Source organism: Pseudomonas sp. 1176_21 (assembly GCF_052850635.1).
The window spans coordinates 114,728-172,398 of sequence record NZ_VXCV01000002.1 but is presented as its reverse complement, the minus strand read 5'-3'; the positions used below and the strand labels follow the sequence as shown (position 1 = coordinate 172,398).

At 64.4% G+C, this 57,671-nt stretch carries 49 protein-coding genes and 2 pseudogenes (2 of these 51 running past the window's edge); 32 read left to right on the top strand and 19 right to left on the bottom strand.

What is annotated here, in order from left to right; genetic code table 11:
- From betT to FW760_RS05780, 3 genes are all read left to right on the top strand, one after another.
- On the top strand, positions 1–1,328 hold the 3' portion of the coding sequence (gene betT / locus FW760_RS05790; protein WP_446443693.1) for a choline BCCT transporter BetT. 676 nt of this gene lie to the left of the window's left edge; the window shows 1,328 of its 2,004 coding nt (coding positions 677–2,004); its start codon lies off the left edge, out of view; it ends in the stop codon at positions 1,326–1,328.
- Between the two features lie 429 nt (positions 1,329–1,757).
- Complete coding sequence (locus tag FW760_RS05785) at positions 1,758–2,078, top strand: hypothetical protein (protein WP_116052370.1); 321 nt, start codon at positions 1,758–1,760, stop codon at positions 2,076–2,078.
- 145 nt (positions 2,079–2,223) lie between these two features.
- The gene (locus tag FW760_RS05780; RefSeq protein WP_446443692.1) at positions 2,224–2,934 is read left to right on the top strand and encodes a hypothetical protein; all 711 of its coding nucleotides are present in this window, start codon (positions 2,224–2,226) and stop codon (positions 2,932–2,934) included.
- Between the two features lie 338 nt (positions 2,935–3,272).
- Here FW760_RS05780 and choV read toward each other — a convergent pair whose 3' ends face one another.
- The 3 genes from choV to FW760_RS05765 form a co-directional block, all read right to left on the bottom strand.
- Complete coding sequence (gene choV / locus FW760_RS05775) at positions 3,273–4,451, bottom strand: choline ABC transporter ATP-binding protein (protein WP_043860366.1); 1,179 nt, start codon at positions 4,449–4,451, stop codon at positions 3,273–3,275.
- Positions 4,448–5,296, bottom strand: coding sequence for a choline ABC transporter permease subunit (gene choW, locus FW760_RS05770; RefSeq protein WP_185061962.1), 849 nt, complete (start codon positions 5,294–5,296; stop codon positions 4,448–4,450). Before choW ends, choV begins: the two co-directional genes overlap by 4 nt.
- 70 nt (positions 5,297–5,366) lie before the next feature.
- Positions 5,367–6,314, bottom strand: a complete 948-nt coding sequence (locus FW760_RS05765) for a choline ABC transporter substrate-binding protein (protein WP_446443691.1) — start codon at positions 6,312–6,314, stop codon at positions 5,367–5,369.
- Between the two features lie 350 nt (positions 6,315–6,664).
- On the opposite strand from FW760_RS05765, the gene FW760_RS05760 reads away from it, so the two are divergent.
- Positions 6,665–8,041, top strand: coding sequence for an L-serine ammonia-lyase (locus FW760_RS05760; RefSeq protein ID WP_054916697.1), 1,377 nt, complete (start codon positions 6,665–6,667; stop codon positions 8,039–8,041).
- 393 nt (positions 8,042–8,434) lie between these two features.
- The gene (gene gbdR, locus FW760_RS05755) at positions 8,435–9,538 is read left to right on the top strand and encodes a choline metabolism transcriptional regulator GbdR (RefSeq protein WP_043860362.1); all 1,104 of its coding nucleotides are present in this window, start codon (positions 8,435–8,437) and stop codon (positions 9,536–9,538) included.
- Between the two features lie 102 nt (positions 9,539–9,640).
- On the opposite strand, the gene FW760_RS05750 is transcribed toward gbdR, so the two are convergent.
- From FW760_RS05750 to FW760_RS05730, 5 genes are all read right to left on the bottom strand, one after another.
- Positions 9,641–9,901: a hypothetical protein gene (locus tag FW760_RS05750; RefSeq protein WP_043860361.1), complete on the bottom strand. Its 261-nt coding sequence runs from the start codon at positions 9,899–9,901 to the stop codon at positions 9,641–9,643.
- Positions 9,902–10,031: 130 nt separating this feature from the next.
- The gene (locus FW760_RS05745; protein WP_043860360.1) at positions 10,032–10,451 is read right to left on the bottom strand and encodes a DUF3010 family protein; all 420 of its coding nucleotides are present in this window, start codon (positions 10,449–10,451) and stop codon (positions 10,032–10,034) included.
- Between the two features lie 8 nt (positions 10,452–10,459).
- Positions 10,460–10,870, bottom strand: a complete 411-nt coding sequence (locus FW760_RS05740; RefSeq protein WP_054916696.1) for a lysozyme inhibitor LprI family protein — start codon at positions 10,868–10,870, stop codon at positions 10,460–10,462.
- A gap of 88 nt (positions 10,871–10,958) precedes the next feature.
- On the bottom strand, positions 10,959–11,930 hold the full coding sequence (locus FW760_RS05735) for a hypothetical protein (RefSeq protein ID WP_116052369.1): 972 nt from the start codon (positions 11,928–11,930) through the stop codon (positions 10,959–10,961).
- Positions 11,931–11,938: 8 nt separating this feature from the next.
- Positions 11,939–13,495: an AAA family ATPase gene (locus tag FW760_RS05730; protein ID WP_054916694.1), complete on the bottom strand. Its 1,557-nt coding sequence runs from the start codon at positions 13,493–13,495 to the stop codon at positions 11,939–11,941.
- A gap of 246 nt (positions 13,496–13,741) precedes the next feature.
- Between FW760_RS05730 and FW760_RS05725 the strand changes: the two genes are divergently transcribed.
- From FW760_RS05725 to etfB, 6 genes are all read left to right on the top strand, one after another.
- Complete coding sequence (locus FW760_RS05725) at positions 13,742–14,719, top strand: dipeptidase (protein ID WP_043860376.1); 978 nt, start codon at positions 13,742–13,744, stop codon at positions 14,717–14,719.
- Positions 14,720–14,770: 51 nt separating this feature from the next.
- Positions 14,771–15,301 carry a 4-vinyl reductase gene (locus FW760_RS05720; RefSeq protein ID WP_054916693.1) on the top strand — a complete coding sequence of 177 codons (531 nt, stop codon included), beginning with the start codon at positions 14,771–14,773 and terminating at the stop codon, positions 15,299–15,301.
- Positions 15,302–15,316: 15 nt separating this feature from the next.
- Positions 15,317–17,377, top strand: coding sequence for a dimethylglycine demethylation protein DgcA (gene dgcA, locus FW760_RS05715; RefSeq protein WP_043860357.1), 2,061 nt, complete (start codon positions 15,317–15,319; stop codon positions 17,375–17,377).
- A gap of 158 nt (positions 17,378–17,535) precedes the next feature.
- Positions 17,536–19,485 (top strand): dimethylglycine demethylation protein DgcB, encoded by a 1,950-nt coding sequence (dgcB, locus tag FW760_RS05710; protein ID WP_446443690.1) that lies wholly within the window; start codon positions 17,536–17,538, stop codon positions 19,483–19,485.
- Entirely contained in the window at positions 19,482–20,702 is a 1,221-nt protein-coding gene (gene etfA / locus FW760_RS05705; RefSeq protein ID WP_043860355.1) for an electron transfer flavoprotein subunit alpha, read from the top strand. Before dgcB ends, etfA begins: the two co-directional genes overlap by 4 nt.
- A 10-nt stretch (positions 20,703–20,712) precedes the next feature.
- Positions 20,713–21,483: an electron transfer flavoprotein subunit beta gene (gene etfB, locus FW760_RS05700; protein WP_043860354.1), complete on the top strand. Its 771-nt coding sequence runs from the start codon at positions 20,713–20,715 to the stop codon at positions 21,481–21,483.
- Positions 21,484–22,195: 712 nt separating this feature from the next.
- Here the strand turns inward: etfB and gbcA are convergent.
- Entirely contained in the window at positions 22,196–23,488 is a 1,293-nt protein-coding gene (gbcA, locus tag FW760_RS05695; RefSeq protein ID WP_043863625.1) for a glycine-betaine demethylase subunit GbcA, read from the bottom strand.
- Between the two features lie 282 nt (positions 23,489–23,770).
- On the opposite strand from gbcA, the gene gbcB reads away from it, so the two are divergent.
- On the top strand, positions 23,771–24,871 hold the full coding sequence (gbcB, locus tag FW760_RS05690) for a glycine-betaine demethylase subunit GbcB (RefSeq protein ID WP_043863626.1): 1,101 nt from the start codon (positions 23,771–23,773) through the stop codon (positions 24,869–24,871).
- Here gbcB and FW760_RS05685 read toward each other — a convergent pair.
- From FW760_RS05685 to FW760_RS05670, 4 genes and pseudogenes are all read right to left on the bottom strand, one after another.
- Positions 24,868–25,713, bottom strand: coding sequence for a nitrilase-related carbon-nitrogen hydrolase (locus FW760_RS05685; protein ID WP_078480831.1), 846 nt, complete (start codon positions 25,711–25,713; stop codon positions 24,868–24,870). The two genes, gbcB and FW760_RS05685, sit on opposite strands and share 4 nt — an antisense overlap.
- Positions 25,710–27,131: a purine-cytosine permease family protein gene (locus FW760_RS05680; RefSeq protein ID WP_286900959.1), complete on the bottom strand. Its 1,422-nt coding sequence runs from the start codon at positions 27,129–27,131 to the stop codon at positions 25,710–25,712. The genes FW760_RS05685 and FW760_RS05680 overlap by 4 nt, the downstream gene beginning before the upstream one ends.
- Before the next feature lie 382 nt (positions 27,132–27,513).
- Positions 27,514–28,377 (bottom strand): methyl-accepting chemotaxis protein, encoded by an 864-nt coding sequence (locus tag FW760_RS05675; RefSeq protein ID WP_408980709.1) that lies wholly within the window; start codon positions 28,375–28,377, stop codon positions 27,514–27,516.
- Positions 28,369–29,124, bottom strand: a pseudogene (locus tag FW760_RS05670) (MCP four helix bundle domain-containing protein); the annotation flags it as partial. The pseudogene FW760_RS05670 and the gene FW760_RS05675, both read right to left, overlap by 9 nt.
- A 293-nt stretch (positions 29,125–29,417) precedes the next feature.
- Here FW760_RS05670 and FW760_RS05665 point away from each other — a divergent pair.
- The 4 genes and pseudogenes from FW760_RS05665 to FW760_RS05650 all read left to right on the top strand — a co-directional run bounded on the left by FW760_RS05665 (position 29,418) and on the right by FW760_RS05650 (position 32,044).
- Positions 29,418–29,648 carry a hypothetical protein gene (locus FW760_RS05665; protein WP_043863630.1) on the top strand — a complete coding sequence of 77 codons (231 nt, stop codon included), beginning with the start codon at positions 29,418–29,420 and terminating at the stop codon, positions 29,646–29,648.
- The gene (locus FW760_RS05660; RefSeq protein ID WP_043863631.1) at positions 29,645–29,947 is read left to right on the top strand and encodes a cell division protein ZapA; all 303 of its coding nucleotides are present in this window, start codon (positions 29,645–29,647) and stop codon (positions 29,945–29,947) included. Before FW760_RS05665 ends, FW760_RS05660 begins: the two co-directional genes overlap by 4 nt.
- Before the next feature lie 159 nt (positions 29,948–30,106).
- Positions 30,107–31,183, top strand: a pseudogene (locus FW760_RS05655) (HAMP domain-containing protein); the annotation flags it as partial.
- Between the two features lie 123 nt (positions 31,184–31,306).
- A complete protein-coding gene (locus FW760_RS05650) occupies positions 31,307–32,044 on the top strand; it encodes a methyl-accepting chemotaxis protein (protein ID WP_370409087.1) in 738 nt (245 codons plus the stop codon).
- A gap of 84 nt (positions 32,045–32,128) precedes the next feature.
- Here FW760_RS05650 and FW760_RS05645 read toward each other — a convergent pair whose 3' ends face one another.
- On the bottom strand, positions 32,129–33,172 hold the full coding sequence (locus tag FW760_RS05645; RefSeq protein ID WP_043863633.1) for a threonine aldolase family protein: 1,044 nt from the start codon (positions 33,170–33,172) through the stop codon (positions 32,129–32,131).
- A gap of 177 nt (positions 33,173–33,349) precedes the next feature.
- On the opposite strand from FW760_RS05645, the gene glyA reads away from it, so the two are divergent.
- The 12 genes from glyA (at position 33,350) to FW760_RS05585 (ending at position 47,835) form a co-directional block, all read left to right on the top strand.
- Positions 33,350–34,603: a serine hydroxymethyltransferase gene (glyA, locus tag FW760_RS05640; RefSeq protein ID WP_054916001.1), complete on the top strand. Its 1,254-nt coding sequence runs from the start codon at positions 33,350–33,352 to the stop codon at positions 34,601–34,603.
- Positions 34,604–34,618: 15 nt separating this feature from the next.
- Positions 34,619–35,869 carry a sarcosine oxidase subunit beta family protein gene (locus tag FW760_RS05635; protein WP_043863635.1) on the top strand — a complete coding sequence of 417 codons (1,251 nt, stop codon included), beginning with the start codon at positions 34,619–34,621 and terminating at the stop codon, positions 35,867–35,869.
- A gap of 13 nt (positions 35,870–35,882) precedes the next feature.
- Positions 35,883–36,212 (top strand): sarcosine oxidase subunit delta, encoded by a 330-nt coding sequence (locus tag FW760_RS05630; protein WP_043863636.1) that lies wholly within the window; start codon positions 35,883–35,885, stop codon positions 36,210–36,212.
- Positions 36,209–39,226 carry a sarcosine oxidase subunit alpha gene (locus tag FW760_RS05625; RefSeq protein WP_446443689.1) on the top strand — a complete coding sequence of 1,006 codons (3,018 nt, stop codon included), beginning with the start codon at positions 36,209–36,211 and terminating at the stop codon, positions 39,224–39,226. The genes FW760_RS05630 and FW760_RS05625 overlap by 4 nt, the downstream gene beginning before the upstream one ends.
- Positions 39,227–39,356: 130 nt before the next feature.
- Positions 39,357–39,989 (top strand): sarcosine oxidase subunit gamma, encoded by a 633-nt coding sequence (locus FW760_RS05620; RefSeq protein ID WP_100634804.1) that lies wholly within the window; start codon positions 39,357–39,359, stop codon positions 39,987–39,989.
- A complete protein-coding gene (purU, locus tag FW760_RS05615; RefSeq protein ID WP_043863639.1) occupies positions 39,986–40,843 on the top strand; it encodes a formyltetrahydrofolate deformylase in 858 nt (285 codons plus the stop codon). The genes FW760_RS05620 and purU overlap by 4 nt, the downstream gene beginning before the upstream one ends.
- Positions 40,844–40,967: 124 nt before the next feature.
- Positions 40,968–42,167 carry a formaldehyde dehydrogenase, glutathione-independent gene (gene fdhA / locus FW760_RS05610; protein WP_043863640.1) on the top strand — a complete coding sequence of 400 codons (1,200 nt, stop codon included), beginning with the start codon at positions 40,968–40,970 and terminating at the stop codon, positions 42,165–42,167.
- A 195-nt stretch (positions 42,168–42,362) separates the two neighbouring features.
- Positions 42,363–44,717 (top strand): glucose/quinate/shikimate family membrane-bound PQQ-dependent dehydrogenase, encoded by a 2,355-nt coding sequence (locus tag FW760_RS05605; RefSeq protein ID WP_315404969.1) that lies wholly within the window; start codon positions 42,363–42,365, stop codon positions 44,715–44,717.
- Between the two features lie 173 nt (positions 44,718–44,890).
- Positions 44,891–45,457: a DUF2780 domain-containing protein gene (locus FW760_RS05600; protein ID WP_043863642.1), complete on the top strand. Its 567-nt coding sequence runs from the start codon at positions 44,891–44,893 to the stop codon at positions 45,455–45,457.
- A gap of 71 nt (positions 45,458–45,528) precedes the next feature.
- Entirely contained in the window at positions 45,529–45,957 is a 429-nt protein-coding gene (locus FW760_RS05595) for a DUF350 domain-containing protein (RefSeq protein ID WP_043863643.1), read from the top strand.
- 15 nt (positions 45,958–45,972) lie between these two features.
- Positions 45,973–46,668 carry a DUF1190 domain-containing protein gene (locus FW760_RS05590; protein WP_116052361.1) on the top strand — a complete coding sequence of 232 codons (696 nt, stop codon included), beginning with the start codon at positions 45,973–45,975 and terminating at the stop codon, positions 46,666–46,668.
- 9 nt (positions 46,669–46,677) lie between these two features.
- On the top strand, positions 46,678–47,835 hold the full coding sequence (locus FW760_RS05585) for a glutathionylspermidine synthase family protein (protein ID WP_043863645.1): 1,158 nt from the start codon (positions 46,678–46,680) through the stop codon (positions 47,833–47,835).
- On the opposite strand, the gene FW760_RS05580 is transcribed toward FW760_RS05585, so the two are convergent.
- Positions 47,832–48,722, bottom strand: a complete 891-nt coding sequence (locus FW760_RS05580) for an acyltransferase (protein WP_043863646.1) — start codon at positions 48,720–48,722, stop codon at positions 47,832–47,834. The genes FW760_RS05585 and FW760_RS05580 overlap by 4 nt on opposite strands.
- Positions 48,723–48,902: 180 nt before the next feature.
- Between FW760_RS05580 and rloA2 the strand changes: the two genes are divergently transcribed.
- The 4 genes from rloA2 to creD all read left to right on the top strand — a co-directional run bounded on the left by rloA2 (position 48,903) and on the right by creD (position 53,087).
- Positions 48,903–49,403, top strand: a complete 501-nt coding sequence (gene rloA2, locus FW760_RS05575) for a retropepsin-like aspartic peptidase RloA2 (protein WP_043863647.1) — start codon at positions 48,903–48,905, stop codon at positions 49,401–49,403.
- A gap of 141 nt (positions 49,404–49,544) precedes the next feature.
- On the top strand, positions 49,545–50,225 hold the full coding sequence (creB, locus tag FW760_RS05570; protein ID WP_043863648.1) for a two-component system response regulator CreB: 681 nt from the start codon (positions 49,545–49,547) through the stop codon (positions 50,223–50,225).
- On the top strand, positions 50,225–51,658 hold the full coding sequence (gene creC, locus FW760_RS05565; protein WP_043863649.1) for a two-component system sensor histidine kinase CreC: 1,434 nt from the start codon (positions 50,225–50,227) through the stop codon (positions 51,656–51,658). The genes creB and creC overlap by 1 nt, the downstream gene beginning before the upstream one ends.
- 94 nt (positions 51,659–51,752) lie before the next feature.
- Positions 51,753–53,087 (top strand): cell envelope integrity protein CreD, encoded by a 1,335-nt coding sequence (gene creD, locus FW760_RS05560; protein ID WP_446443688.1) that lies wholly within the window; start codon positions 51,753–51,755, stop codon positions 53,085–53,087.
- A gap of 179 nt (positions 53,088–53,266) precedes the next feature.
- On the opposite strand, the gene FW760_RS05555 is transcribed toward creD, so the two are convergent.
- The 4 genes from FW760_RS05555 to aceF form a co-directional block, all read right to left on the bottom strand.
- Positions 53,267–53,899 carry a glutathione S-transferase gene (locus FW760_RS05555; protein ID WP_088514275.1) on the bottom strand — a complete coding sequence of 211 codons (633 nt, stop codon included), beginning with the start codon at positions 53,897–53,899 and terminating at the stop codon, positions 53,267–53,269.
- 9 nt (positions 53,900–53,908) lie between these two features.
- Positions 53,909–54,574: a peptide-methionine (S)-S-oxide reductase MsrA gene (gene msrA / locus FW760_RS05550; protein WP_043863652.1), complete on the bottom strand. Its 666-nt coding sequence runs from the start codon at positions 54,572–54,574 to the stop codon at positions 53,909–53,911.
- 69 nt (positions 54,575–54,643) lie between these two features.
- A complete protein-coding gene (locus FW760_RS05545) occupies positions 54,644–57,337 on the bottom strand; it encodes a sensor domain-containing phosphodiesterase (RefSeq protein WP_043863653.1) in 2,694 nt (897 codons plus the stop codon).
- A 317-nt stretch (positions 57,338–57,654) separates the two neighbouring features.
- A protein-coding gene (aceF, locus tag FW760_RS05540) for a dihydrolipoyllysine-residue acetyltransferase (protein WP_058541811.1) crosses the window boundary here: on the bottom strand, positions 57,655–57,671 show its 3' portion. Its footprint extends 1,621 nt past the window's final position; the window shows 17 of its 1,638 coding nt (coding positions 1,622–1,638); the start codon falls outside the window, past its right edge; its stop codon occupies positions 57,655–57,657.

Below are 57,671 nucleotides of genomic sequence, written 5' to 3'. Positions count from 1 at the left end.
AGTACCTGTTCGGCATGCAGCACAGCAACACCAACCTGCTGATGGTGATCCTGGTGATGAGCACCGTGGCCACGATCGCGGCGGTGTCGGGCGTGGAGAACGGCATTCGCCGCCTGTCCAACCTGAACATCCTGCTGTTCAGCGGCCTGCTGCTGTTCGTGCTGCTGTTCGGTGACACCCTGCACCTGCTCAACGGGTTCGTGCAGAACATCGGCGACTACCTCAACGGCGTGATCCTCAAGACCTTCGACCTCTACGTGTACGAAGGCAACAACGCCAGGTCCGAAGGCTGGCTGGGCCTGTGGACCCTGTTCTACTGGGCCTGGTGGATTTCCTGGGCCCCGTTCGTGGGCATGTTCATCGCGCGTATCTCCCGTGGCCGCACCGTGCGCGAGCTGGTGGCCGGCGTGCTGCTGATTCCGTTGGGCTTTACCCTGGCGTGGCTGTCGATCTTCGGCAACACCGCGCTGGACCTGGTGATCAACCACGGTGCGGTGGAGCTTGGGCGCACGGCGGTGGAACAACCGGCGATGTCGATCTACAAGCTGCTGGAGCACTTCCCGGCGGCCAAGATCGTGGTTGGTGTGGCGGTGTTCGTCGGCTTCGTGCTGTTCCTCACCCCGGCTGACTCGGGCGCGGTGATGATGGCCAACCTGTCGTGCAAGGGCGGCGACGTGGACGAGGATGCCCCGCACTGGCTGCGTATCCTGTGGTCGGCGATCATCACCCTGGTGACCATCGGGCTGTTGCTGGTGGGCAACTTCCAGGCCATGCAGACCATGGTGGTACTGGCCGGGCTGCCGTTCTCGGTGGTGCTGGTGGTGTTCATGTTCGGCCTGTTCAAGGCCATGAAGCAGGACACCCAGGTCGAGCAGGAGCAGGCCGAACTGGCGGCGCGTGGCCGTCGCGGCTTCAGCGAGCGCCTCACCCAGCTGGACCTGCAGCCGACCCAGGCGATGGTGCAGCGCTTCATGGACAAGCAGGTGAGCCCGGCGCTGAAAGAGGCGGCGGTGCAGTTGCAGGGCATGGGCCTGCAGGTGCAGAGCCGCGTCGGCCAGTCGCGCGAGGCGATGGGCTTGCGCATCGAGATGGAGGAGGGCAACCCGTTCGTCTACGAAGTGAGCCTGGACGGCTACCTGGCGGCGCCGAGCGAAGCGCCGGCGCAGGGTGAAGGCGACGTGCGCCAGCGTTACTACCGGGCCGAGGTGTACCTGCACAACGGCAGCCAGGAGTACGACCTGATGGGCTTTACCGTCGAGCAGATCACCCGCGACGTGCTGGATCAGTTCGAGAGTCATCGCCAGTTGCTGGGGCGTGTGTACAGCTGATGGCAGATAGCTGAATGAAGAAGGGCCCTGCCGGTGACGGCAGGGCCTTTTTTTTGCTGGCGATGCGTTGGCGTTCTACAGCGCTGACGAAGGATAAATAAATTAAAAGGTTTGCTGGCTGGCGACCAAGGAAGCACGAAAAAGTCGATTCTCGACTTTTAACAACTGCGCAACTTCTTGCACAGTGCTGCGCAAGAAGTTGCGCACTTTTTCGGGTTTTGCCTTTCCCAAGGCCAGCGGGTTAAAACGTGCAGCGGGTACAGTTGCACTGGGAACAGCAGAAAGTATTAGGGTTGCAGGATTCGATGTAATCAGTGATCCGACGAATAAATTTCCCAATCATGCGAGAATTATTCATCTGGATGGAAGGGATGGATTCAGTGACGAAAATTTAGTCGGTCTATCAAATGCGCTGGGGGATGAAACGAGATGTCAATAACTGAAGAGCTGTTTTACTTATTTGATAAAGATGATAAGTGCTTGGGGCAGATCATATTGCAGGTTGGTGACAACCCGAAAAAACAAGGGAGGTTCTCTCCAGTCAAAGAGTTCTCGAGGTACCGGAATTTGTTCAAAGAGCTTGAAAGTGCGGCAAATGCTATGCTGTTTAGTCATGTAGACGAAATAGAAGAAAAAATCGCCTTGCTAGGTTTCTACGTCAAATCAGAGGGGTCGGAAATTAAACTAAAAATAAAAGGGCTTCAAATAATGAGGGGGTGGGCAATTTTTGAAGTTGGACAGGCGCGTTAAAGTCGATAAGTAAAGTTGCACTTAAATAAAGTGTTTTTTGGCTCTAAAGTAATTGTATGCGTTTAGGCCTCTACAAGAAGGCCCCTTCGGATGCCAGAGACGTGTACTTATGCTCCAAGCTGACAGCCCATGCTGAATGACCGGTATGGCAGTGAATAAAGTTCTACCTCTTCGAGCCGGGCCGTGGCATCACTCCGCTGGAACGAACCCTGTTATTAAATTCTTGGTGAAAACAATGTTGAGAGCTACATTTTTCGAAATATTTAATATTTTTTTGGATAAATTAACATTTGAGGATTTAGAGATTCTTGGGCTGCCTGATATGGAGCGCTCCACCCTAGAGGACTACGGGTATGAATTGGTGGGTGATAAGTCAGACTGTCACGCTTACGAAAAAGAAATTATTGTGCCTCATAGAAATGCTGGGCTTAGTCTGATGCACAAGTTGTATTTTTTTGCAGATGAATCTGTCGGCACTGGATTGGGTGTTGAGCCGAAGGTTAGATTAACCACGCTGCTGAAAGCGTATTGGGATTATCGAGACTTACGGGGCGGATCGCTCGATAATATAAGTTTTTATTTCTGGGATGGTAATGATGAGGGTGCTGTTGTGTTTGAGGAAAACATAGTGGTCAGATTTGGTTTTCGCCAGAACAGGGGTGCATACTTGATTGATAATGTGGAAAGTGGTCTGGATAGAGTTGGTAGTGTTCCTGGTGTTTCAGTAAGAAGCGTAAAAAAATACATGAATTCGTTTGAGCTGGATTGTGCTATCAGTAGGCGTGAGGTAAGTAAATATCCTTATGCATTTTCAAGGTTAGTTGGCTTTTTGTGCAAAAATAGCAGGAGGTTTTAATATGCCCCTATAAAAATAGAAGTGTGAGTCTTGTGTATAAGCTCTGTTTTTATGGAAGCAGTGTTTTCGGAAGCGGGCTCAGTATTGAATTGTCATTAATTGGGAAATCGCACCCTTTACTACGCCCCCACAGCGTCAATACGAGAATTACGCCCCCCATGACCGCCCCACCATAAGCGGCTGTCAGCATGAGAATAGATAGTTTTTACTTTCAAACTTAAAAAACCTGCCCCACAGTTCAAACTTGCCAGAAAAAGAATTCATATCGACGTCTTGCCCTCACGGCCCCCTCGCTGGCAAGTCATGCGCTGACCTTGCCGGCGAAGAAGCCATCCGCTTCATCCCAGATTCTTGCCCAACAACGCGTGATACAGCTCGCTGTCGCCCAATATCCCCACCACCTGATTCCCTTCCTGCAACACCAGCTTGTTCCCCGTCTGATACCGAATCTGCAACGCCTCGCGCATACCGATATTGGCATTCACCAGCGTCGGCTTGCGCTCCAGCCCCTCCACCGCCTCGCCGGGCGCCCAGTTCTGCAAGGCCATGCCGTTGACGCCCTGGCGCGCGCCCCTGATGGTGTTGCCCTCGGCCAGGTCCAGCCAAGAATCACCACCCGGGTCCAGGCATACCGAACCGTTGATGCGCTTGCACTTGTCCAGCGTGCGCATCAGGCTGCGCCCGCACAGCACGTTGAGCGGGTTGGTATGCGCGACGAAGGTACGCACATACTCGTCTGCCGGGTTGAGCACGATCTCCTCGGGCTTGCTGTACTGGATGATGCGCCCGTCCTTCATGATCGCGATGCGGCTGCCGAGCTTGAGGGCCTCGTCCAGGTCATGGCTGACGAACACGATGGTCTTGGCCAGCTTGCGTTGCAGCTCAAGCAGCTCGTCCTGCAGGCCCTGGCGGATCAGCGGGTCGAGCGCCGAGAACGGTTCGTCCATCAGCAGGATGTCGGCGTCCATCGCCAGCGCCCGGGCCAGGCCCACGCGCTGCTGCATGCCGCCCGACAGCTCGTCGGGCTTCTTGTTGCGCCACTGGGTCAGGCCCACCAGCTCGAGCTTCTCGTCCACCAGCTTGCGCCGCTCCTTCTCGGGCCGGCCCTGCATCTCCAGGCCGAAACTGATGTTCTCGCGTACCGTCAGCCAGGGCATCAGGGCGAACTTCTGGAACACCATGGCGATACGCTGGGTGCGCATCATCTTCAGCTCGGCCGGGGTGCAGTGGGCAATGTCGATCTGTGCGCCTTCATGCTCGACGAACAGCTTGCCGCGGCTCACCGTGTTCAGGCCGTTGATGCAGCGCAGCAGGCTCGACTTGCCTGAACCCGACAGGCCCATCAGCACGCAGATCTCGCCCTTGTTGATGTCCAGGCTGGCTTTCTCGACGCCGACCACCAGGCCGGTCTTCTTCAGGATCTGTTCACGCGTGAGGCCCTGGTCCAGCAGGCTGAGCGCCTCACGCGGGTGGCGCGAGAAGATCACGTCGACCTCTTCGAAGCGAATGATGCTCATGCTTCACTCCTTGCCGGTGCGTCCGGTTGCTTGCAGATACGGTCGAGCATGATCGCCAGCAGCACGATCGCCAGCCCCGCCTCGAAGCCCAGCGCGATATCGGCGGTGTTGAGTGCGTTGACCACCGGTTTGCCCAGACCGTCGGCGCCCACCAGCGCGGCGATCACCACCATCGACAGCGACAGCATGATGCACTGGGTGACCCCCGCCGCGATGCTGGGCATGGCATGCGGCAGTTCGATGCGCGAGAGCAGCTGGCGCCGCGAGCAGCCGAACGCCTTGCCGGCATCCAGCAGTTCCTGCGGCACGTCGCGGATGCCCAGGTAGGTCAGGCGGATGGGCGCGGCAATCGCGAACACCACCGTGGAGATCAGCCCCGGCACCACGCCCAGGCCGAACAGGGTCAGGGTCGGGATCAGGTACACGAACGTGGGCACCGTCTGCATCAGGTCGAGTACCGGGCGCATGGCGGTGTAGAACATCGGCTTGTGTGCCGCCAGGATGCCCAGCGGCACGCCGATGGCCACGCACACGAAGGTGGCGAACAGCACCTGGGCCAGGGTTTCCATGGTTTCCTGCCAGTAGCCGAGGTTGAGAATCAGCAGGAACGACAGCGCGCAGAATACGGTGAGCGTCCATTTGCGCTGGATCAGGTGAGCGATCAGGGCCACCAGGGCAATCAGGACGAATGGGTTGAACCAGGTCAGCGCCCCGGTCACCCCGTGAATCATGAACTCCAGCGCCTCGGCGAAGGCGTCGAAGTAGTTGGCGCCGTGTTGCGTCAACCACTCGACGAAGGCCGCGATGTGCTGGCCCAGGGGTATTTTTTGATCGATCAGCATGATAGCGAGCGTCCACCTGCAAGGGATTGGAAACAACCCGCGCCGGGCAATCGCCCCCCGGCGCGGGGCGTGCTTACTGCGTCAGCTTGGCCTTGGCCGCCTCCAGGCCCGGTTTGCCATCCACGGTGGTCACGCCGGCCAGCCAGGTGTCGAGCACCTGCGGGTTCTGCTTGAGCCAGGCCTTGGCGGCGGCGTCGGGCTTGACCTTGTCGTCGAGCACCTTGCCCATCAGGGTGCTTTCCATGTCCAGGGTGAAGGAGAGGTTCTTGAGCAACTGGCCGACGTTGCTGCACTCCTGGCTGTAGCCCTTGCGCGTGTTGGTGAGCACGGTGGCCTTGCCGTAGTCGGGGCCGAAGAAGTCGTCGCCGCCTTCGAGGTATTTCATCTTGAAGCGCGTGTTCATCGGGTGCGGTTCCCAGCCGAGGAACACCACGTCGGTGCCACGGCGCTGGGCACGGTCGACTTGCGCGAGCATGCCGGCCTCGCTCGACTCCACCACCTTGAAGCCGGCGTCCTTCAAGCCGAAGGCATTCTTGTCGATCATGCTCTGGATGGTGCGATTGCCGTCGTTGCCCGGCTCGATGCCGTAGATCTTGCCGTCCAGCTCCTTCTTGAATTTCGCGATGTCGGCGAAGTTCTTCAGGCCCTTGTCATACAGCGCCTGGGGCACGGCCAGGGTGTACTTGGCATTCTCCAGGTTGGCACGCACGGTCTCGACGGTGCCGGCATCGCGGTACAGCTTGATGTCGTTTTCCATGGTCGGCATCCAGTTGCCGAGGAACACGTCCATGTTCTTGCCGTCGGCCAGCGACTTGTAGGTCACCGGTACCGAGATCATGGTGGTGCGGGTCTTGTAGCCGAGCGCTTGGAGCACCGCACTGGTGACTGCAGTGGTCACGGTGATGTCGGTCCAGCCGACGTCGGAGAAGTTGACGGTGTGGCACTGCTCGGGCTCCACGGCCTGGGCCAGCGCCGGCAGGCTCAGCAGCGCGGCCAGCAACAGCGGGGGTGAACCTTTCATGGTGGACTCCTGGTTTTTTTCGGATGTCCCACGGGACAGGGGCCGTGCAATCGAGTCGGTACCGATCATCTAACAGCGAAAATCAAACGCCTACCGGGTGCGTCGTATCCAGTACAGGCAGGGTCGCATCCAGTGCCAATGAGGTCGCTTACAGTGTCGTCGGCCTCGAAAAACGCGGTTCTGGCGCATGTGCACCGCAAAAAAACGGCGCAGGTCCTGCCCTGGCAACGGGCGGCGCTGCTGGACAAGAGCGCGTCGGTTGCAGACGTCGTGGTCGCTGACAAAAGCCTGATGATGCGCGAAACCGGCGGATTGCCGCCTTTTCAGCGTAGCAGCCAGAGGTACGCGGCATGGCCATCAGTGTGTTCGACCTGTTCAAGATCGGTGTCGGCCCTTCAAGCTCGCACACCGTCGGCCCGATGCGCGCCGCGGCGCTGTTCGTGCAGGGGCTGCGCGAGCGCAACCTGCTGGCCCGGGTGCGGCGTATCGAGGTGCGCCTGTACGGCTCGCTGTCGGCCACCGGCATCGGTCACGGCAGTGACAACGCGGTGATCATGGGCCTGATGGGCGAATGGCCGGACGCCATCGACCCGGCGCAGATCGCCCCGCGCATCGCCACGCTGCGCGAAACCGACAGCCTGCTGCTGGACGGACGCTGGCCGGTCGGCTTCGTCTGGGCCCGCGACATGCGCCTGCTGGACGAGAACCTGCCGTACCACCCCAACGCCCTGACCCTGATCGCCGAGGGCGAGCAGGGCGAGCTGCACCGCGATACCTACTACTCGGTGGGCGGCGGCTTCGTGGTGGACGCGGCGCAGGCAGCCAGCGGTGTGCTGGACGCCGACACCACCGTGCTGCCCTACGACTTCAACAGTGCCGTGGAGCTGCTGGATTTGTGCCGGCAGCACGACCTGCGCGTGTCGCAACTGATGCTGGAGAACGAAAAGGTGTGGCGCAGCGAGGCTGAAATTCGTGCCGGGCTCATGACCCTGTGGCGGGCCATGCAGGCCTGTGTCGAAAACGGCCTGCGCCACGAGGGCATCCTGCCGGGCGGGCTCAATGTGCGCCGCCGCGCGGCACGCCTGCACCGCAGCCTGCAGGAACTGGGCAAGCCCAACGTGATCGGCTCCACCCTCAGTGCCATGGAGTGGGTCAACCTGTATGCGCTGGCGGTCAACGAGGAAAACGCCGCAGGCGGGCGCATGGTCACCGCCCCCACCAACGGCGCGGCAGGCATCATCCCGGCGGTGCTGCACTACTACATGCGCTTCAGCGACGAGGTCAGCGAAGCCAGCGTGGTGGACTTCTTTCTGGGCGCGGCGGCGGTGGGCATCCTGTGCAAGAAGAATGCGTCGATCTCCGGCGCCGAAGTCGGCTGCCAGGGTGAGGTCGGCTCGGCCTGCGCAATGGCGGCGGCGGGCCTGGCCGAAGTGCTCGGGGCCACCCCGGCGCAACTGGAGAACGCCGCCGAGATCGGCCTGGAACACAACCTGGGGCTGACCTGCGATCCGGTCGGCGGGCTGGTGCAGGTGCCGTGCATCGAGCGCAACGCGATTGCCGCGGTCAAGGCGATCAACGCCGCGCAGATGGCCTTGCGCGGTGACGGCGAGCACTTCATCTCCCTCGACCGGGTGATCCGCACCATGCGCGACACCGGCGCCGACATGCACGACAAGTACAAGGAAACCTCTCGCGGCGGGCTGGCGGTGAACGCCATCGAATGCTGAGGCGTGGCTGCGCCGTTTTGGCCCATCGCTTTGAGCGTGCGCTGCGTTTTGGCGCGCCCCGGCCGATGGCGATTCACTGGCCAGGCCACCCCTTCCAGCACGCGCGGTGACACCGCGCGTTGTCGTTTCTGGGCATCCTTCCCACAAGTGCTACCCAATTTCACAACGGGACTACAGACAGGCTTTGGCCCGGCCTTTTGCGTTTAAAAGCGACCCTGCGGGCGTGGGCGAACTAGACACATCGCGATGTCGTTTTCAGGTGTTGTTGAATGCGTATTCAAGTTTGGGCATGGCATTTGCGTTGGGTTTGGCAAAGCCCCTGCAATCGAACCGGGGCCATGACAAAAAGCCCGAGCCTGAGGCACACCCTGCATTGTGTGAGGAGAGATCGCGATGACGTCGTACAACTCCGCAACCCCAAACCAGAACCGCACCCCCCAATCCATCGGTTTCCTGCTGCTGGACAACTTCACGCTGATCTCCCTGGCCTCCGCGGTCGAGCCGCTGCGCATGGCCAACCAGTTGTCGGGTCGCGAGCTGTATCGCTGGAGCACACTGAGCGTGGATGGCGGTCAGGTGTGGGCCAGCGACGGCCTGCAGATCACTCCCGATTCGGCGATGCATGCGGCGCCGGCGATGGACACCGTGATCGTGTGTGGCGGCATCGGCATCCAGCGCACCGTGACCCGTGAACATGTGACCTGGCTGCAGAGCCAGGCCCGCCAGTCGCGTCGGCTGGGGGCGGTGTGTACCGGCAGCTGGGCGCTGGCCTGTGCGGGGCTGCTCGATGGCTTCGATTGCAGCGTGCACTGGGAGTGCCTGGCCGCGATGCAGGAGGCCTTCCCGCGGGTGAGCATGAGCACGCGCCTGTTTACCCTGGACCGCAACCGCTTCACCAGCTCGGGCGGCACCGCGCCGCTGGACATGATGCTGCACCTGATCAGCCGCGATCATGGCCGCGAGCTGTCGGCGGCGATCTCGGAGATGTTCGTGTACGAGCGTATCCGCAACGAGCAGGACCACCAGCGCGTGCCGCTCAAGCACATGCTCGGTACCAACCAGCCCAAACTGCAGGAAATCGTGGCGCTGATGGAGGCCAACCTCGAAGAGCCGATCGACCTGGACGAACTGGCGGTGTACGTGGCGGTGTCGCGGCGTCAGCTGGAGCGGTTGTTCCAGAAGTACCTGCATTGTTCGCCGTCGCGCTATTACCTGAAGCTGCGGCTGATTCGTGCGCGGCAGCTGCTCAAGCAGACGCCGATGTCGATCATCGAGGTGGCGTCGGTGTGCGGGTTCGTGTCCACGCCGCACTTTTCCAAGTGCTACCGGGAATACTTCGGGATACCGCCGCGTGATGAGCGGGTAGGCTCGAACACGGCCCAGCAGGTGGCGATGATGCCGCTGCCGCAGGCGCTGGTGCTGTCGCCGCTGGCCGGGCCGATGTCGGCGCTGAGTCAGGCGCGCAATGAGTCGACGTTTGCCAGTGTGAGGCTGTAGACCAGGCCGACCGCATCGCAGGTCAAGCCCGCTCCCACCGGTACATCGCTGCTCTGAAGGGCAGTGAAGCGCCTGTGGGAGCGGGCTTGGCCCGCGATGGGGTCAACCGTGAAGGCTTTTGTGGTTCGCCAGCGCCGGCAGCAACTGCTTGTCGATCGCCTGGCGCACCGCCGGCAGGATCGTCGCGCTGCCGGTGTACAACTGCTCCACCAGGCCGCGCAGGGCCCGGGCGCGTTCCGCGCTCAAGCCGCGTACCGCACATTCGCAGGCCTGCTCGGCGCTGGCGCCGGCAGGCATCTCGAAGCCCAGGGCGCGCAGTTGGCCCAGCAGGTCGTCCTGATCGATCAAATCGGCGTGCATCATGGCGGTTGTCCTTGTTCGAGGCGAAGGGTGCCCCGATTCTGGGAGCGCTGCGCGGTGGCGACAAGGGGCATGGCCGGCATACCTATGAACAGGTCGTTTTTGGCTAGATCAGTGACGTGCGCAGGCGCCCTCAGCCGCGCTTGAGCAGCGCCGCACAGGCGCTCTTGTAGGCCTCATGCTGATACTTGTTCAGCGTTCCCGGCAGCTCGAGATTGTGCTTCTTGGCCTGGGCGCTGACGGTCTGTGGCGACACCAGCTCCACCGTGCAGTTGTCCAGCAACTGCAGCACGCCCTCGATCTTGAAGGTGGTCGGGCCGCCGGCAAAGTCGCCCTTCTTGCTGCGCTTCTTGATCGCCAATTGCCCGATGCCATGCTCGCTGACAAAGGCTCTGACCTGTGCGGCGAATGCCTTTACCTGGGCGGCATCCTCGTCATCCTCCAGGCCGATCTTCTTGGTGGCCACGCCAACGTGCACGGGCTGGCCGGCGTCCAGGCTGGCCACGGCCAGCAGGGCTTCGCTGCCCTTGATTTCGATGCCGCAGATTTTCATGGGGTGCCTCAATCGGAGTTTTGCAGGCCAAGGGACTGCAGGTATTCGGAGCGGTCGTCGCTGCGTTGCGCCAGGCAGGTGTTCAGTGCGGCGTCGTACTCCTTGCCCGGTGTGCTGTCGAAGGTCTCGACCTTGCAGTCGGCGTCGCGTACTTGCTTCCACAGGTTCTGGGCGGCGTTCAGGCGGTTGCTCAGTTCGGTGATCTTCGCACCCTGGCCGGCATACTGTTCCTTGATGCGTTCGAGCAGGTCGCCGAAGGCGGCGTTCAGCTCGCGTTCGGCGACCGTACGGCTGTAGGCGGCGCAGGCGTAGTTCTGCTGGGCCGTCTCGACGTTGTCGCACGGGGTGGGAGCGTCACTTTCCTCGGCGTGCACGGCAAAGGCCAACGGCGCCAGCAGCAGCCATACCATCGATTTCATCAGCGACATCCTCGCAACCGGTGTGTGGAAGGTGGGGGTCGATTCTCGCTCAGTGCCAGGCTAAATGACAGAGACCCGTCGCCCGACGCTAAGCGGTTTCATTCAGGTCCTCCCAGCCTCGATGAAACTGGTCGAAAAGATCGGCGTACATCTTGCCCAAGGGGTACTCCCTGTACTCCGAGCGCTCGAAACGCAACAGGCGGGTACGCAGCGTTACCTGCTCCAGGTCCAGGTATTCGCCCGGGTCCCAGCGGCTGGCCGTGTTCAGGTTGCTCAACAGGGCCTCGATAGCGAATTGGGCGGCGATGAAATTGATGCCTTCCTTGCTGAACCGGGCATAACGCTGGCGCAGGGCAAACAGCGAGACGCTGTTGCGGGTCAGGTCACAATCGGCACGGGGCTGCAGTTCTACGCACAGCGAGCCCTGGATGGCATCAAACGCCATGAGCACCGAAACAAAGTCGTGTTCCGGGTGGTAGCACTCGAAGTTGACGGACTCCTGGTCGAAATAAGGGTGCAAGTGCTTGTGGAGGAAGAAGTCCGCTTCGCCTTTGAGCGACGAGTTGCACGCGTAGCAACTGGGGATGAGATTGGCGAGGGTCAGGCCCAGGTGCGGGTAAAGCGCCTTGGGATAAAAGTGGTCGAGCGTTGGACGCATCGCCCCCTGGCCGTCCCTGAACAGGGTGTGCGCATAGTTGTAGTTGCAGTACGGGCAGGTGGCGAGTTGCGAGCTGGCACACAAGGCGTAGGCGTCCCAGTGGTCAGGCATGGGCTTTCGGGGTTTGGCACTGAACGTGTCGTAATTGAACACGCGCTTGAGGTCGCTGAGCAGATCGGCGTAGACCTCATCCGTCATGAACTGCCGACAGTCCAGCAACTCATGAATGGACCATTCCATTTGCGCGCGGCTGTCCGAGAGGATGGCCTTTTCGACATCAGCCACAAAGGTGCGGCTGTACCAGTTCTTTGCCTTGGGACGATCGTTGTTGACGAACGCCGTAATCCGTTCCTGCAGGTACTGCGTATGCCGCGGCCTTGCCGCACGCCAGTTGTCGGGCATGGAAATGATCATTGGCTTTGGTGCTCTGTGTGCGGCACCAGGCGCTGCAGTTCGCGCTGGATGATCGGGTCGTCCACCACCGATATCAGGTACTTCTCCTGAGGGCCATATGTGCCGGCTTTCAGCGCGGCAATCGCGGCATTGATCCGGCGCACGGCGAATTCGCCGATAGTGACAGCGCCGAAGGAGCGGTTGAGGATGGCGTGCAGCGGTGCGGCAAAGGAGGGCGAGGTGGTATCGGGCTCGATGAAGTCATCGTTGCTCGCGGCCCGGCCTTTGTTTTGCGCGTGGTCCTCCAGGTTCAACTGGCACACAAATTCGCCGGGCACATCGGAAGCCAGCAGCGGGGAATGGGAGGCGATGATCAATTGCAGGAGGGTCAGTCCGAAGGTGTGCTTGCACTCGCTGAGAAATTTGTTCATTTGCCAGATGTATTTGCGTTGCCACGCCAGGTGCAAAAAGGCGTCGCCTTCATCGATCAGCACCAGCAGTTTGGTGATCGGCTCGCGCGGGGAGGCGCGGTTGCCGGCTGGCGGCGCGGCCAGGCGCTTGATCGCTTCGTACAGGGAAATGATCTGGTTGAAGATCGCCCATTGGCCGGAGCTCATGCCAGGCAGGACCATTTCGAACGGCCCTTCCCGATCCGAGGCAAAATGCAGGCGCTCCTGCTCATTGGTCAAGGCGTACTGGTACACGCCACGTGGCCCTTTTTCGAATGCGAAGTTGTCCAGGCGTTCGAGGATGTACCTGAACAGGCGGCGGCTTCCCACGTGTTTCTTTTGTTGCAAGGTGCCAGGGTCAATGTGCTGGAAGTAGCTTGAGGGCAAGTGTTCGTCGATCAGCGCGATGTAGCTCAGAATGTCGTAGTTCTGTTTCTGCATGTGGTGGAACGTGGCGCAGAGTGCCGTCAGGACGTTTGATGCCGCGGGCTCCCTCGTGCGCAGGTCGTCCAGCACATAGCCACTCAGAAGGCTAAGTTCACGCTTGTACTGATTCTGCAGGTACGTCAGCTCGCGCTGATCGCCGTTGAAGTCGGAAAACCGCTCCAGGCGCGCCTTCAGATCGCGTATCGATCGCAGCTGCGGCTGGTGGCGCTTGCTGGCATAGCGGCCCTTTTCATCCTCCACCAGTGCCAAGGCCAGAAAATCACCGACCTTTTTTTCATCTGCACGCAATTTGACCAGCAGGTTTATCTTCAGCCCGAAGCTCTCGATGATTTCGCGGTGTTCATACAGTTGAAGCAGATCCTGCTCCCGACGCTGTGATGCATCGACAAAGTGCTTCTGCGCGCGAAAGGCGATCCGGTTCTGCACCGGCGTGTAATACACAACGCCCCAGTCCTGAGGCTTGCGCTGATCGACATAGTTGAACACCAGTTGGCAGTCACTGCCGAAATCCGGCAGCCTGCGGCTGGCGAACTGCTCTACCGTGCGCTGCAGAAAGCGGCTCTTGCCCGACCCGTTGGGCCCGATGATCAGCGACACCGAATCAATGTCGAACAGGTTGAAGCTTTCCCGCGTGCGCAGGTGAAGGACGTGGCCGTCCTGTTCGATCGACGTCAGCATGGTCTGGCATTCCTTGTCTGAACACGACGCCGGGCGGGCGTCGGGCAAACCGCTATTTGAGCCGATTCTTGCGCGTCGCGAAAGCGGCCAACGGCCAATGGCCATGCCGGCCTTTGTCGCACCTTGACGTTTTCGGCAATTCCCCTGTCGTTTTTGCATCCTGGCGACCTGGCGCCTAGGCATATGCTGGCCCCAAAGCGCCGGCAGACGATTCGGCGCCGCAACGTCATACAAGGGGACAGCCTGATGAGCCCGGCCGAATTGCACGCAGACAGCATCGTTATCGACGGGCTGATCATCGCCAAGTGGAACCGCGAGCTGTTCGAGGACATGCGCAAGGGCGGCCTCACTGCCGCCAACTGCACTGTCTCGGTGTGGGAGGGCTTTCAGGCCACCATCAACAGCATCGTCGCCAGCCAGAAGCTGATTCGCGAAAACAGCGACCTGGTACTGCCGGTACGCACTACCGCCGACATCCGCAAGGCCAAGGAGCAGGGCAAGACCGGCATCCTCTTCGGCTTCCAGAACGCCCATGCCTTCGAGGACCAGCTCGGCTACGTGGAGATCTTCAAGCAGCTGGGCGTGGGCATCGTGCAGATGTGCTACAACACCCAGAACCTGGTGGGTACCGGCTGCTATGAGCGCGACGGCGGGTTGTCCGGCTTCGGTCGCGAAATCGTCGCCGAGATGAACCGTGTGGGGGTCATGTGCGACCTGTCCCACGTCGGCTCCCGAACCAGCGAGGAAGTCATCCTCGAATCGAAAAAGCCGGTGTGCTATTCCCACTGCCTGCCCTCCGGGCTCAAGGAGCACCCGCGCAACAAGTCCGATGCCGAATTGAAGTTCATCGCCGACCATGGCGGCTTTGTCGGCGTGACCATGTTCGCGCCGTTTCTGGCCAAGGGTATCGACGCGACCATCGACGACTACGCCGAGGCCATCGAATACACCATGAACCTGGTGGGTGAAGACGCCATCGGCATCGGCACCGACTTCACCCAAGGCCACGGCCAGGACTTCTTCGAGTACCTGACCCACGACAAGGGCTATGCGCGCCGCCTCACCAGCTTCGGCAAGATCATCAACCCGTTGGGCATCCGCACCGTGGGCGAATTTCCCAACCTCACCGAAACCCTGCTCAAGCGCGGCCACCCCGAGCGGGTAGTGCGCAAGATCATGGGCGAGAACTGGGTCAATGTCCTGAAAGACGTCTGGGGCGAGTAACCCCACGCCTCACCCAGCCGCATCCTTTTTCTTTTATGGAGTTCAGTTTCCATGGCCAAGATCGCCCCGCAATTGCCCATCGAAGTCGACAGCGAAACCGGTGTGTGGACCAGCGACGCGCTGCCGATGCTGTACGTGCCGCGGCATTTCTTCGTCAACAACCACATGGGCATTGAAGAGGTGTTGGGCGCCGACGCCTACGCCGAGATTCTGTACAAGGCCGGCTACAAGTCGGCCTGGCACTGGTGCGAGAAGGAGGCCGAATGCCACGGCCTGCAGGGCGTGGCGGTGTTCGAGCACTACATGAAGCGCCTGTCGCAACGCGGCTGGGGGCTGTTCACGATCCAGGACATCGACCTCGACAGGGGTACCGCCAGCGTCAGGCTCGAACACTCGGCCTTCGTCTATGTGTACGGCAAGGTCGGGCGCAAGGTCGACTACATGTTCACCGGCTGGTTCGCCGGCGCCATGGACCAGATCCTGGCGGCCCGCGGCAGCCCCCTTCGCACGGTCGCCGAGCAGGTCTACGGCGGTTCGGAACACGGCCACGACGACGGCCTGTTCATCGTCAAGCCCCTGTAAGTCGAGGAACCCGCCATGGCTTTCGAAGCAATGTTCCAGCCGCTGCAGATCGGCAAGCTGACCATCCGCAACCGGGTACTGAGCACCGCACACGCCGAGGTGTACGCCACCGACGGCGGCATGACCACCGAGCGCTACGTGAAGTACTACGAAGAGAAGGCCAAAGGCGGTATCGGCCTGGCCATCTGCGGTGGTTCGTCGGTAGTGGCCATCGACAGCCCGCAGCAGTGGTGGGCCTCGGTCAACCTGGCCACCGACCGCATCATCCCGCACTTCCAGAACCTGGCCGACGCCATGCACAAGCACGGCGCCAAGATCATGATCCAGATTACCCACATGGGCCGGCGCTCGCGCTGGGACGGCTATCACTGGCCGACCCTGATGTCGCCCTCGGGCATCCGCGAACCGGTGCACCGCGCCACCTGCAAGACCATCGAGCCGGAGGAGATCTGGCGCGTGATCGGCAACTACGCGCAGGCCGCGCGCCGCGCCAAGGAAGGCGGGCTGGACGGGGTGGAACTGTCGGCAGTGCACCAGCACATGATCGACCAGTTCTGGAGCCCGCGGGTCAACAAGCGCACCGATGAATGGGGCGGCAGCTTCGAGAACCGCATGCGCTTCGGCCTGGAAGTGCTCAAGGCGGTGCGCGAGGAAGTCGGCCCCGACTTCTGCGTGGGCATGCGCATCTGCGGCGACGAGTTCCACCCCGATGGCCTCAGCCACGAGGACATGAAGGAAATCGCCAGGTACTACGACGCCACCGGCATGCTGGACTTCTTCGGCGTGATCGGCTCGGGCTGCGACACCCACAACACCCTGGCCAACGTGATCCCCAACATGAGCTTCCCGCCCGAGCCGTTCCTGCACTTGGCGGCGGGCATCAAGGAGGTGGTGAGCGTGCCGGTTATGCACGCGCAGAACATCAAGGACCCCAACCAGGCCACGCGCATTCTGGAGGGCGGCTACGTGGACATGGTCGGCATGACCCGCGCGCACATCGCCGACCCGCACCTGATCGCCAAGATCAAGATGGGCCAGATCGACCAGATCAAGCAGTGCGTGGGCGCCAACTACTGCATCGACCGCCAGTACCAGGGCCTGGACGTGCTGTGCATCCAGAACGCCGCCACTTCGCGGGAATACATGGGCGTGCCGCACATCATCGAGAAATCCACCGGCCCCAGACGCAAGGTGGTGGTGGTCGGTGCCGGCCCGGCCGGCATGGAGGCGGCGCGGGTGGCGGCCGAGCGCGGGCATGACGTGACCCTGTTCGAGAAGAAGGAGGCGATCGGCGGGCAGATCAGCATCGCCGCCAAGGCTCCGCAACGCGACCAGATCGCCGGCATCACGCGCTGGTACCAGCTGGAGCTGGCGCGGCTGAAGGTCGACCTGCGCCTGGGTACGGCGGCGGACGTCGACACCCTCATGGACCTGCGCCCCGACGTGGTGGTGCTGGCGGTGGGCGGGCACCCGTTCATCGAGCAGAACGAGCACTGGGGCGCGGCCGAGGGCCTGGTGGTCAGCAGCTGGGACGTGCTCGACGGCACGGTGGCGCCGGGCAAGACCGCGCTGGTGTACGACACCATCTGCGAATTCACCGGCATGTCGGTGGCGGATTTTCTGGCCGACAAGGGCAGCCAGGTGGAGATCGTCACCGACGACATCAAGCCGGGGGTGGCGATTGGCGGCACCTCGTTCCCCACCTACTACCGCAGCATGTACCCCAAGGAAGTGATCATGACCGGCGACCTGATGCTGGAGAAGGTCTACCGCGAGGGCGACAAGTTGGTGGCAGTGCTGGAGAACGAATACACCGGGGCACGGGAGGAGCGGGTGGTCGACCAGGTGGTGATCGAGAACGGTGTGCGCCCCGACGAGACCCTGTACTACGCACTCAAGGAGGGCTCGCGCAACAAGGGCCAGATCGATGTGGAGGCGCTGTTCGCGATTGAGCCGCAGCCGATATTGAGCCAGCCGGGGGAGGGGTACCTGCTGTACCGGATCGGCGATTGCGTGGCGCAGCGCAACACCCATGCGGCGATCTACGACGCCTTGCGCCTGTGCAAGGATTTCTGATCGCTCTGTGAACCGATTGTCCCGGTCGCTCGGGCTTTTTGTGGGAGCGGGCTTGACCCGCGATGCAAGCACTGCGGTGTGTCAGGCGTGCCGCCATCGCGGGTCAAGCCCGCTCCCACAGTGTGTGCAACCGATCATATCGAGTGTGGGAGCTTCCCATGTTGAACACCCTGCTACCCCTGCTGCTGTTTGCCGCCCTCGGCCTGGCCGTGCTCGGCGCGCTGCGGCGCGTGCGGATGTGGCGCCAAGGCCGGCCATCGCGGGTCGAGCTGCTCAAGGGCCTGCTGGCCATGCCACGCCGGTACATGGTCGACCTGCACCACGTGGTTGCCCGCGACAGGTACATGGCCAACACCCACGTCGCCACCGCCGGCGGCTTCGTGCTGGCCGCCGTACTGGCGATCCTGGTGCACGGTTTCGGCCTGCACAACCGCCTCCTCGGCTACGCCCTGCTGGTGGCCACCGCCTTGATGTTCGGCGGTGCGCTGTTCGTCTACAGGCGCCGGCTGAACCCGCCCGCGCGCCTGTCCAGAGGCCCCTGGATGCGCCTGCCGAAAAGCCTGCTGGTGTTTTCCGCCAGCTTCTTCATCGCCACTCTGCCGGTAGCCGGCATCCTGCCCGAAGGTACCGGTGGCTGGGTGCTGGTGGCCTTGCTCGGGCTGGGCGTGCTGTGGGGTGTGAGCGAGCTGTTCTTCGGCATGACCTGGGGCGGGCCGATGAAGCACGCCTTCGCCGGTGCCCTGCACCTGGCCTGGCACCGGCGCGCCGAACGCTTCGGCGGCGGACGCTCCACCGGGCTCAAGCCGCTGGATCTGCAAGACCCGAGCGCACCGCTGGGTGTGGAAAAACCCAGGGACTTCACCTGGAACCAGTTGCTTGGCTTCGACGCCTGCGTGCAATGCGGCAAATGCGAGGCCGCGTGCCCGGCGTTCGCCGCCGGCCAGCCACTGAACCCGAAAAAACTCATCCAGGACATGGTGGTGGGCCTGGCGGGTGGCACCGATGCGAAGTTTGCCGGCAGCCCGTACCCCGGCAAACCGCTCGGCGAACACGGCGGCAACCCGCACCAGCCGATCGTCGACGGCCTGGTGGATGCCGACACGCTGTGGTCGTGCACCACCTGTCGGGCGTGCGTGGAAGAGTGCCCGATGATGATCGAGCACGTGGATGCGATCGTCGACATGCGTCGCCACCTGACCCTGGAAAAAGGCGCCACGCCGAACAAGGGCGCCGAGGTGCTGGACAACCTGATCGCCACCGACAACCCCGGCGGCTTCGCCCCGGGCGGGCGCATGAACTGGGCCGCCGACCTCGACCTCGAGGTGCTGGGCGAGGTGCACGGCACCGACGTGCTGTTGTGGGTGGGTGACGGCGCCTTCGACATGCGCAACCAGCGCACCCTGCGCGCCTTCGTCAAGGTGCTCAGGGCGGCCAATGTGGGCTTTGCCGTGCTCGGTCTGGAGGAACGCGACAGCGGCGACGTGGCCCGCCGGCTGGGCGACGAGGCCACCTTCCAGCAACTGGCCCGGCGCAACATCCGGACCCTGGCGCAGTACCGCTTCACGCGCATCGTCACCTGCGACCCGCACAGCTTCCATGTACTGAAGAACGAATACGGCGCGCTGGGCGGGCACTACCAGGTGCAGCATCACAGCAGCTTCATCGCCGAGTTGATCGCCGCCGGCCGCCTCGACCTGGCGCCGCACAAGGGCGCCAGCGTGACCTATCACGACCCGTGCTACCTGGGCCGCTACAACGGCGAGTACGAGGCGCCGCGCCAGGTGCTGCGCGCGCTGGGCATCGAGGTGCGCGAGATGGCGCGCTCCGGCTTTCGCTCGCGTTGCTGCGGCGGCGGTGGCGGTGCGCCGATCACCGACATTCCGGGCAAGCAGCGCATTCCCGACATGCGCATGCAGGACATCCGCGAGACCGCCTCCGAGGTGGTGGCCGTGGGCTGCCCGCAGTGCACCGCGATGCTCGAAGGCGTGGTCGAACCACGCCCGCAGATCAAGGACCTGGCCGAGCTGGTGGCCGACGCGCTGCGTGAAGCGACGGTTGCCAGCACGCCGGTAGCAAGCCAACCAGAACCTGCGCAGGTGGACCCATGAGCGACATCATCCGGCGTGACCCGCGTGCCGAGTGGATTGCACGCAACCGTCTGCACCCGCTGCACGCAGCCATGCAGGCCCAACAGACGCAGTGGATGGGGCCCAATGGCGTGCTGCGCAAGAACCCGCATGCGGTGGGCTTCATCGGCCCCAATGGGATCAAGCGCATCGATCGCAGCGGCGCCAGCCAAGGCGCTACGAGCAAGCGCAGCGCCGCCGCCGAGGTGCTGGTGCCGCTGCATCAGGTGCCGTTGCCGGCGTTCTACATCGTGGTGGTGCCGGACATGGTCGGCGGGCGCCTGAGCAGCCACGACCGGGATGTGCTCGGGCTGGCCCACGGCCTGGCCGGCAGCGACGGCGCGGTGCTGGCAGTGGTGTTTGGCGAGCACAAGGAAACCGCCTTCGGCACGTTCGGCGTCGACCGCCTGCTGCAGATCGACGGTGACGCGTTCGCAGGTTATGCACCGGAGCAGCGGGTGCAAGGCCTGCGGGCTGTGGATAACCAGTTCAACCCGCGCCACTGGCTGCTGCCCGACAGCCGCAGCGGTGGCGGCGAGCTGGGCCGGCGCCTTGCCGCGGCGCTGGGCGAGCGCCCGGCCACGCGGGTGTGGCAGGTCAAGGACGGACTGTGCAGCGGGCGCGCCGGGGCTGGCCAGCAGGACCTGGTACGCGGGCTGGCGCGCCTGATCCTGGCGGCGGCCGAATGTGCCGAGCCGGTCAGCGAAACCCGCCATGAAGCCCTGCCGGTGGAGTTGTCCACAGGCGCGGCGCGCAGCCTGGCGCGTATCGAAGACCTCGGACCGGTGCCGGTGGACCCGGCCACCATCGCCATGGCCGAGGCCGAATTCATCCTGTCGGGCGGCAACGGGGTCAAGGACTGGGCACTTTTCCACAGGGCCACCGCCGCGCTGGGGGCCACCGAAGGGGCCTCGCGGGTGGCGGTGGACGATGGCTTCATGCCGCGCAATCGCCAGGTGGGGGCCACCGGTACCTGGGTCACGGCGCGGGTGTATGTGGCTGTGGGTATCTCCGGGGCGATCCAGCATCTGCAGGGCATCGGTGCCTGCGACAAGGTGGTGGCGATCAACCTGGACCCCGGCTGCGACATGATCAAGCGTGCCGACCTGGCGGTCATCGGCGACAGCGCGGCGATTTTGCAGGCGCTGATCGAGGCTGTGGACAACTATCGCAACAGCGCCCGGCGCGATGCGGCCTGAGGGGGCATTCATGAACACCAAGGTCATCAGCCTGGTCTCGATCGGCGCCCACCCCACCTCGGGGCGCATGCGCCGCGCCGAACAGGATGCGCGGGCTGTGGAACTGGGGTTGCAACTGGCTGGGGATAACCTGCAGGTGCTGCATGCCGGCGACCCGCACGAGCCTGCGCTGCGCGCGTACCTGGGCATGGGGCTGGCGCAGCTGGACGTGTTGCAGCAGCCCGCAGGCGCCGATGTGCTGGGCGTGCTCGGTGACTACCTGCGCGAGGCGGGGGCGCAGTTGGTGCTGAGCGGCAGCCAGGCCGAAACCGGCGAAGGCTCGGGCATGCTGCCGTTTCTGCTGGCCGAGCGCCTGGGTTGGCCGCTGGTGGTGGGGCTGGCGCAGGTGGAATCCATCCACAATGGCGTGGCCCAGGTGCTGCAGGCCCTGCCACGGGGGCAGCGGCGTCGCCTGAGCGTGCGCCTGCCGATGCTCGCCACTGTGGATAACGCCGCGCCGGTGCCGCGCCAGAGCGCCTATGGGCCGGCGCAACGCGGGCTGTTGGCGGCCCATGAGGTGGCGGTGGTGGAGGACGAGTTATTCACAGATGCTGTATTGCAGCCGGCCAGACCCCGGCCCAAACGCCTCAAGGTAATCAAGGCCAAGAGCGGTGCCGACCGCATGAAAGCCGCCACGGCGAAGGCCAGTGGCGGCGGTGGACAGGTACTCAAGGGCGTGACCCCGAGCGAAGGCGCCGAGGCGATCCTGAAGCTGTTGGTGGAGGAGGGTGTGCTGCGCTGAAGGGTTGTGCACAAAGTCTGTTGGCGGTTCTGTGGATAAAGTGTTTGCCTATGGCTGCAGGCCACGTAATACGTGGCCTGCAGCCTATTGTTCAAATAGTGATCAATACGCGCCGCGAATTTTTCGCGGTTTTTTCATGCCCGTCGTCCAGCGAGACGGCAGTTTTGCTCACAATCCTTGTTGGCGGCTCTGTGGATAATCTGTTCGGACATGGCTGCAGGCCACGTGGTTAAAGGTGTTCAGCTATTTGATCAAAAAACGCACAAAACCTCGTCAATCCACCGCGAAATACTCACGCGGCAGCGAAAATCGGGGGTTTCGGCGGTTTATCCACATGGGTTTTGCAAAGAGGGCTACTTGCACACAAAGTCTGTTGGCGGCTTTGTGGATAAGGTGTTCGTGCAGTGCTGGGGGGCACGTATTCAAAGGCTTACAGAGGTTTGATCACTTTTTGATCAATTGCACGCTGTGGATTGAAGGGCGCTGGGCGGAAGTTTTCCACAAGGGTTGCCCACAATTGCTGTGGGTGTGGCTGTGGATAAAGTGTTGGTGGAGTAGGTATGGGGCAGTAGGGGTTGGGGTTTGCGGGTGTTGTTCAAAATTTGTACAGTTGGCACCGGCCTCTTCTCGGGTCAAGCCCGCTCCCACAAGATCTACGCGGCCCTTGTGGGAGCGGGCTTGACCCGCGATGGGCCGCAAAGCGGCCCCAGTATTACTGCGCCGCCACACCTTTGAGATACGGCGCCGGCGCCGCGCCCAGGTTGCTCAGCATCCGCTCGCTGTACCAGTCCACGAAATTCACCACGCCAAACTCGTAGGTTTTCGAATACGGCCCCGGCTGATACGCCGTCGAGTTGATGCCGCGCTGGTTCTCTTCGGCCAGGCGCCGGTCCTGGTCGTTGGTCGCGTCCCACACCTGGCGCATGCGTGCCGGGTCGTAGTCCACGCCCTCAACCGCATCCTTGTGCACCAGCCACTTGGTGGTGACCATGCTCTCCTGGGCACTGATCGGCCATACCGTGAACACGATGATGTGATCACCCATGCAGTGGTTCCACGAATGCGGCAGGTGCAGGATGCGCATCGAGCCCAGGTCGGGGTTCTGGATGCGCCCCATCAGTTTCTGGCAGCCCAGCTTGCCGTCCAGGGTCATCGACAGCGTGCCCTTGAGCAGGGGCATGCGCACGATACGGTTGCGCAGGCCGAAGCTGGCATGCGCATAGGGGATCTTCTCCGCGTCCCACGCCGCAGCGCTGGCCGCCACGTGATCCTTGAACGCCTGGTCGGCGCGCGGGTCGGTGACGTCGTCCCATTCGAGCAGGGTCTTGAGCAGCTCCGGGTGCGAGGCGTTGCAGTGGTAGCACTCGCGATTGTTCTCCAGCACCAGCTTCCAGTTGGCCTTTTCCATCAGGGTGGTCTGCACCGCCACCTTGGTGTTCTCCATGTCGTAGGGCTCCATGTAATGGGCCAGGGTGGCGAGGAAGTCATCGATGGCCGGCGGGTTGTCGGCCAGGCTGACGAAGATGTACCCACCGGCGGTCTTCACGTTCACCGGCTTGAGACCGTACTGCTGCATGTCGAAGTCGTCGCCCATCTCGGTGCCGGCGAACAGCAGCCGCCCGTCCAGCTCGTAGGTCCACTGGTGGTAGTGGCACACCAGCTTGGCCACCTTGCCCTTGTCGCTGGTACACAGGCGCGAGCCACGGTGGCGGCACACGTTGTGGAAGGCATGCACCTTGCCCTCGGCACCGCGGATCACGATGATCGGGTTCTTGCCGATCTGCAGGGTCAGGTAGTTGCCCTTGGCCGGGATCTCGCAGGTCATGCCTGCAATCAGCCATTCCTTGTGGAAAATCTCCTGCATGTCGATCTGGAACAGCCGCTCATCGGTGTAGAAGGGTTGCGGCAGCGAGAAGGTGCGCTCGCGGGTCTGCAGCATGTCGGCGGTGGCCTTGCGTGCAGCGTCCAGTGGGTCGCCCAGGCTCAAGGTTGCGGTGACGTCCATCGTTCAGGTCCTCATGGCCCGTGCGGGCCGCGAAAGTGGCTAATCGTTCGTGTGGCGACGCAGGGCTCAGACAGCAGGTTGATGTGCGATGGAGTGTGCGTTCGCCCGCGCCGGCAACCATGCCCATGGGCGACATGGCCAGATCCGTTCCCGACGCGCGAGCCCTTGTGGGCGGGGGCTGGTCGCGATAAGTACGCCGATGTCGCGAACAGGAATGTGCGCCGCCTGCACCTTGCGCATCATCGTCGCCATAACAGGCCCCGATCGGCCGCGGAGACGAGCATGTCGAACAACTTCCTCAACCCGGTGACCACTCAGACCTGGGCCAACGGCCGGCATACCGTGCGCTGCGTCAAGGTCATTCAGGAAACCTGGGATGTGCGCACCTTCTGCTTCATGGCCGACCAGCCGATCCTGTTCTTCTTCAAGCCGGGGCAGTTCGTGACCCTGGAGCTGGAAATCGACGGTCAGCCGATCATGCGCTCGTACACCATCTCCAGCTCGCCCTCGGTGCCCTACAGCTTTTCGGTGACCATCAAGCGCGTACCCGGCGGCAAGGTTTCCAACTGGCTGCACGACACCCTGCATGAAGGCCAGGAGCTGGCCGTGCACGGGCCGGTGGGGTTGTTCAACGCGATGGACTTCCCCAGCCCCAGGGTGCTGTACCTGAGCGGCGGGGTGGGCATCACCCCGGTGATGTCCATGGCGCGCTGGTTCTATGACACCAATGCCAATGTCGACATGGTGTTCGTGCACAGCGCGCGTTCGCCCAAGGACATCATCTACCACCGCGAGCTGGAGCACATGGCCTCGCGGATCGACAACTTCAGCCTGCACATCATCTGCGAGAAGCATGGCCTGGGCGAGGCATGGGCCGGTTATCGCGGCTACCTGAACCAGAAGCTGATGGAGCTGATCGCGCCCGATTACCTGGAACGCGAGATCTTCTGCTGCGGGCCCACGCCCTACATGAACGCGGTCAAGCGCATGCTCGAAGCCAGCGGCTATGACATGCAGCGCTACCATGAGGAGTCGTTCGGCGCCACGCCGCCCGAGGCCAAGGCCGATGCGGTAGAGAACGCCGAGCAGGCCGCCGAGGCCGCCGAGGTGGACGTGGCCGACCAGCACCAGGTGGAGTTCACCGCCAGCGGCAAGAGCATCCGCGTGGCGCCGGGCGAGACGGTGCATGCGGCAGCCGCCAAGCTCGGGCTGATGATCCCCAAGGCCTGTGGCATGGGTATCTGCGGCACCTGCAAGGTGCTCAAGCTGGGTGGCGAGGTGGACATGGAGCACAACGGCGGCATCACCGAGGACGACGAGGCCGAAGGCTATATCCTGTCGTGCTGCAGCGTGCCGCGCGGTGACGTGCGCATCGAGTTCTAGTCGCGCAGCAGCTCGTGGTACAGCGCAGGGCGCCGGTCGGCCAGCACGTGGTTGTGGTCGCTGATCTGCTTGTCCAGTGCCTGGCCCAGCCTGATGTCGGCCAGCAGCAGCTGCTTCTTGCCGACACGCTTGCCGCCCTTGAGCACATAGCCGTCGGCATCGGTGAGGGTCGAACCGCCCACCCAGCCAACCCCGCGCTCCTCGCCACAGCGGTCGCAGGCAATGACGAACAGCCGGTTGACCGAGGCGCTGGCCTGAACCCGGATGACCTCGGCCGGGCGCTGGAAGCCGGGCCGGGAGGTGTCCGGCCAGTTCACCGGTGCGCACAGCAGCTGGGCACCGCGCAGCGCCGCCAGGCGCACCCATTCGGGAAACTCCAGGTCGTAGCAGATCATCATGCCGATGCGCCCCAGGTGGGTGTCCACCACCGGCGGCGGCTCGCTGCCGGGGGTGAAGATCTGCGTTTCGCGGTCCCACAGGTGGGCCTTGCGGTAGAAGGTGCGTCGGCCGTCGGGCTCGATCAGCACCGAGCTGTTGGCCACCTGGCCGTCAGGCAGGCGCTCGCAGAAGCCGCCCACCACGATGATCTGGTACTTGGCGGCCTGCCGGGCCCAGGCCTCGAGGGTCGGCCCGTCACGGGGCTCGGACAGCGCGTGGGCCTCTTCGCGGTCGTAGAACGCATAGCCGCTCTGCGCCAGCTCGGGCAGTACCAGCAGTTGCGCGCCGCGCTCGGCGGCCTCGGCGATGGCCACCCGGGTACGGTCGAGGTTGTAGCTTGGATTGGCAATGGTCGGCGCCAGCTGGTAGCACCCGACACGCACGGTTTGCGGGGATGGGGTCATGGCTGCGGCGCCTTGGGCTCGGCGACCGGGGGCGGCGGGGTGCCGCGCAGGTGGCGCATCAGGAGCCAGTACAGCAGGGCCGAAACGATGAAGCCAGGGACGAAGGCCAGGTCGGCGCCGGACAACGCCACCGCCACCGGCCCTTGCACGCCGGCCAGCGACACGAAGGGCAGCATCGCCAGCAGCCCCCCCAGGTAGGCCAGGATGCCGGGCCAGGCCCACTGGCCGTACTCGCCCGCCGGGTCGAACATGGCCGGGATCACGTAGTTGCCTTTGCGCAACAGGTAGTAGTCGGTGAGGTTGATTGCGCTCCAGGGCACCAGCACATACAGCATCAGTTGCAGGAACAGGTTGAAGCTGTCGAGGTAGCTGTCGGGCAACGCGATGGCGGTGAGGTACACCACCGCGCCGATGCCGCCCAGGCCCAGGGCACGCCCGGCCAGCCCCGGCGCCAGCGGGCGAAACGCGGTGATCGCGCTGATGCCGGTCAGCAGCGCGCCGTAGCAGTTGACGGCCATGATGCCCACCAGCGCCGGCACCGCCATCAGGATCGCGAAGGTGCCGAAGCCGGGCAGGAAGCGGTTGCCCAGGTGCTGCAGGCTGCTGATGGCTTCGGGCGCCACCACTGCCGAGGCTACCAGTGCGCCCAGCGACATCAGCCACACCGCAGAGCCCGCGGCGCCCAGATAGGTCCATAGCACCACCTTGCGCGCCGAGGTGCTGGGCGGCAGGTAGCGCGAGTAGTCCGAGACATACACCGAGTAGCTGATCTGGTAGCCGGCGGCGGCCGACAGCTGGATGAGAAAGCCCGACCAGGAAAATTGCAGCTGGCGCTGAACGGTGTCGGCCTCCAGCAACAGCAGCGCTGCCAGGGTGAGCAGGCCGAACACGCCGATCAGCAGGTAGGTGAGCCAGCGCTGCACGGTGTGCAGCAGGTCGTGTCCGACCACGGCGATCACCACGGCCACCGCGATCAGCAGTGCGTACCAGAAGGCATCGCTGCCCGGCAGCACAGTGGTCAGTGCATCGGTGGCCAGGATCACGTTGAACACGTTGAAGCCGATGTACACGCACACCACCGCCATGAACGGCAGCACGGCGCCTCGCAGGCCGAACTGGGCACGGGACTGGATCATCTGTGGCAGGCCAAGGCGCGGGCCCTGGTTGGCATGCAGGGCCATGCACAGGGTGCCCAGGGCCACCCCGAGCAGGATCGCCAGCACCGCCTGCCAGGCGGCCAGACCCAGGGCGGGCCCGACGAAGCCGGTGACCATGGTGGTGAGTACGAAGTTGCCGGTGAACCAGAAGGGGCCCAGGTGCCAGGCCTTGCCATGACGCTCGTCGAGGGGCACCGGGTGGATGGTACGGGTTTCTATCTTCAGGCCTGACGTTTCAGGTGCAGGTGCCGCATTGTTCATGGCGTTCCCAGGCATTCGGGCGAAAGTTTCAATGCTGATGAGGTTAGATGAAGCTGCAACTAACGGAACAACGACACACTTTCAGCGAGCGCGCAGGTACTTGCCTTAAAGTGCCTGTAATGTCCGATGTAGAGCCATTCTGATTTGTAAACTGGTATTTATGCCAGTCTGCAATGCGGGGAGGTTATTGCGAAAAGTTATCGTGCGGCGTGAGGTTTTTGATGCCGAAGTTAAAGTGCAGTGAATATTCCTACTTAATATTAGGAATAGTTTGTGAGCAACTTTAGATAAGTCTGACGAGATAGTGTTTTCGACGGCGAGCGGGGGCCGATCGAAAAAAACCGGGCGCCCGGCGCGCACTGCGCCGGGGCCCGGTGGCGACCTACACGCTGAAGCGTGCGACCAGGCCGTTCAGGCCCACCGCCAGGCGAGACAGTTCGGCACTCGCGGCGCTGGTCTGGTGCGCCCCGGTGGCCGACTGCACCGACAGGTCGTTGATGTTCACCAGGTTGCGGTCCACTTCGCGGGCCACCTGGGCCTGCTCTTCGGCGGCGCTGGCGATCACCAGGTTGCGTTCGTTGATTTCGGCCACCGCGGTGGTGATGGTCTCCAGCGACAGGCCGGCGCCGCGGGCGATGCTCAGGGTCGACTCGGCGCGTTCGGTGCTGTGGCGCATCGAGTTCACCGCCTGTTCGGTACCGCCCTGGATGCTGCCGATCATGCGCTCGATTTCGCTGGTCGACTGCTGGGTCCGGTGGGCCAGAGCGCGCACTTCGTCGGCGACCACGGCGAAGCCGCGCCCGGCTTCACCGGCACGCGCTGCCTCGATGGCGGCGTTGAGGGCCAGCAGGTTGGTCTGGTCGGCCAGGCCGCGGATCACATCGAGCACCTTGCCGATGTCACGCGACTCGCCGGCCAGGTTGCCGATCAGCTCGGCAGTACCTTGCACGTCGGCACTCATGCGCTCGATGGCGCTGACGGTCTCCATGACCAGGTCGCGACCGTCGCCGGCCGAGCGGGTGGCCTGCTTGGACGCCTCGGATGTGCTCACCGCGTTGCGTGCCACTTCTTCCACCGCGCTGGTCATCTCGGTGACGGCAGTGGCGGCCTGCTGGATCTCGTTGTTCTGCTGCTGCAGGCCGCGTGCGCTTTCGTCGGTGACTGCATTCAGCTCTTCGGCCGCCGAGGCCAGCTGGGTGGCGGAGCCGGCAATCTGCTGCAGGGTGTCGCGCAGCTTGTGCTGCATCTTGCCCATGGCGTGCAGCAGGCGCGCCGCTTCGTCGGTACCGGTGGTGTTGATCGGTTTGGTCAGGTTGCCATCGGCGATCAGCTCGGCCGCCTGCAGCGCTTCGTCGATCGGCTTGACGATGCTGCGGGTGAGCAGCAGCGCGCACAGCAGGGTCAGTGCGGTGGCGGCCACCAGCAGCACGATCACCAGGGTGAAGGCCGTGTCGTATTGCGTGGCGGCGGTCTGGTTGGTCACACGGGTCTGATCGGTGTTGATCTTGACCAGGCGATCGGTGACTGCGCTGATCTGCTCGGAGTTGTCGAGCAGGTCGTGGTTGATCAGGCTGCGCAGTGCTTCCACATCACCGGCCTGCGACAGGCTTACCATGCGGTTTTCGAGCTGGCGGTACTGGTTGAGCAGCTGCACGTACTGGTTGTACGCGCCCCGTTCCTCGTCGCCTTCGATCAGTGGCTCGTAGGCCCGGCGCGCTTCGTCGATCTGGGCATTGCGCTTGGCCAGCAGTTGCACGGTGTCCTGCAGGGTGGCGGCTTCGCGGTTGAGCAGCAGGCGGTAGGACAACGTGCGCAGGCGCAGGGTGAGTTGGGTGAGCTGGTCGAGGTTGGTGATGCTGGGCACGCTGATCTGTTCGATGGCTTCGCCGGCCTTGCGTATCTGCCCCATCTGGTTGAGGGCAAAGATGCCCAATGCAAGCATCAGGGCGCCGATCAGCGAAAACCCCAGAAGTGCGCGCGGGGCGATGTTCATGTTACGTAATGACATGGTTTTATCCGGCAGGGAATAGGAATGCGCGCGGTCCATGCGTCGTGGGGCAACTCTTATTGCCTATCGGTCAAAGCAGGGCAGACTTGAGGGGGCATGTAACTAAATATGAACCACCGGTCATTTTTTTTACCCCGGCATCCGACCAAGCGCTGGAACCGGTTGCCGATCGACGGGTCAATCTGCACCCGGTCGAGGCTCTGGCCCCGATATCCCTGGCGAGTGCGGTGAGATTTCTTTATCGTGTGCGCCCCCTGAAAAACCGTGAGAACGCAATCATGCTGGAAACATCCCTGAGTCAACTGGAGCAACTGGTCAACGACCTGGTGCAGAAGAACCTCGACCTGGCCGAGCGCAACGCGCAGCTGAGCGACGAACTGGCCCAGGCCAAGGACGAGAACGAAAGCCTGCAACTGAGCCTGATGGAGCAGGAAGAGAAGCAAGGTGCAACCGCCGCGCGTATCCAGGCGCTGGTTGAACGTGCCGGTGGCGGCGCCGTTACCGCATGAAGACCACCGCGCAGTCGATCAATGTCGTGTCGATAATGGGCAATGACTATTCGATCAAGGCCCCTGAAGGTCAGGAGCAGACCCTGGCGCAGGCGGTGCAGATGCTCAAGGCCTCCCTGGCCGATACCAAGCGCAAGTACCCGTCGCTGATCGGCGACAAGTTGCTGGTGCTGGCCGCCCTGAACCTGTGCTCGCAGCAGATCGAACTGCAACAGGCACATCAGGAAGCCCTCGACCGTTATCAAGAGCAAGTCAGCGCCACGGTCGACGTCATTGCCCGGACAATCGGCAACAGCTGATTTCCCCCTCGCGTGCATTCCCTCTTTACTGTGCTGGCTCACTGACCCCTGGGGGCAGTGAGCGGCCCGAGTGTGGCTGACTGCTAGCATTGTATTTTCTGTTGTATACAATTGGCCTGGTGTTCGCGGTACACGGCTGGTTTAACTCAGGGGAAATTCATGCAGTTCTGGCGGCGCAGTATCCAGTGGCAATTGATCGCAAGCATGGGCGCGGCCCTGGTGGCGAGCATTCTGATCGTGGTTGGTATCTACACCGTGGCGGTCAATCGACTGACCGAGCGCTACCTGGTGGAGACGGCGCTGCCGGCGAGCATCGAGGCCATGCGCAACGATATCGAGCGCATGTTGGGCCGGCCTCTGACGGCGGCGGCCGACATTGCCAACAACACCCTGTTGCGCGACTGGCTGGCAGCGGGGGAGCCCCCCGAACAGGCCGGTGCGTTCGTCGAGTATCTGGAGTCGGTGCGTGTGCACAACCAGGCGTTCACCGCGCTGTTCGCCGCCACGCGCAGCAATCACTACTACAACCAGGGCGGGCTGGACCGCACCTTGAGCCGCGACAACCCGAAGGACTCGTGGTTCTTCGGGTTCATCGACAGCGGCAAGCCGCGCCTGCTCAATATCGACACGGACATCAGCAGTGGCGACCTGGCACTGTTCATCGACTTTCGGGTGGAAAAAGCCGGCCAGCTGGTGGGCATTGCCGGGCTGGGCCTGCGCATGACCGAGTTGTCCCAACTGATCCACGACTTCAGTTTCGGCGAGCGCGGCCGGGTGTTCCTGGTGCGCGGCGATGGACTGATCCAGGTGCACCCGCAGTCCGAGTTCAGCGGCAAGCGCCAGTTGGCCGAGCAGATCGGCGAAGGCGCCGCCCAGCGTGCGTTGACCCCGCACGAGGGCCTGCAGCAGAGCCGCTTCGAGCGCGATGGCGAGACCTACCTGGCCCTGAGCCTGCCGCTGCGCGACCTGAACTGGACCCTGGTGGCCGAGGTGCCCGAGGCGCAGATCTACGCTCAGGTAAACCAGGCCGTGTGGCTCACCAGCCTGATCGGCGCGGCGGTGGCGTTGCTGTCGCTGCTGCTGGTGGTATGGCTGGCGCGCGGCATCGTGCGCCCGCTGCGCCGGGTGACCGGTGCGCTGACCGCGATTGCCCAGGGCGGTGGCGACCTGACCCAGCGCCTGGACGAGTCGCGGGCCGATGAATTGGGCGACCTGGCCCGGGGTTTCAACCGTTTTCTGGACAGCCAGCGCGACCTGATCGGCGAGGTGCTGCGCACCACCGAGCACCTGCGCAGCGCCGTGGGGCAGGTGAGCGCGGTGGTGGAGGACACCGCCGGGCGCTCCCATCGCCAGCAGGAGATGACCGAGATGGTGGCCACTGCCGTGCACCAGATGGGCCTCACCGTGCAGGACATCGCGCAGAATGCCGGCCAGGCCGCGCACGCCTCGCAGACCGCGCGCACCGAAGCGTTGCAGGCGCGCGAGGTGGTGCAGCGCTCGATTGCGCACATCGAAGGCATGTCGGGCGAGATCGGCGTGGCGGCCAGTGCGGTTGGCCAACTGGCACAGGAGGTGGCGTCCATCGACGAGGTGCTGGCGGTGATCCGCAGCATTTCCGAGCAGACCAACCTGCTGGCGTTGAACGCGGCGATCGAGGCGGCGCGGGCCGGGGAGATGGGCCGTGGCTTCGCTGTGGTGGCCGACGAGGTACGTACCCTGGCCCAGCGAACCCAGGTGTCCACCGACGAGGTGCAGCAGATGATCCAGCGCCTCAAGCAGGGGGCGGGCAGCGCGGTGGCGTCGATGCAGGCGGGGCAGGCGGCGACCGGCACCGGCGTGGCGTCGAGCCAGCAGACCGGAGCGTCGTTGACCACCATTACCGGGCAGGTGGAACACATCACCGACATGAACCTGCAGGTGGCCACGGCCACCGAGGAGCAGTCGGCGGTGACCGAGGAGATCAACCGCAACGTGCAGGGGATTTCCGACCTGGCGCGCCAGACGGTGGCGCAGGTGGAGGCGTGTCGGGTGGATTGCCAGGCGTTGCGCGGGCTGGCCGATGACCTGGCGCGGCAGATGGGTGGGTTCAGGCTCTAGATCAGGGTGACTGCTTCGCCGGCAAGGCCGGCTCCTACAGGTTGGCGGTGTCTGTAGGAGCCGGCCTTGCCGGCGAAGGGGCCATCAGCGACCCAGCGTTACCGCACGAATATCCGCCGCCAGCTCGCGCACCCGTGCCTCGTCGGTGTCCCACGAGCACATGAACCGTGCGCCGCCGCTGCCGATGAAGGTGTAGAACCGCCAGCCCTTGGCGCGCAGCGCTTCCAGTGCCGGCTCCGGCATCTGCAGAAACACCCCGTTGGCTTCTACCGGGAACATCAACTGCACCGCCGGGATGTCCGCCACCAGCCCGCTGAGCAACTGCGCGCAGTGGTTGGCGTGCTGCGCATGGCGCAGCCACGCACCGTCTTCGAGCAACCCCACCCACGGCGCCGACAGAAAGCGCATCTTCGACGCCAGCTGCCCGGCCTGCTTGCAGCGGTAGTCGAAGTCTTCGGCCAGCTTGCGGTTGAAGAACAGGATCGCCTCGCCCACCGCCATGCCGTTCTTGGTGCCGCCAAAGCACAGCACGTCGATGCCGGCCTTCCAGGTCAGTTCGGCCGGCGAGCAGCCCAGGAACGCGCAGGCATTGCTGAAGCGCGCGCCGTCCATGTGCAGGTTCAGGCCCAGCTCCTTGCAGGTGGCGCTGATCGCCTTGAGCTCTTCGGGCCGATACACGCTGCCCACTTCGGTGGCCTGGGTGATGGTCACCACGCGTGGCTTGGGGTAGTGGATGTCCTGGCGCTTGAGCGCCACTTCGCGGATGGACTCCGGCGTGAGCTTGCCGTTTTCGCTGCGGGCGGTGAGCAGCTTGGAGCCGTTGGAGAAGAACTCCGGCGCGCCGCATTCGTCGGTCTCGACGTGGGCGGTCTCGGAGCAGATCACGCTGTGGTAGCTCTGGCACAGGGACGACAGGGCCAGGGAGTTGGCGGCGGTGCCGTTGAAGGCGAAGAACACCTCGCAGTCGGTCTCGAACAGTTTGCGAAAGTGGTCGGAGGCCTTGGCGGTCCACTGGTCGTCGCCGTAGGCGCGTTCGTGGCCCTGGTTGGCCTTGTCCATCGCCGCCCAGGCTTCGGGGCAGATGCCGGAATAGTTGTCGCTGGCAAATTGCTGGCTTTGTTCTGTCATTGCACTGTCCTGTGGTCGACGCAGGCAAGCACTCTAAACCAACTATCAAATCGCCGACTACAAGGGCCATGTCGTAAACGCACCTTTGCGTGGCGTGCGCAGGCATCTGGACGGCCCGCGCCAGCCCTACCATCGCAGCCAAAGGGCGCTGTCCATGCCACTGCCGGGAGAGATGCGATGTTCACCAAGCACGACCAGATCCAGGGTTACGACGATGCACTGCTGGCGGCGATCAACGCCGAGGAACAGCGCCAGGAAGACCACATCGAACTGATCGCCTCGGAAAACTACACCAGCAAGCGCGTGATGCAGGCCCAGGGCAGCGGCCTGACCAACAAGTACGCCGAAGGCTACCCGGGCAAGCGCTACTACGGCGGCTGCGAGCACGTGGACAAGGTCGAGCAACTGGCCATCGATCGTGCCAGGCAGCTGTTCGGCGCCGACTATGCCAACGTCCAGCCGCACTCCGGCAGCCAGGCCAACGCCGCGGTGTACCTGGCCCTGCTGCAGGCCGGCGACACCGTGCTGGGCATGAGCCTGGCCCACGGCGGCCACCTCACCCACGGTGCCAAGGTCAGTTTCAGCGGCAAGCTGTACAACGCCGTGCAATACGGCATCGATACCCGCACCGGCCTGATCGACTACGACGAGGTCGAGCGCCTGGCCGTCGAGCACCAGCCGAAGATGATCATTGCCGGTTTTTCGGCCTACAGCAAAACCCTCGATTTCCCACGCTTTCGCCAGATCGCCGACAAGGTCGGCGCCTACCTGTTCGTCGACATGGCCCACGTCGCCGGGCTGGTCGCGGCGGGCCTGTATCCCAACCCGCTGCCCTATGCCGACGTGGTCACCACCACCACCCACAAGACCCTGCGTGGCCCGCGTGGCGGGCTGATCCTGGCCAGGGCCAACGAAGCGCTGGAAAAGAAACTCAACGCCGCGGTGTTCCCCGGCGGGCAGGGCGGCCCGCTGATGCATGTGATCGCGGCCAAGGCGGTGTGCTTCAAGGAGGCCCTGGAGCCCGGCTTCAAGGCCTACCAGCAACAGGTGATCGACAACGCCCGGGCGATGGCTGCGGTGTTCATCGAGCGTGGTTTCGACGTGGTGTCCGGTGGCACCGACAACCACCTGTTCCTGGTCAGCCTGATCCGCCAGGGCCTGACCGGCAAGGACGCCGATGCCGCCCTGGGGCGCGCCCACATCACCGTCAACAAGAACGCCGTGCCCAACGACCCGCAGTCGCCGTTCGTCACCTCGGGCCTGCGCATCGGCACCCCGGCCGTCACCAGCCGTGGCTTCAAGGTGGCCCAGTGCACGGAGCTGGCCGGCTGGATCTGCGACATCCTCGACCACCTGGGCGATGCCGATGTCGAGGCCGACGTGGCTAGGAGCGTGTCGGCACTGTGTGCGGATTTTCCGGTTTACCGCTGAGTGGAGTAACAGACCATGCAACGCTATTCGGGCTTCGGCCTTTTCAAGCACTCGCTCAGCCACCACGAGAACTGGCAGCGCATGTGGCGCACGCCCACCCCGAAGAAGGTCTACGACGTGGTCATCGTCGGCGGCGGCGGGCACGGCCTGGCCACCGCCTACTACCTGGCCAAGGTGCACGGCATCACCAATGTGGCGGTGGTCGAGAAGGGCTGGCTGGGCGGCGGCAACACCGCGCGCAACACCACCATCGTGCGCTCCAACTACCTGTGGGACGAGTCGGCGCACCTCTATGAGCACGCGATGAAGCTCTGGGAGGGGTTGTCCCAGGACATCAACTACAACGTCATGTTCTCCCAGCGCGGGGTCTACAACCTGTGCCACACCCTGCAGGACATGCGCGACTCCGAGCGCCGGGTCAGCGCCAACCGGCTCAACGGCGTGGACGGCGAACTGCTGAACAGCAAGCAGGTGGCCGACGAGATTCCGCACCTGGACTGCTCCAGGAACACCCGTTATCCGGTTCTCGGCGCCACCGTGCAGCGCCGCGGCGGCGTGGCGCGTCACGATGCCGTGGCCTGGGGCTATGCGCGTGCCGCCGATGCTCTGGGCGTGGACCTGATCCAGCAGACCGAGGTGATCGGCTTTCGCAAGGAAAACGGCGCGGTGGTCGGCGTCGAGACCAACAAGGGCTTCATCGGTGCGCGGCGCGTGGGCGTGGTCACCGCCGGCAACTCCGGGCACATGGCCAGGCTGGCCGGCTTTCGCCTGCCCATCGAGTCGCACCCGCTGCAGGCACTGGTGTCCGAGCCGCTCAAGCCGATCATCGACAGCGTGATCATGTCCAACGCGGTGCACGGCTACATCAGCCAGTCGGACAAGGGCGACCTGGTGATCGGCGCCGGCATCGACGGCTGGGTGGGCTACGGCCAGCGCGGTTCGTACCCGGTGATCGAACATACCCTGCAGGCCATCGTCGAGATGTTCCCGATCCTGTCGCGGGTGCGCATGAATCGCCAGTGGGGCGGCATCGTCGACACCACCCCGGACGCCTGCCCGATCATCTCCAAGACCCCGGTGGCGAACATGTTCTTCAACTGCGGCTGGGGCACTGGCGGTTTCAAGGCCACGCCGGGCTCGGGCCACGTGTTCGCCGCGAGCCTGGCCACCGGCGAGATGCATGCACTGGCCAAGCCGTTTTCCATCGACCGTTTCCATAACGGCGCCCTGATCGACGAGCACGGCGCTGCCGCTGTCGCCCACTAACAGGAGACACTCCATGTTGCACATCTTCTGTCCCCACTGCGGCGAACTGCGCTCCGAGGAAGAATTCCATGCCGCTGGTCAGGCGCACATTCCGCGCCCGCTGGACCCGAATGCCTGCACCGACGAGCAGTGGGGCGACTACCTGTTCTTTCGTGACAACCCGCGCGGCCTGCACCACGAGCTGTGGATCCATGCCGCGGGCTGCCGCCAGTACTTCAACGCCACCCGCGACACCGTGACCTACGAGATTCTCGAAACCTATCCGATTGGTGCCAGGCCCCAGGCGCGCGCCCAGGAAAACGTCCCGCAGCTGGCTGTCACCGGCCAGGGAGAAAAGGTATGAGCCAGCGCTATCGTCTGCCCAACGGCGGTCGTATCGACCGCAGCCAGGTCCTCGACTTCACCTTCAACGGCCAGCGCTACCAGGGCTACCAGGGCGACACCCTGGCCGCCGCGCTGCTGGCCAATGGCGTCGACATCGTGGGGCGCAGCTTCAAGTACTCGCGCCCACGCGGCATCATCGCCGCCGGCAGCGAAGAGCCCAACGCGATCCTGCAGATCGGTGCCAGCGAGGCCACCCAGATACCCAACGTGCGCGCTACCCAGCAGGCGCTGTACGCCGGCCTGGTGGCCACCAGCACCAACGGCTGGCCCAGCGTGAACACCGACGTGATGGGCATCCTCGGCAAGGTCGGCGGCAAGCTGATGCCGCCGGGGTTCTACTACAAGACGTTCATGTACCCGCAGTCGTTCTGGATGACCTACGAGAAGTACATCCGCAAGGCTGCGGGCCTGGGCCGTTCGCCGCTGGAAAACGACCCGGACAGCTACGACTACATGAACCACCACTGCGATGTGCTGGTGGTGGGCGCAGGCCCCGCCGGGCTGGCTGCGGCACTGGCAGCCGGGCGCAGCGGGGCGCGGGTGATCCTGGCCGACGAGCAGGAGGAGTTCGGCGGCAGCCTGCTCGATACCCGCGAGACCCTCGACGGCCAGCCCGCCGCCGAGTGGGTGGCCAAGGTGATCGACGAGCTGCAGGGCATGCCCGAGGTCACCTTGCTGGCGCGGGCCACGGTCAACGGCTACCACGACCACAACTTCCTCACGATCCACCAGCGCCTCACCGATCACCTGGGCGACCGCGCACCCATCGGCCAGGTGCGCCAGCGCATGCACCGTGTGCGAGCCGGGCGTGTGGTGCTGGCCACCGGCGCCCACGAGCGGCCGCTGGTGTACGGCAACAACGATGTGCCGGGCAACATGCTCGCCGGCGCGGTATCTACCTACGTGCGCCGTTATGGCGTGGCGCCGGGGCGCAAGCTGGTGCTGTCGACCAACAACGATCACGCCTATCGCGTGGCGCTGGACTGGCACGACGCCGGGCTCAAGGTGGTCGCGGTCGCCGATGCGCGGCACAACCCCCGTGGCTCGCTGGTGGAGGAGGCACGTGCCAAGGGCATTCGCATCCTCACCTCCAGCGCGGTGATCGAGGCGCGCGGCAGCAAGCATGTGACGGCAGCGCGGGTGGCAGCCATCGACGTGGCCGCACACCAGGTCACCAGCCCCGGCGAATGGCTGGACTGCGACCTGGTGGCGACGTCGGGCGGCTACAGCCCGGTGGTGCACCTGGCTTCGCACCTGGGCGGCAAGCCGCTGTGGCGCGACGACATTCTCGGCTTCGTGCCCGGCGAAGCGCCGCAGAAGCGCGTGTGCGTGGGTGGCGTCAATGGCGTGTTCGCCCTGGGCGATGCGCTGGCCGACGGTTTCGAAGGCGGCGTGCGTGCGGCCACCGAGGCCGGCTTCAAGGCAGTGGAGGGCGTCCTGCCCAAGGTGCTGGTGCGTCCGGAGGAGCCCACCGTGGCGCTGTTCCAGGTACCCCATGACCGCAACACCGCGCGGGCACCCAAGCAGTTCGTCGACCAGCAGAACGATGTGACTGCGGCCGCCATCGAACTGGCCACCCGCGAAGGCTTCGAGTCGGTGGAGCACGTCAAGCGCTACACCGCGCTGGGGTTCGGCACCGACCAGGGCAAGCTGGGCAACATCAACGGGCTGGCGATCGCCGCACGCTCGCTGGGCATCGGCATTGCGCAGATGGGCACCACCATGTTTCGCCCCAACTACACGCCGGTGACCTTCGGCGCGGTGGCCGGGCGCCATTGCGGCCACCTGTTCGAGCCGGTGCGCTTCACCGCGCTGCATGCCTGGCATGTGAAGAACGGCGCCGAGTTCGAGGACGTCGGCCAGTGGAAGCGCCCGTGGTATTTCCCCCGCGGCGGCGAAGACCTGCAGGCGGCGGTGGCCCGTGAATGCAAGGCGGTGCGCGACAGCGTCGGCCTGCTGGATGCCTCGACCCTGGGCAAGATCGACATCCAGGGCCCGGACGCCCGTGAGTTCCTCAACCGCATCTACACCAACGCCTGGACCAAGCTCGACGTGGGCAAGGCGCGCTACGGCCTGATGTGCAAGGAAGACGGCATGGTTTTCGACGATGGCGTGACCGCGTGCCTGGGCGACAACCACTTCCTGATGACCACCACTACCGGCGGCGCGGCGCGGGTGCTGCAATGGCTGGAGATCTACCAGCAGACCGAATGGCCGGAGCTGAAGGTGTACTTCACCTCCGTCACCGACCACTGGGCCACGCTGACCCTGTCGGGGCCCAACAGCCGCAAGCTGCTGGCTGAAGTGACCGACATCGACCTGGACAGGGACGCCTTCCCGTTCATGAGCTGGAAGGAGGGCCTGGTGGGCGGGGTGCCGGCGCGGGTGTTCCGCATCTCGTTCACCGGCGAGCTGTCGTATGAAGTGAACGTGCAGGCCAATTACGCGATGGGCGTGCTGGAGCAGATCGTCGCCGCCGGCAAGCCGTACAACCTCACCCCCTATGGCACCGAGACCATGCACGTGCTGCGCGCCGAGAAGGGTTTCATCATTGTCGGCCAGGACACCGACGGCTCGATGACCCCGGACGACCTGAACATGGGTTGGTGCGTGGGGCGCACCAAGCCGTTCTCGTGGATCGGCTGGCGCGGCATGAACCGGGAAGACTGCGTACGCGAGAACCGCAAGCAACTGGTGGGGCTCAAGCCGGTGGACCCGAGCCAGTGGTTGCCCGAGGGCGCGCAGCTGGTGCTGGACCCCAAACAGCCGATTCCGATGGACATGGTGGGGCACGTGACCTCGAGCTACGCGAGCAACTCGCTGGGCTATTCGTTTGCCATGGGGGTGGTCAAGGGCGGGCTCAAACGCATGGGCGAGCGGGTGTTTTCGCCGCAGGCCGATGGCAGCGTGATCGAGGCCGAGATCTGCGCCTCGGTGTTCTTTGATCCGAAGGGTGAGCGGCAGAACATCTGATGGTTGCAGGAGCTGCCTTGCTGGCGAAGCGACCACCGCGCACCGGGTTGCAACCGGGTCGCGGCCTTCGCCGGCAAGGCCGGCTCCTACAAAGAGATCACAGCACTACTGAATTCAAGGCAGGTATGTAATGAGCGCAATCAACGTCTACCCGCAACGCCCCGAGACTGACGCCAGGGCCGAATCACCCCTGCATCACGCCGACCTGCCCAGCCTGGTCGGCAAGGGCCGCAAGAACCCCGGCGTGACCCTGCGCGAGAAGAAGTTCCTCGGCCACCTGACCCTGCGCGGCAACGCCCACGACCCGGCTTTCGTCAGCGGCGTGCAACAAGCGCTGGGCCTGGAACTGCCGGTCGCACTCACCGTGGTCGCCAGCGGCGAGGCCTCGCTGCAGTGGATGGGCCCCGACGAGTGGCTGCTGATCGTGCCCGGTGGCGAGGAGCTGGCCGCCGAGCAGAAGCTGCGCGAAGCCCTCGACGGGCAACACATCCAGGTGGTCAACGTCAGCGGCGGGCAGACCCTGCTCGAACTGAGCGGGCCCAGGGTGCGCGAGGTGCTGATGAAGTCCACCAGCTACGACGTGCACCCCAACAACTTCCCGGTGGGCAAGGCGGTGGGCACGGTGTTCGCCAAGTCCCAGCTGGTGATCCGGCGCACCGGCGAGGACACCTGGGAGTTGCTGATCCGGCGCAGCTTCAGCGACTACTGGTGGCTGTGGCTGCAGGATGCCTGCGCCGAACATGGCCTGAGCATCGCCTCATGAGCCGTGCGCCGGACACCTGGATCCTTACCGCCGACTGCCCCAGCCTGCTGGGTACGGTGGACGCGGTGACGCGCTACCTGTACGAGCAGCAGTGCTACGTCACCGAGCATCATTCGTTCGATGACCGGCTGTCGGCGCGGTTCTTCATACGGGTGGAGTTTCGCCAGCCCGAGGCATTCGACGAGCAGGCCTTTCGCGCAGGCCTGGCCGCCCGTGGCGAAGCGTTCGGCATGACCTTCGAGCTGACTGCGCCCAGGCACCGGCCCAAGGTGGTGATCATGGTGTCCAAGGCCGATCATTGCCTCAACGACCTGCTGTACCGCCAGCGCATCGGCCAGTTGGCGATGGACGTGGTGGCGGTGATTTCCAACCACCCGGACCTGGAGCCGCTGGCGCACTGGCACCGCATCCCCTATTACCACTTTGCCCTCGACCCGCAGGACAAGCCGGCGCAGGAGCGCAAGGTGCTGCAGGTGATCGAGGCGTCCGGCGCCGAGCTGGTGATCCTTGCGCGCTACATGCAGGTGCTGTCGCCGGAGCTGTGCCGACGCCTGGATGGCTGGGCGATCAACATCCATCACTCGCTGCTGCCGGGGTTCAAGGGCGCCAAGCCGTATCACCAGGCCTACAACAAGGGCGTGAAGCTGGTGGGGGCCACGGCGCATTACATCAACAACGACCTGGACGAGGGCCCGATCATTGCCCAGGGCGTGGAAGCCGTGGATCACAGCCACTACCCTGAAGACCTGATTGCCCGCGGGCGCGATATCGAATGCCTGACGTTGGCGCGGGCGGTGGGGTATCACATCGAGCGGCGGGTGTTTTTGAACGCCAATCGCACGGTGGTGCTGTAGCGGGTGCATCGCGGGTCAAGCCCGCTCCCACAGGGACCGTGGGAGCGGGCTTGACCCGCGATGAGGCCCGAAAGACGGACAGAACATTCAGCGCGACATAACAACAATCGAGCGAGGTGAAAGCATGTCTGGCAATCGTGGTGTGGTGTACCTGGGCGCAGGCAAGGTCGAGGTGCAAACAATCCCCTATCCCAAAATGCAGGACCCACGTGGGCGCAAGATCGAACACGGCGTGATCCTGCGGGTGGTCTCCACCAATATCTGCGGCTCCGACCAGCACATGGTGCGCGGTCGTACCACCGCCCAGACCGGCCTGGTGCTGGGGCACGAAATCACCGGCGAGGTCATCGAGAAAGGCCGTGACGTCGAGAACCTGCAACTGGGCGACCTGGTCTCGGTGCCGTTCAACGTGGCCTGCGGGCGCTGCCGCTCGTGCAAGGAACAACACACCGGCGTGTGCCTGAGCGTCAACCCGGCCCGCGCCGGCGGCGCCTACGGCTATGTCGACATGGGCGACTGGACCGGCGGGCAGGCCGAGTATGTGCTGGTGCCCTACGCCGACTTCAACCTGCTCAAGCTGCCCGACCGCGACAAGGCCATGGAGAAGATCCGCGACCTGACCTGCCTCTCCGACATCCTGCCCACCGGCTACCACGGTGCGGTCACCGCAGGTGTCGGCCCCGGCAGCACGGTGTACGTGGCCGGTGCCGGCCCGGTCGGCCTGGCCGCTGCCGCCTCGGCGCGGCTGCTGGGCGCGGCGGTGGTGATCATCGGTGATGTGAACCCGGTACGTCTGGCCCATGCCAAGGCCCAGGGCTTCGAGGTCGCCGACCTGTCCCAGGACACCCCGCTGCACGAACAGATCGCCAACCTGCTGGGCGAGCCGGAGGTGGACTGCGCGGTTGATGCGGTGGGCTTCGAGGCCCGTGGCCACGGGCATGCCGGGGCCCAGCACGAGGCGCCGGCCACGGTGCTCAACTCGCTGATGGGGGTGGTGCGGGTCGCCGGCAAGATCGGCATCCCCGGCCTGTACGTGACCGAAGACCCGGGCGCGGTGGATGCCGCAGCCAAGATGGGCAGCCTGAGCATCCGTTTCGGCCTGGGCTGGGCCAAGTCCCACAGCTTCCACACCGGGCAGACCCCGGTGATGAAGTACAACCGCGCCCTGATGCAGGCCATCATGTGGGACCGCATCAACATCGCCGAGGTGGTCGGCGTGCAGGTCATCAGCCTGGATCAGGCGCCCGAGGGCTACGGCGAGTTCGATGCCGGCGTGCCGAAGAAATTCGTGATCGACCCGCACACGCTGTTCAGCGCAGCGTAAGACCAATGTCTACCCGGTTTCAGGCCCCTGAAGCCGGGCTGACAGACAAATTGTCGCAGTAGCCCGCAATTTTTTGTTACCCTTAAACGTACTAACTGGTTAACAAGCAAGCTACCTAAATGCGCCGACTATGCTCGGGATTGGGTCGGCCAACTGTTGACGGTGGTTTTTCACTACGTTTAGGACGGTAATCACATGAACGAACAGGCAGGTGCTCCGGGCACCGCAAAGTGGCTGCTGGGAGGTCTGGGCATCCTGATCGCCCTGATCGGCCTGGTGCTGGCAGGGGGCGGTGCGTACCTGAGCAGCCTCGGTGGTAGCTGGTACTTCCTTCTGATGGGCCTGGCGATGCTGGTCAGCGGTGTGCTGATCGCGCGGCGCAAGCCGTCGGGCGCCTGGCTGTACGCGGTGGCCCTGGTACTCACCGCGATCTGGGCGGTGTGGGATGCCGGCCTGGACTTCTGGCCGCTGGTCTCGCGGGTACTGACCTTTGCCGTGATCGGCCTGGTCATCGCGCTGGTGTTCCCGAGCCTGCAACGCGCCGACGGTCGTGCGGCCGGGCGTGGCGCGTTCGCGGTGGCCGGTGTGCTGGCCGTTGGCGTGGTCGCCACCCTGGGCTACATGTTCGTGCCCACCCACGTGGTCACCGCCAGCAGCGAGCCTGCGGTGCAGCCGGTCAAGCCGGGCACCGAGCAGAAGGACTGGGCGCACTGGGGCAACACCACCGCCGGCAACCGCTTTGCCGCGCTGGACCAGATCAACAAGGGCAACGTCGACAAGCTGCAGGTGGCCTGGACCTTCCATACCGGTGACGTGCCGCAAAGCACCGGCGCCGGTGCCGAAGACCAGAACACGCCGCTGCAGATCGGCGACACCCTGTATTCCTGCACCGCCTACGGCAAGGTCTTCGCCCTGGACGTGGACACCGGCAAGCAGCGCTGGATGTTCGACCCCAAGGGCAGCGCGCCGAACTGGCAGCGTTGCCGTGGCCTGGGCTACTCCGAAACCCCGCTGGCCGCCGACGCCGGCCCGCAGGCCTGCGCCAAGCGCCTGTTCCTGCCCACCGGCGATGCCCGCCTGATCGCGATCAACGCTGAAAACGGCGAAGCATGTGCCGACTTTGGCGATAACGGCGTGGTCGATCTGAGCGTCGACATGGGCGAGATCAAGCCGGGCTATTACCAGCAGACCTCCACCCCGCTGGTGGCCGGCGATGTGGTGATCGTTGGTGGCCGCGTGGCCGACAACTTCTCCACCGGCGAACCGCCGGGCGTGGTGCGTGCCTATGACGTGCGGACCGGCGAGCTGGCCTGGGCCTGGGACCCGGGCAACCCGAACATCACCAAGCGTCCGCCCGAAGGCCAGACCTACACCCGTGGCACGCCCAACGTGTGGTCGGCGATGTCCTATGACGCCAAGCTGGGCCTGGTGTACCTGCCGACCGGCAACGCCACCCCGGACTTCTTCGCCGGCACCCGTACCGAACTGGACGACAAGTACAGCTCCTCGATCGTGGCGCTGGACGTGAAGAACGGCCAGGTACGCTGGCACTTCCAGACCACCCACCACGACCTGTGGGACTTCGACCTGCCGGCCCAGCCGCTGCTGTACGACATCCCGGATGACAAGGGTGGCGTGCAACCGGCGCTGGCCCAGGTGACCAAGCAGGGCGAGATCTTCGTGATCAACCGTGAAACCGGCGTGCCGATTGCCAAGGTCGAAGAGAAGCCGGTGCCCCAGGGCAACGTGCCGGGCGAGCGTTATTCGCCGACCCAGCCGTTCTCGGTAGAGATGCCGTCGATCGGCAACCAGACCCTGAAAGAGTCGGACATGTGGGGCGCGACCCCGTTCGACCAGCTGCTGTGCCGCATCTCGTTCAAGGGCATGCGCCACGAGGGTGTGTACACCCCGCCAGGGCTGGACCCGGCGTTGCAGTTCCCCGGGTCGCTGGGTGGCATGAACTGGGGTAGCGTGTCGGTCGACCCGACCAGCAACTACATGTTCGTCAACGACATGCGTCTGGGCCTGGCCAACTACATGATCCCGCGTGCAGACATTCCCAAAGGTGCCAGCGGCATCGAGATGGGTGTGGTGCCGCAGGACGGTACGCCGTATGGCGCGATGCGCCAGCGCTTCCTGTCCGCGGCCGGTATTCCGTGCCAGAGGCCGCCGTTCGGCACCATGTCGGCCATCGACCTGAAGACCAGGAAACTGATGTGGCAGGTGCCGGTCGGTACCGTGCAGGACACCGGGCCGCTGGGCATCCGCATGCACCTGCCGATCCCGATCGGCATGCCGACCCTGGGCGCTTCGCTGTCGACCCAGTCGGGCCTGCTGTTCTTTGCCGGCACCCAGGACTTCTACCTGCGTGCGTTCGACTCGGGCAACGGCAACGAGATCTGGAAGGCGCGTCTGCCGGTGGGCAGCCAGTCGGGGCCGATGACCTACGTGTCGCCCAAGACCGGCAAGCAATACATCCTGATCAGTGCTGGCGGTGCGCGTCAGTCGCCGGATCGGGGTGATTACGTGATTGCGTACGCCTTGCCCTAGGGCGGGTTGCCATTCTGTTGCAGGAGCCAGCCTTGCTGGCGAAAGCGGCCAGTGCGTATCCCTGGATATCGCGGTGCTGCTTTCGCCGGCAAGGCCGGCTCCTACAGGCGATGACGGCGGAACATTCGCCGCAGATACGGGTCGAAACCTCGCTTTCCTACGAGGTCCGCCCCATGAAACGTTTCGCACTGCTCTCCCTGCTGGCACTCGCCACCACCTCGGCCCTGGCCTTCAATCTCAACGATGCCGCCAACGCCGTATCTGCCATGCAAGGCAACAAACAGCAGGACGCTGCCGTTCAAGCCCCGGCCCCCTCGGCCAACCTGCTCAATACCCTGGGCGACCAACTCGATATCACCCCCGAACAGGCCATCGGCGGCACCGGCGCGCTGCTGGGCCTGGCCAGGCATCAGCTCAGCAGCAGCGACTACTCGCAACTGAGCAAGGCCGTGCCCGGCCTTGACCTGCTGTCCGGCGACAATGCCCTGGGCGGCCTCAGCGGCCTGGGCGAGCTGCTCGGCAAGAGCGGCAATTCCTCGGCCCTGAGCAACGCACTGGGCAACGTCAAGGACACCGACGACCTGAACAACGCCTTCGGCGCCCTGGGCATGAACACCGGCATGATCGCCCAGTTCGCCCCGCTGATCCTGCAGTACCTGGGCCAGCAGGGCGTGGCCGGTTCACTGCTGCAGAGCCTGGGCGGCATCTGGGGCACCCCGGCCGCCGTGCCTTCGGTGTAAGCCGGCGGTTTGCCGAGGCGGGGCGGTGTGGTATACGTCCCGCCCCGTTCAAGCAAGGAAGTGCGACCCCGATGTTCATGGATGCCCTGAAGATGTCCCTGCCGGCCGATGCCGTGCTGGGTTTTCTGTTCTACATGGCCGGCGCCGCCGTGCTGTTCGCGCTCTATGCGTTCATCTATACCCGCCTGACCCCCTACAACGAATTTGCCCTGATCCGCGAAGGCAACAGCGCTGCGGCCATCGCCCTGGGCGGTGCGCTGCTGGGTTTCGCCATCCCCGTGTCCGGGGCCATCTCCCATTCGATCTCGCTGCTCGACTTCCTGCTGTGGTCGGTGATCGCCGGCGCCGTGCAGTTGCTCGCGTTCGTGGTGGTCAGCGTGGTGGTCAAGGGCATGGACGAGCGTATCCGCCGTCAGGAAAACGCGGCCGCCATCCTGCTGGCCGCCGTGGCCATCGGCATCGGCATGCTCAATGCCGCGTGCATGACCCCAGCGGCCTGACAGCGGAGCACAGCCATGAAACGCAGCACGAGCATTCGGCTGATTGCCCTGGGCAGCCTGCCGCTGGCGCTGGCCGCCTGTGACAGTGATCGCAGCGCCACCCGCGTGGTCAGCGAGGTCAAGCGTTACCAGGACGTCGACAGCTGCGCCCTGGCCGGGGTAAGCCGTTCGGTGTGCGACAGCGCCTGGAACGTCGCCCGCCAGCACCACGATGCCAACGCCCCACGCTTCACCCGCCTGGAAGACTGCCTGGCCAGCTTCGAGCAGTGCGAGCCAGGTCAGGGCGCGAGCTTTCACATGCCGCGCATGCAAGGCTTCGCCCTGACCACCGAGCGCCAGGTGTATGACGACGGGCTGAACCAGACCTCCAGCACCACCTCGTCGGCCATGTATGGCGGCGGCGGTGGCCGCTACGACTACGTCAATGTCGAGCCGCGCTACCTGTCGGAGGCGATCTACCACGAGCGTGAAGGGCGCGACGGGTTCAGGGCCAGCTCGCTGACCGACCAGGTCAACAGCGGCAACCAGTATGCCGGGCTGGTCGAGGACCACGCGCCGTCCAGCCGTTTCAACGGCGGGGCTGGTGCCGATGCCCATGCGTCGGTGCTGCCGGCGCGCTTCATGGCCTCGGCACGGCCCTGGACGGTGGGCAGCCACCCCGGCTTCGCGGCCCATGTACCAGGCCGTGGCGGCTTCGGTTTCGGTTCCTGAGGGCGGGCGATGAAACGTATTGCCTGCACCCCGCGCGCGGACTGGAAAGCCACCGCCGAACACTACGGCTTCAGGTTCCACACCTTCGGCGACGAGCCGTACTGGGACGAGTCGGCGTGCTACCAGTTCACCCTGCGCCAGATCGAGGACGACCTCGAAGAACCCACCCGCCAGTTGCACGAGCTGTGCATGGACCTGGTGGCGCGGGCGGTGGACAGCGAAGAACTGCTCGACCGCCTGGCCATCCCGCGTGACTACCGCGACCTGATCCGCCGCTCATGGCGCGACGGGCACCCGCATTTCTACGGGCGCATGGACCTGAGCTACGACGGCCATGGCCCGGCCAAACTTCTGGAAGCCAACTACGACACACCCACCTCGCTGTACGAGGCCGGCTTCTTCCAGTACCTGTGGCTTGAGCAGCAGATGCAGCGCGGCGTACTGCCGGCCGATGCCGACCAGTTCAACAGCCTTGAAGAGAAGCTCGGCCAGGTGTTCGGCGCCAACACCTTTGCCACGCCGTTCTACTTTGCCTCGGTCAGGGACTCGCTGGAGGATCGTGGCACGGTGCAGTACCTGTGCGACATTGCCACCGCTGCCGGGCTCGATACACGCCTGATCGATGTGGAAGACATCGGCCTGAACCCGGCCGGGCGTTTCATCGACCGCAGTGGGGCGCCGATCCCCAGCCTGTTCAAGCTCTACCCGTGGGAAGACATGTTCCACGACCGCTACGGCCCGGCGATTGCCGGCAGCGGCACGCTGTTCGTCGAGCCGCCCTGGAAGGCGCTGCTGTCGAACAAGGGCATGCTGGCGCTGCTGTGGGAGCAGCACGAAGGGCACCCGAACCTGCTGCCCGCATTCATCGACGCCACGCCCGAACGGCCGCTGGCGCCGGGGTGGGTGCGCAAGCCGTTCTTCTCGCGGGAGGGGGCGAATGTGGAGATTCATACCCCTGACGGGCAGCGGGTGAAGGAGGAGGGGCCGTATGGCAGTGGCCCCCACGTGATCCAGCAGTTTCATGCCTTGCCACGGTTTGCCGGCAGCCACACGGTGATCGGCAGCTGGGTGGTTGGCGATCAGCCGGCAGGCATCGGCATTCGCGAGGACAACTCGCTGATCACCAAGGACAGCAGCCGCTTCGTGCCCCACGCGATCATCGGCTAGCGGCGCAGCTCCTGGCGCAGTTGCTCGATGCGCGCGTCCTTGTCGTGCCACAGCTGGTTGACCCAGTCCTGTACGCTGCGCCGGAATTGCGGGTCGTTCTCGTAGTCGCCGCGCCACAGGGCCGGGTCCAGTGCGCGTACCTGGATGTCCACGATCACCCGCGGCACTGCACCGCTGACCAGGTCCCAGAACCCCGGCGCGGTGTCGCCGGGGTACACCAGGGTCACGTCGAGCAGGGCGTCGAGCTGTTCGCCCAGCGCGGCGAGCACGAACGCCACGCCGCCGGCCTTGGGCTTGAGCAGGTGGCGGAACGGCGAGCCTTGGGCATCGCGCTTGGCCGGGGTGAAGCGGGTGCCTTCGAGGTAGTTGACCACGGTCACCGGCTGGCGCTTGAACAGCTCGCAGGCGGCCTTGGTGATCTCCAGGTCCTGGCCCTTGAGGTGCGGGTGGCGTTCGAGGAAGGCCTTGCTGTAGCGCTTCATGAACGGGTAGTCCAGCGCCCACCAGGCCAGGCCCAGGAACGGCACCCAGATCAGTTCCTTTTTCAGGAAGAACTTGAAGAACGGAATGCGCCGGTTGAACACCTGGATCAGCGCGGGAATATCCACCCAGCTCTGGTGGTTGCTGACCATCAGGTAGGAGGTGTCCAGGCGCAGGTCGGCGGCGCCGCGCACGTCCCAGCGGGTGGGGATGCACAGGGCGAAGATCAGCTTGTCGATCTCGGCCCAGGTCTCGGCGATCCACATCACCGCCCACGAGGCGTAGTCGCGGTAGCGGCCGGGCAGTACCAGCTTGAGCAGGGCGAAGACCAGCAACGGGCCGATCAGCACCAGGGTGTTGAGCAAGAGCAGCAGGGTCACAAGACTGCCGGTAAGCAGGCGGCGCATAAGAAAACTCTGATTTTCGGTTAGGCGGTCGGCCATGATAAGCAGGGATTCGGTTCAGGCCAAATTCTGGGCAGCCCACGGCGCGGACAAATGTTTCACATTGTGTTGAATACCCTGTGGCGACGAACCTATGCTGCTGCGGCAGTCTAAACACAGACTTTTCTCAAGGAAGCTGACCCGGTGAAATCCGTACTTGCACTGCTTTCCCTGCTGGCCTTGCCGGTGATGGCCGCCGAGCCGACCCTGTATGGCCGTTATGAATACATTGGCGTGGCGGACCTCGACCAGACGTTCAAGGCCAAGATGGACACCGGCGCGCTGACCGCGTCGCTGTCGGCCAAGGACATCGAGCGCTTCAAGCGTGATGGTGAGGACTGGGTGCGGTTCCGCCTGGCGACCAAGGATGCCGACGGCAAGGTGTATGAACACAAGGTGGCGCGCATCAGCAAGATCAAGAGCCGCGCCGATGAAGACGAGGACGGCGAAGCACCCGACCCGGCCAAGCGTCCGGTGGTGGAGCTGGAGTTGTGCCTGGGCGACGTCAAGCGCACGGTGGAGGTCAACCTGACCGACCGCAGCAGCTTCAACTACCCGCTGCTGATCGGGGCCAAGGCGCTGCGCGAGTTCGGCGCGGCGGTGAACCCGGCGCGCCGGTTTACGGCGGGCAAGCCTGAATGCTGAGTTGAATCCATCGCGGCTCAAGCCCGCTCCCACAAGGGCCGTCGTTCTCCCGTGGGAGCGGGCTTGACCCGCGACAGGGCCTTGTCAGTCGAGGGATAATCCCCTACAAGTGCACCCAAACCTGCCAGGCCTGCACCGCCCATGCCCCACATACTGATTGTCGAAGACGAAGCGGCCATCGCCGACACCCTGATCTTTGCCCTGCAAGGCGACGGTCACAGCACCGAATGGGTGACCCTGGGCAGCGCCGCGCTGGAACAGCAGCGTCAGCGCCCGGCTGACCTGATCATTCTCGATATCGGCCTGCCGGATATCAACGGCTTCGAAACCTGCCGCCAGCTGCGCCGCTTCAGCGAGGTACCGGTGATGTTCCTCAGCGCCCGCGATGGGGAGATCGACCGCGTGGTGGGCCTGGAGATCGGTGCCGACGACTATGTGGTCAAACCCTTCAGCCCGCGTGAAGTGGCGGCGCGGGTACGCGCCATCCTCAAGCGCATGACCCCGCGCAGCGAACCCGAGGCCCCCGAAACGCCCTTCAGCATCGACTCCCAGCGCCTGCAGATCAGCTATCGCGGTCAATCGCTCACCCTCACCCGGCACGAATTTCGCCTGCTGCAATGCCTGCTCGAACAACCCGAACGGGTGTTCAGCCGCGAGCAACTGCTGGATGCCACCGGCGTGCCGGCCGAGGCCGGCTACGAGCGCAACGTCGACAGCCACATCAAGAGCCTGCGCGCCAAGCTGCGCACTGTGCAGGCCGACGCCGAACCTATCCAGACCCACCGCGGCCTGGGCTACAGCTACAGCCCCGGGCACAGCTGATGCGTCTGGGCATCCGCATCTTCCTGGTGTACTTCCTGTTCGTCGGGCTGACCGGCTACTTCATCCTCAACACCGTGCGCGAACAGGTGCGCCCGGGTGTGCGCCAGTCCACCGAGGAAACCCTGGTGGACACCGCCAACCTGCTGGCCGAGATTCTGCGCGACGAGGTCAAGGCCGGCACCCTCGGCCAGGGCCGGCTGCCCGAGCTGCTCAAGGCTTACGGCAAGCGCCAGCCCAGGGCCGATATCTGGGGCCTGGCCAAGAACGAGGTCAACCACCGCATCTACGTCACCGACGCCAACGGCAAGGTGTTGCTCGACTCCAGCGGCGAAGCCCTGGGCCAGGACTACTCGCGCTGGAACGACGTGTACCTGACCCTGCGCGGCGAGTATGGCGCCCGCTCCACCCGCAGCGATCCGGACGACCCGGAGTCGTCGGTGATGCATGTGGCGGCGCCGATCATCGATGCCGGCAAGATCATCGGCGTGGTCACCGTGGCCAAGCCGAACAAGTCGTTGCAGCCGTATATCGATCGCTCCGAGCGGCGCCTGTTCAACCTGGGCCTTGGCCTGATCGTGCTGGGCCTGCTGGTGGGCGCCGGGCTGTCGTGGTGGCTGGCGCGCTCGCTGCGTCGGCTGACGCGCTATGCGCAGGCGGTCAGCGAGGGTGAACGCGTGGCCTTGCCGCATTACCGCGGCGGCGAGCTGGCGCAACTGGCCGGTGCGGTGGAGCGCATGCGCACGCAGCTGGAGGGCAGGGCGTATGTGGAGCGCTACGTGCACACCCTGACCCACGAGCTGAAAAGCCCGCTGGCGGCGATTCGCGGGGCCAGCGAGCTGCTGCAGGGGCCGATGAGCGACGAGCAGCGCCAACGCTTTGCCAGCAATATCGAAAGCGAGAGCGCGCGCATGCAGCAGTTGATCGAGCGGCTGCTGGACCTGGCCCAGGTCGAGCAGCGCCAGGGCCTGGAAGACCAGCAGCAGGTGCCACTGGCGGCGCTGGTGGACGAGGTGCTGCTGGCCCAGAGCGCGCGCATCGAAAGCGCCGGCCTGCAGGTGCGCCAGCGGGTACCGGCCAGCGTGCGGCTGCTGTGCGAGCCGTTTCTGCTGCGCCAGGCCATCGGCAACCTGCTGGAGAACGCCCTGGACTTCACCCCGCCGGGCGGCCTGCTGGTGGTCGACCTGGAGACACGGGGCCCACGGCTGGCGCTGAGCCTGTACAACCAGGGGGCGGCGATACCGGACTATGCCCTGGGCCGGCTCAGCGAGCGCTTCTACTCGCTGCCGCGCCCGGGCACGGGGCGCAAGAGCACAGGCCTTGGGCTGAACTTCGTCGAGGAAGTGATGCAGCTGCATGGCGGCTCGCTGGAGGTGGCCAACGTCGAGGACGGCGTGCGGGTGCGCCTGTGGCTGCCCAACGAGCGGCTGGGCTGAGCTCCACGCACTCTCCACATAACTCCACACAAGCGCCCAACCCGCTCCATGCACGGCGGGCAGACTGGCTCCATCGAAACCGGAGCCATTGCCCATGAACCGAACCCTGAGCATCAAACTGGGCGCCATCGCCTTTCTGATCGTGTTGCTGCTGATACCCCTGCTGATGATCGGCGGCCTGATCCAGGACCGCCAGCAGCAGCGCGACAGTGTGGTCGAGGACATCGCCCAGAGCTCCAGCTACAGCCAGCAGATCAGCGGGCCGCTGCTGGTGGTGCCGTACCGCAAGATCCAGCGCACCTGGAAAACCGTGGATGGCAGCACCCAGCAGCAGACCAGCACGGTGGCCGGGCATCTGTACTTTCTGCCCGAAACCCTGGAGGTCGACGCCAAGGTCGACACCGAGCTGCGTTCGCGGGGCATCTACCAGGCGCGCCTGTTCCACGCCGACAACCGCATCAGCGGGCAATTCAAGGTGCCGGCGCAGTGGGGCATCACCGAAGACTTCGACGATTACCGCTTCGACCCGGCGTTTCTGGCCGTGGGCATCAGCGATATCCGCGGTATCGAGAAGAGCCTGGAACTGAACGTGAATGGCCAGTCGCTGGCCTTCGCCGCGGGCACGGGGCTGGGCTGGCTGGGCGGCGGTGTGCACGTGACGCTGCCCGACCTCGACGGCCGCGCCGAGACCCGCCTGGACTACGCCTTCGACCTTAGCCTGCAGGGCACCGGGCGCCTGCATGTGCTGCCGTTAGGGCGCAGCACCACGGTGAACATGGCGGCGAACTGGCCGCATCCAAGCTTCATCGGCAACTACCTGCCCATCAGCCGCGAGATCGACGCCCACGGCTTCAGCGCGCGCTGGCAGACCTCGTTCTTCTCCACCAACCTGGAGGATGCGCTGACCCAGTGTGTGGTCAACAACGCCTGCGACGACTTTCACGGGCGCAGTTTCGGCGTGAGCTTCGTCGACCCGGTGGACCAGTACCTCAAGAGCGAGCGGGCGATCAAGTATGCGCTGTTGTTCATTGCGCTGACCTTTGCCGGGTTCTTCCTGTTCGAGATTCTCAAGAACCTCAGCGTGCACCCGATCCAGTATGCGCTGGTGGGTGTGGCCCTGGCGTTCTTCTACCTGCTGTTGCTGTCGTTGTCGGAGCACCTGGGGTTCGGGTTGGCGTATGCGCTGTCGGCGGGCGGCTGCGTGCTGCTGATCGGCTTCTACCTGTGCCACGTGCTGCGCAGCCTGGCGCGCGGGCTGGGGTTTGCGGCGGGCTTGCTGGTGCTGTACGCGATGCTGTACGGGCTGCTGGGCGCCGAGGACTACGCGCTGCTGATGGGCTCGTTGCTGCTGTTCGGCCTGCTTGGGGTGTTCATGGTGCTGACACGCCGCCTGGACTGGTATCAGGTTGGGCAGGGGATCTTGAAATGAGCGGATTGAGAGAGGAACGCACGCTGGGGGCTGTGATGGTGGGGGAAATCAGATTGATCTGGGCTGCCGAGATCAGCGTCGACTTCATCGCGGGTCAAACCCGCTCCCACAGGTCCGGTACAAGCCTCAAGGGCAGCAGCAGATCTGTGGGGGTGAGCTTGACCCGTGATGAGGCCCGATCAGGCCACAGAAGGGGCGGTCTTTAGCATCGATTCGCGCTGACTCACCTCGGCATACCAGGCTGCCAGTTTCGGCTGGCGCTCGCGCCAGCCAAGGTCCGGCAGGCGCAGGTCGATGTAGCCCAGCGCGCAGGCCACCCCGATTGCCGCTACGTCGAACACCGAGGCCAGTTCGGCCAGGTGCTCGTCTTCCAGGTGCGCCAGCGCGCGCCGGATCTTGTCCTGCTGGGCGTCGACCCACGGCGTCCAGCGCTTGTCCTCAGGGCGCAGGAAGGTCTCGTAGCGCGCCACCACCGCCGCGTCCATGATCGCATCGGCCAGCGACGCCAGGGTCAGGCGCCGCCAGCGCGCCGGGCCTTCGCGCGGGATCAGCGGGTTGCCCACATGCTGATGGTCGAGAAACTCGACGATCACGCGGCTGTCATGCAGCACCGTGCCGTCCTCCAGGCGCAACGCCGGGATCTTGCCCGCCGGGTTGCCCAGGTTCAGCTCGGCATCGGTCTTGATCGGGCTCAGGTCGACGGGATGCAGGGCTACCCGCTCGGCCTGCCCGGTCTCGTGCAGCAGCACGCGAACCTTGCGCACGAATGGCGAGGCGGCGGCATGGAACAGGGTCATGCTCGGTGTGCTCATGGCGTGGCCTCAGTTGCCTTGCAGGCTGGGTGGCAGGCACACGCCAGTGCCGCCGATGCCGCAGTAGCCATTCGGGTTCTTGGCCAGGTACTGCTGGTGATAGGCCTCGGCGAAGTACACGGTCGGTGCCTGGGCGATCTCGGTGGTGATCTGGCCGAAACCGGCCTTGTTCAGCTCGGCCTGGTAAGCCTGCCTGCTGGCCTCGGCCAGTTCCAGCTGTTCGGGGCTGGTGCAGTAGATGGCCGAACGGTACTGGGTGCCGACGTCGTTGCCCTGGCGCATGCCCTGGGTGGGGTTGTGCAGCTCCCAGAACATGGTCAGCAGGTCCTGGTAGCTGACCTTGGCCTTGTCGAACACCACCAGCACCACTTCGGTGTGGCCGGTCAGGCCCGAGCAGACTTCTTCGTAGGTGGGGTTGGGGGTGAAACCGCCGGCGTAGCCGACCACGGTGCTGACCACACCTTCACGCTGCCAGAAGCGCCGCTCGGCGCCCCAGAAGCAGCCCAGGCCGAAGATCGCGAAATCGACGTCTTCGAAGAACGGGCCCAGCAGCGGTGTGTCTTCGAACACGAAATGCTTCTCGGGCAGCGTCATCGGGGTCTCGCGACCCGGCAGCGCCTGTTCGGCGGCAGGCAGTACGTTTTTGTTCACCAGAATCTCCGAGCGCAGGACCATGGGCGGTTCCTCTTCAAGGCAGGATGTGTAGGGGGTAGACCCGTAGTGTGCCCGAGTGTTTCGCCGCTGTCAGGCGATTGGGCCACGCGGATAGCGCTTGAGTTTTTCGATCAGCTCGCTGCCGGGGATCGGCCGGTCGAACAGGTAGCCCTGGCCGACGTCGCAGCGGTGGCGGCGCAGGAACGCCAGCTGTTCGGCGGTCTCGATGCCTTCGGCCACCACCTTGAGCTTGAGGTTGTGAGCCATGGCCACCACTGCCGAGGTGATTTCCATATCGTCCTGGTTGTCCGGGATCTCGTGGATGAAGCTGCGGTCGATCTTGATGATGTCGATCGGGAATTTCTTCAGGTAGCTGAGCGAGGAGTAGCCGGTGCCGAAGTCGTCCATGGCCAGGGTCAGGCCCAGTTGCTTGAGCTCGTCGAGCTGGCGGTGGGTATCCTCGGTGGCTTCGAGCAGCAGGCCCTCGGTCAGTTCCAGTTCCAGCAGGTGTGGCGGCAGGGCTTCTTCCTTGAGGATGTTGGCGATCGAGCTGACCAGCTCCGGGTCGGAGAACTGCTTGGGCGACAGGTTGATCGCCACCTGCAGGTTGCCCATGCCCTCGGTGCTCAGCAGCTGGCTCATGCGGCAGGCCTGGCGCGCGATCCACTTGCCGATGGGGATGATCAGCCCGGTTTCCTCGGCCACGCTGATGAACTGGTCGGGGCGGATCATGCCCCGCTCCGGGTGGTTCCAGCGTAGCAAGGCCTCCAGGCCGAGCAGGCGGCCGCTGCGCAGGCACAGCTTGGGCTGGTAGAACACGTCCAGTTCGTTCTGGGTCAGGGCGCGGCGCAGGTTGTTTTCCACGAACAGCTTGTAGCTGGCCTCGGCGTTGAGCGCCTCGGTGAACACCTGCACCTGGTGCTTGCCGTTGGCCTTGGCCTTGTGCAGGGCCAGGCCGGCGTTCTTCATCAGGGTCTGCGGGTCGCGCCCGTGCAGCGGCGCACACGCCAGGCCCACCGAGCCGGTCACGCTGATCAGCTGGTTGTCGACGAACATCGGCTTGTCGAGGGTGTTGAGCAACTGCTGGGCCACCTGCTGGCCGGCATCCAGGCTGCTGTCCTCCAGCAGCACGGCGAATTCGTTGCTGGCAAAGCGCGCCAGGCTGCCACCGGGGCTCAGGCTGTTGCGCAGGCGCCGGGCCAGGCTGATCAGCAGCTTGTCGCCGGTCTGGTGCCCGAGGCTGTCGTTGATGCGCTTGAAGTTGTCGATGTCCACCAGCAGCAGGCAGATGGGGCTGTCGCTGTCGCGCTCGAAGCGCTCGTCGAGGCTGCGGATGAACGCCGGGCGGTTGCCCAGGCTGGTGAGGTTGTCGGTGTAGGCCAGGCGTTCGATGCGCTGCTGGGCCAGCTTGCTCTGGGTGATGTCTTCGTAGATGCCGATGTAGTGGGTCAACTCGCGGTTGTCGCCATACACCTTGGAGATCGACAGTTGACCCCAGTAGGGCTCGAGGTTCTTGCGCCGGCTCTTGAATTCGCCCTGCCAGCTGTTGCCCATGGCCAGGCTCGATGGCGAGTCGAACAGCAGCTCGCTGAGGTTCTCCAGTGCGGTGAGCTCGGACAGGCGGTGGCCATGCACCTCTTCGGGTGTGTACTGGGTGATCTCGGTGAAGCTGGGGTTGACGTATTCCACCACGCCATCGCGGTTGACCAGCAGAAAGGCGTTGGCGCTTTGTTCCACCGCGCGCTGGAACAGGTGCAGGGCGCTGGTGGCGGTGCGCCGGTTGTGGTTGTTGATGACCTGGGCGAACTGGTCGGCCAGCTCACCGGCAAAGGCGATTTCATCCGATTGCCAGGCCCGGGTCGAGCCGCTGTGTTCCAGGCAGAGCACGCCGACCACCTGGCCGTCGATGCGGATGCTGGCATCGAGCATGGCGTGGATACCGCGCTGGCGCAGGCTCTCGGAGATTTCGCGGGTGCGTGGGTCGCGCGCCGCGTTGTGCGCATCGATGGCGCGGCTGGTGTGCAGCGCCTCGAGGTAGTCGGGAAATCGCCCGGCATCGATCGCCTCGGGCAGGCGGTACTCCTGGGTGGCGCGGTAGAACGCCGAGATCGGTTCCAGTTGCTGGCCTTCCAGGTACCAGATGCTGGCGCAGTCGATGCTGTAGATTTCGCAGGCACTGCGGGTGATCAGCTCGGCGGCTTCCTGCAGCGAGTTGTCGGCGCTGTAGCGCTGGCGCGCCAGGCGCAGGATCAGGTCCTGCTGGGCGCGTACACGCTCCAGGTGCTCGAGCTGTTCCTGCTGCGCCTGCTGGTTGAGCTGCAGGGCGATCTGCAGGCGGTTGTTGCGGGTTTCGAGTTCTGCCGCCGAAAGGTCGGGTGTGTCGTTGGGCTGGGCATCGAGCACCAGCAGATAGCCGCGCAGCAACTGGCGGTTGTGCTGCCGGTAGGCTTCGCCCAGCTCCAGCATATTGAGCGGGCCCAGGCTGGTGTGCAGGGTATAACGCACCAGGTAGTACGGACGCTGCGCCAGTTGCAGCTCGATGGTGTCGTGCAGCTTGTAGCGTGCCTCGGGCTCCATCAGGCTGGCATAGGGCGAGCCGATCAGCGCACACAGGTCGACGGCCGCCTGGCCGAACTGACGCTCGCAGCCCGGGTCGAGGAACAGCATGGCCCAGCTGGCCTCATTCAGCCGCTCGAAACGCAGCATGCCGAGCCGCGAAGGCACCGGCAACTGCGTCACTACCTCGGCCACCGTACGGCTGGCGGCATCAGGTTGGCTTTTCATGGGAAGCTCGCTTCAAGAAGGCTGTTGGCGCGGGCTGGGCGAAGTGCTGCTACGCGTTTGAGCAAGGTTGCATCATGTGCTTGAGGCTGACAAGCAATAGAGTGGCCTGGCTTGATCTGTATCGGCTGACAGGTACAAATTCTTCAGTAATGCCGAGACGGATTGCGTCTGGCGGTGCCGCTCAAGGTGGGACGTTGAGCGGCACGGCATGAATCGCAGGCAAAAAAAGCCCCGCCAGATGGCGGGGTTGAGGTACGAGCGTGGCAGCTCGAAAACAGTGTCCGTGCTCCCCGGCAGGGGAGCACGGCGTGCAGCAGTTACAGCAGCATGGTGC

Coding starts and splice junctions, on each gene's coding strand:
- FW760_RS05785 (WP_116052370.1), top strand. CDS start 1,758: ATGTCAATAACTGAAGAGCTGTTTTACTTATTTGATAAAGATGATAAG.
- FW760_RS05780 (WP_446443692.1), top strand. CDS start 2,224: ATGGCAGTGAATAAAGTTCTACCTCTTCGAGCCGGGCCGTGGCATCAC.
- choV (WP_043860366.1), bottom strand. CDS start 4,451: ATGAGCATCATTCGCTTCGAAGAGGTCGACGTGATCTTCTCGCGCCAC.
- FW760_RS05765 (WP_446443691.1), bottom strand. CDS start 6,314: ATGAAAGGTTCACCCCCGCTGTTGCTGGCCGCGCTGCTGAGCCTGCCG.
- FW760_RS05760 (WP_054916697.1), top strand. CDS start 6,665: ATGGCCATCAGTGTGTTCGACCTGTTCAAGATCGGTGTCGGCCCTTCA.
- gbdR (WP_043860362.1), top strand. CDS start 8,435: ATGACGTCGTACAACTCCGCAACCCCAAACCAGAACCGCACCCCCCAA.
- FW760_RS05750 (WP_043860361.1), bottom strand. CDS start 9,901: ATGATGCACGCCGATTTGATCGATCAGGACGACCTGCTGGGCCAACTG.
- FW760_RS05745 (WP_043860360.1), bottom strand. CDS start 10,451: ATGAAAATCTGCGGCATCGAAATCAAGGGCAGCGAAGCCCTGCTGGCC.
- FW760_RS05740 (WP_054916696.1), bottom strand. CDS start 10,870: ATGAAATCGATGGTATGGCTGCTGCTGGCGCCGTTGGCCTTTGCCGTG.
- FW760_RS05735 (WP_116052369.1), bottom strand. CDS start 11,930: ATGCCCGACAACTGGCGTGCGGCAAGGCCGCGGCATACGCAGTACCTG.
- FW760_RS05730 (WP_054916694.1), bottom strand. CDS start 13,495: ATGCTGACGTCGATCGAACAGGACGGCCACGTCCTTCACCTGCGCACG.
- FW760_RS05725 (WP_043860376.1), top strand. CDS start 13,742: ATGAGCCCGGCCGAATTGCACGCAGACAGCATCGTTATCGACGGGCTG.
- FW760_RS05720 (WP_054916693.1), top strand. CDS start 14,771: ATGGCCAAGATCGCCCCGCAATTGCCCATCGAAGTCGACAGCGAAACC.
- dgcA (WP_043860357.1), top strand. CDS start 15,317: ATGGCTTTCGAAGCAATGTTCCAGCCGCTGCAGATCGGCAAGCTGACC.
- dgcB (WP_446443690.1), top strand. CDS start 17,536: ATGTTGAACACCCTGCTACCCCTGCTGCTGTTTGCCGCCCTCGGCCTG.
- etfA (WP_043860355.1), top strand. CDS start 19,482: ATGAGCGACATCATCCGGCGTGACCCGCGTGCCGAGTGGATTGCACGC.
- etfB (WP_043860354.1), top strand. CDS start 20,713: ATGAACACCAAGGTCATCAGCCTGGTCTCGATCGGCGCCCACCCCACC.
- gbcA (WP_043863625.1), bottom strand. CDS start 23,488: ATGGACGTCACCGCAACCTTGAGCCTGGGCGACCCACTGGACGCTGCA.
- gbcB (WP_043863626.1), top strand. CDS start 23,771: ATGTCGAACAACTTCCTCAACCCGGTGACCACTCAGACCTGGGCCAAC.
- FW760_RS05685 (WP_078480831.1), bottom strand. CDS start 25,713: ATGACCCCATCCCCGCAAACCGTGCGTGTCGGGTGCTACCAGCTGGCG.
- FW760_RS05680 (WP_286900959.1), bottom strand. CDS start 27,131: ATGAACAATGCGGCACCTGCACCTGAAACGTCAGGCCTGAAGATAGAA.
- FW760_RS05675 (WP_408980709.1), bottom strand. CDS start 28,377: ATGCAGCACAAGCTGCGCGACACCCTGCAGCAGATTGCCGGCTCCGCC.
- FW760_RS05665 (WP_043863630.1), top strand. CDS start 29,418: ATGCTGGAAACATCCCTGAGTCAACTGGAGCAACTGGTCAACGACCTG.
- FW760_RS05660 (WP_043863631.1), top strand. CDS start 29,645: ATGAAGACCACCGCGCAGTCGATCAATGTCGTGTCGATAATGGGCAAT.
- FW760_RS05650 (WP_370409087.1), top strand. CDS start 31,307: ATGACCGAGATGGTGGCCACTGCCGTGCACCAGATGGGCCTCACCGTG.
- FW760_RS05645 (WP_043863633.1), bottom strand. CDS start 33,172: ATGACAGAACAAAGCCAGCAATTTGCCAGCGACAACTATTCCGGCATC.
- glyA (WP_054916001.1), top strand. CDS start 33,350: ATGTTCACCAAGCACGACCAGATCCAGGGTTACGACGATGCACTGCTG.
- FW760_RS05635 (WP_043863635.1), top strand. CDS start 34,619: ATGCAACGCTATTCGGGCTTCGGCCTTTTCAAGCACTCGCTCAGCCAC.
- FW760_RS05630 (WP_043863636.1), top strand. CDS start 35,883: ATGTTGCACATCTTCTGTCCCCACTGCGGCGAACTGCGCTCCGAGGAA.
- FW760_RS05625 (WP_446443689.1), top strand. CDS start 36,209: ATGAGCCAGCGCTATCGTCTGCCCAACGGCGGTCGTATCGACCGCAGC.
- FW760_RS05620 (WP_100634804.1), top strand. CDS start 39,357: ATGAGCGCAATCAACGTCTACCCGCAACGCCCCGAGACTGACGCCAGG.
- purU (WP_043863639.1), top strand. CDS start 39,986: ATGAGCCGTGCGCCGGACACCTGGATCCTTACCGCCGACTGCCCCAGC.
- fdhA (WP_043863640.1), top strand. CDS start 40,968: ATGTCTGGCAATCGTGGTGTGGTGTACCTGGGCGCAGGCAAGGTCGAG.
- FW760_RS05605 (WP_315404969.1), top strand. CDS start 42,363: ATGAACGAACAGGCAGGTGCTCCGGGCACCGCAAAGTGGCTGCTGGGA.
- FW760_RS05600 (WP_043863642.1), top strand. CDS start 44,891: ATGAAACGTTTCGCACTGCTCTCCCTGCTGGCACTCGCCACCACCTCG.
- FW760_RS05595 (WP_043863643.1), top strand. CDS start 45,529: ATGTTCATGGATGCCCTGAAGATGTCCCTGCCGGCCGATGCCGTGCTG.
- FW760_RS05590 (WP_116052361.1), top strand. CDS start 45,973: ATGAAACGCAGCACGAGCATTCGGCTGATTGCCCTGGGCAGCCTGCCG.
- FW760_RS05585 (WP_043863645.1), top strand. CDS start 46,678: ATGAAACGTATTGCCTGCACCCCGCGCGCGGACTGGAAAGCCACCGCC.
- FW760_RS05580 (WP_043863646.1), bottom strand. CDS start 48,722: ATGCGCCGCCTGCTTACCGGCAGTCTTGTGACCCTGCTGCTCTTGCTC.
- creB (WP_043863648.1), top strand. CDS start 49,545: ATGCCCCACATACTGATTGTCGAAGACGAAGCGGCCATCGCCGACACC.
- creC (WP_043863649.1), top strand. CDS start 50,225: ATGCGTCTGGGCATCCGCATCTTCCTGGTGTACTTCCTGTTCGTCGGG.
- creD (WP_446443688.1), top strand. CDS start 51,753: ATGAACCGAACCCTGAGCATCAAACTGGGCGCCATCGCCTTTCTGATC.
- FW760_RS05555 (WP_088514275.1), bottom strand. CDS start 53,899: ATGAGCACACCGAGCATGACCCTGTTCCATGCCGCCGCCTCGCCATTC.
- msrA (WP_043863652.1), bottom strand. CDS start 54,574: ATGGTCCTGCGCTCGGAGATTCTGGTGAACAAAAACGTACTGCCTGCC.
- FW760_RS05545 (WP_043863653.1), bottom strand. CDS start 57,337: ATGAAAAGCCAACCTGATGCCGCCAGCCGTACGGTGGCCGAGGTAGTG.